Annotated in this window: 57 protein-coding genes and 2 tRNA genes (1 of these 59 only partly in view); 40 read left to right on the forward strand and 19 right to left on the reverse strand. The window is 65.4% G+C overall.

Annotation, left to right across the window (positions count from 1 at the left end):
- The first annotated feature begins 131 nt into the window (after window positions 1–131).
- The 11 genes from B4K74_RS00785 (at window position 132) to B4K74_RS00835 (ending at window position 6,875) form a co-directional block, all read left to right on the forward strand.
- The gene (locus B4K74_RS00785) at window positions 132–263 is read left to right on the forward strand and encodes a hypothetical protein (RefSeq protein ID WP_260155582.1); all 132 of its coding nucleotides are present in this window, start codon (window positions 132–134) and stop codon (window positions 261–263) included.
- 107 nt (window positions 264–370) lie between these two features.
- Entirely contained in the window at window positions 371–1,696 is a 1,326-nt protein-coding gene (locus B4K74_RS00790; RefSeq protein WP_183211125.1) for a hemolysin family protein, read from the forward strand.
- A gap of 144 nt (window positions 1,697–1,840) precedes the next feature.
- Window positions 1,841–1,916 (forward strand) — tRNA-Trp (locus B4K74_RS00795).
- 70 nt (window positions 1,917–1,986) lie between these two features.
- Window positions 1,987–2,277 carry a preprotein translocase subunit SecE gene (secE, locus tag B4K74_RS00800; RefSeq protein WP_123286820.1) on the forward strand — a complete coding sequence of 97 codons (291 nt, stop codon included), beginning with the start codon at window positions 1,987–1,989 and terminating at the stop codon, window positions 2,275–2,277.
- Window positions 2,278–2,287: 10 nt separating this feature from the next.
- The gene (nusG, locus tag B4K74_RS00805) at window positions 2,288–2,866 is read left to right on the forward strand and encodes a transcription termination/antitermination protein NusG (RefSeq protein ID WP_123286818.1); all 579 of its coding nucleotides are present in this window, start codon (window positions 2,288–2,290) and stop codon (window positions 2,864–2,866) included.
- A 160-nt stretch (window positions 2,867–3,026) separates the two neighbouring features.
- Window positions 3,027–3,458: a 50S ribosomal protein L11 gene (gene rplK, locus B4K74_RS00810; RefSeq protein ID WP_286691338.1), complete on the forward strand. Its 432-nt coding sequence runs from the start codon at window positions 3,027–3,029 to the stop codon at window positions 3,456–3,458.
- 3 nt (window positions 3,459–3,461) lie between these two features.
- The gene (gene rplA / locus B4K74_RS00815; RefSeq protein WP_286691339.1) at window positions 3,462–4,151 is read left to right on the forward strand and encodes a 50S ribosomal protein L1; all 690 of its coding nucleotides are present in this window, start codon (window positions 3,462–3,464) and stop codon (window positions 4,149–4,151) included.
- 135 nt (window positions 4,152–4,286) lie between these two features.
- Window positions 4,287–4,784: a DUF2059 domain-containing protein gene (locus tag B4K74_RS00820; protein WP_286691340.1), complete on the forward strand. Its 498-nt coding sequence runs from the start codon at window positions 4,287–4,289 to the stop codon at window positions 4,782–4,784.
- Between the two features lie 316 nt (window positions 4,785–5,100).
- Complete coding sequence (rplJ, locus tag B4K74_RS00825; RefSeq protein ID WP_286691341.1) at window positions 5,101–5,616, forward strand: 50S ribosomal protein L10; 516 nt, start codon at window positions 5,101–5,103, stop codon at window positions 5,614–5,616.
- Window positions 5,617–5,682: 66 nt separating this feature from the next.
- Complete coding sequence (gene rplL / locus B4K74_RS00830) at window positions 5,683–6,069, forward strand: 50S ribosomal protein L7/L12 (RefSeq protein ID WP_123286807.1); 387 nt, start codon at window positions 5,683–5,685, stop codon at window positions 6,067–6,069.
- Window positions 6,070–6,194: 125 nt separating this feature from the next.
- Entirely contained in the window at window positions 6,195–6,875 is a 681-nt protein-coding gene (locus B4K74_RS00835) for a type 1 glutamine amidotransferase domain-containing protein (protein ID WP_286691342.1), read from the forward strand.
- A gap of 49 nt (window positions 6,876–6,924) precedes the next feature.
- On the opposite strand, the gene B4K74_RS00840 is transcribed toward B4K74_RS00835, so the two are convergent.
- Window positions 6,925–8,871, reverse strand: coding sequence for a M61 family metallopeptidase (locus B4K74_RS00840; RefSeq protein WP_286691343.1), 1,947 nt, complete (start codon window positions 8,869–8,871; stop codon window positions 6,925–6,927).
- Window positions 8,872–9,031: 160 nt separating this feature from the next.
- Here B4K74_RS00840 and B4K74_RS00845 point away from each other — a divergent pair, with 160 nt between their 5' ends.
- From B4K74_RS00845 to egtB, 3 genes are all read left to right on the forward strand, one after another.
- Window positions 9,032–9,337 (forward strand): SCP2 sterol-binding domain-containing protein, encoded by a 306-nt coding sequence (locus tag B4K74_RS00845; protein ID WP_286691344.1) that lies wholly within the window; start codon window positions 9,032–9,034, stop codon window positions 9,335–9,337.
- A 164-nt stretch (window positions 9,338–9,501) separates the two neighbouring features.
- The gene (locus tag B4K74_RS00850) at window positions 9,502–10,713 is read left to right on the forward strand and encodes an acyl-CoA dehydrogenase family protein (protein WP_286691345.1); all 1,212 of its coding nucleotides are present in this window, start codon (window positions 9,502–9,504) and stop codon (window positions 10,711–10,713) included.
- A 102-nt stretch (window positions 10,714–10,815) separates the two neighbouring features.
- Window positions 10,816–12,975 (forward strand): ergothioneine biosynthesis protein EgtB, encoded by a 2,160-nt coding sequence (gene egtB, locus B4K74_RS00855; RefSeq protein ID WP_286691346.1) that lies wholly within the window; start codon window positions 10,816–10,818, stop codon window positions 12,973–12,975.
- 15 nt (window positions 12,976–12,990) lie between these two features.
- Here egtB and B4K74_RS00860 read toward each other — a convergent pair whose 3' ends face one another.
- Together B4K74_RS00860 and B4K74_RS00865 are read right to left on the reverse strand one after the other, a co-directional pair.
- Entirely contained in the window at window positions 12,991–13,227 is a 237-nt protein-coding gene (locus tag B4K74_RS00860) for a general stress protein (protein ID WP_286691347.1), read from the reverse strand.
- Window positions 13,228–13,294: 67 nt separating this feature from the next.
- Window positions 13,295–14,008 (reverse strand): MBL fold metallo-hydrolase, encoded by a 714-nt coding sequence (locus tag B4K74_RS00865; protein WP_286691348.1) that lies wholly within the window; start codon window positions 14,006–14,008, stop codon window positions 13,295–13,297.
- 188 nt (window positions 14,009–14,196) lie between these two features.
- Between B4K74_RS00865 and tig the strand changes: the two genes are divergently transcribed.
- From tig to B4K74_RS00890, 5 genes are all read left to right on the forward strand, one after another.
- A complete protein-coding gene (gene tig / locus B4K74_RS00870) occupies window positions 14,197–15,540 on the forward strand; it encodes a trigger factor (RefSeq protein WP_286691349.1) in 1,344 nt (447 codons plus the stop codon).
- A gap of 858 nt (window positions 15,541–16,398) precedes the next feature.
- A complete protein-coding gene (locus tag B4K74_RS00875; RefSeq protein ID WP_286691350.1) occupies window positions 16,399–17,334 on the forward strand; it encodes a hypothetical protein in 936 nt (311 codons plus the stop codon).
- A 95-nt stretch (window positions 17,335–17,429) separates the two neighbouring features.
- Complete coding sequence (locus B4K74_RS00880; RefSeq protein ID WP_123286789.1) at window positions 17,430–18,071, forward strand: ATP-dependent Clp protease proteolytic subunit; 642 nt, start codon at window positions 17,430–17,432, stop codon at window positions 18,069–18,071.
- A 34-nt stretch (window positions 18,072–18,105) separates the two neighbouring features.
- Window positions 18,106–18,426: a hypothetical protein gene (locus tag B4K74_RS00885; protein WP_286691351.1), complete on the forward strand. Its 321-nt coding sequence runs from the start codon at window positions 18,106–18,108 to the stop codon at window positions 18,424–18,426.
- Between the two features lie 134 nt (window positions 18,427–18,560).
- Window positions 18,561–19,508 carry a hypothetical protein gene (locus B4K74_RS00890; protein WP_164461875.1) on the forward strand — a complete coding sequence of 316 codons (948 nt, stop codon included), beginning with the start codon at window positions 18,561–18,563 and terminating at the stop codon, window positions 19,506–19,508.
- Here the strand turns inward: B4K74_RS00890 and B4K74_RS00895 are convergent.
- Window positions 19,474–20,298, reverse strand: a complete 825-nt coding sequence (locus B4K74_RS00895) for a hypothetical protein (protein ID WP_286691352.1) — start codon at window positions 20,296–20,298, stop codon at window positions 19,474–19,476. The two genes, B4K74_RS00890 and B4K74_RS00895, sit on opposite strands and share 35 nt — an antisense overlap.
- Window positions 20,299–20,302: 4 nt before the next feature.
- Window positions 20,303–20,932: an HAD-IB family hydrolase gene (locus B4K74_RS00900; RefSeq protein ID WP_286691353.1), complete on the reverse strand. Its 630-nt coding sequence runs from the start codon at window positions 20,930–20,932 to the stop codon at window positions 20,303–20,305.
- Between the two features lie 233 nt (window positions 20,933–21,165).
- Between B4K74_RS00900 and clpX the strand changes: the two genes are divergently transcribed.
- The 5 genes from clpX (at window position 21,166) to B4K74_RS00925 (ending at window position 26,916) form a co-directional block, all read left to right on the forward strand.
- On the forward strand, window positions 21,166–22,431 hold the full coding sequence (clpX, locus tag B4K74_RS00905) for an ATP-dependent Clp protease ATP-binding subunit ClpX (protein WP_123286781.1): 1,266 nt from the start codon (window positions 21,166–21,168) through the stop codon (window positions 22,429–22,431).
- Window positions 22,432–22,440: 9 nt separating this feature from the next.
- Window positions 22,441–23,976: a cryptochrome/photolyase family protein gene (locus B4K74_RS00910; RefSeq protein ID WP_286691354.1), complete on the forward strand. Its 1,536-nt coding sequence runs from the start codon at window positions 22,441–22,443 to the stop codon at window positions 23,974–23,976.
- 162 nt (window positions 23,977–24,138) lie between these two features.
- A complete protein-coding gene (lon, locus tag B4K74_RS00915; RefSeq protein WP_123286777.1) occupies window positions 24,139–26,538 on the forward strand; it encodes an endopeptidase La in 2,400 nt (799 codons plus the stop codon).
- Window positions 26,538–26,813: an HU family DNA-binding protein gene (locus tag B4K74_RS00920; RefSeq protein ID WP_123286775.1), complete on the forward strand. Its 276-nt coding sequence runs from the start codon at window positions 26,538–26,540 to the stop codon at window positions 26,811–26,813. Before lon ends, B4K74_RS00920 begins: the two co-directional genes overlap by 1 nt.
- A gap of 26 nt (window positions 26,814–26,839) precedes the next feature.
- Window positions 26,840–26,916, forward strand: a tRNA-Val gene (locus B4K74_RS00925).
- Between the two features lie 57 nt (window positions 26,917–26,973).
- On the opposite strand, the gene B4K74_RS00930 is transcribed toward B4K74_RS00925, so the two are convergent.
- The gene (locus tag B4K74_RS00930; RefSeq protein WP_286691355.1) at window positions 26,974–30,156 is read right to left on the reverse strand and encodes an autotransporter outer membrane beta-barrel domain-containing protein; all 3,183 of its coding nucleotides are present in this window, start codon (window positions 30,154–30,156) and stop codon (window positions 26,974–26,976) included.
- Window positions 30,157–30,355: 199 nt separating this feature from the next.
- On the opposite strand from B4K74_RS00930, the gene B4K74_RS00935 reads away from it, so the two are divergent.
- The 6 genes from B4K74_RS00935 to B4K74_RS00960 all read left to right on the forward strand — a co-directional run bounded on the left by B4K74_RS00935 (window position 30,356) and on the right by B4K74_RS00960 (window position 35,288).
- Complete coding sequence (locus B4K74_RS00935) at window positions 30,356–31,261, forward strand: SPFH domain-containing protein (RefSeq protein ID WP_286691356.1); 906 nt, start codon at window positions 30,356–30,358, stop codon at window positions 31,259–31,261.
- 9 nt (window positions 31,262–31,270) lie between these two features.
- Window positions 31,271–31,453 (forward strand): toxin-antitoxin system HicB family antitoxin, encoded by a 183-nt coding sequence (locus B4K74_RS00940; RefSeq protein ID WP_123286769.1) that lies wholly within the window; start codon window positions 31,271–31,273, stop codon window positions 31,451–31,453.
- Window positions 31,454–31,483: 30 nt separating this feature from the next.
- Entirely contained in the window at window positions 31,484–32,800 is a 1,317-nt protein-coding gene (locus B4K74_RS00945; RefSeq protein WP_286691357.1) for a glycosyltransferase, read from the forward strand.
- Window positions 32,797–33,321, forward strand: coding sequence for a SixA phosphatase family protein (locus B4K74_RS00950; RefSeq protein ID WP_286691358.1), 525 nt, complete (start codon window positions 32,797–32,799; stop codon window positions 33,319–33,321). The genes B4K74_RS00945 and B4K74_RS00950 overlap by 4 nt, the downstream gene beginning before the upstream one ends.
- A gap of 64 nt (window positions 33,322–33,385) precedes the next feature.
- Entirely contained in the window at window positions 33,386–34,372 is a 987-nt protein-coding gene (locus B4K74_RS00955) for an SDR family oxidoreductase (RefSeq protein WP_286691359.1), read from the forward strand.
- An 88-nt stretch (window positions 34,373–34,460) separates the two neighbouring features.
- Window positions 34,461–35,288 (forward strand): polysaccharide deacetylase family protein, encoded by an 828-nt coding sequence (locus tag B4K74_RS00960; protein ID WP_286691360.1) that lies wholly within the window; start codon window positions 34,461–34,463, stop codon window positions 35,286–35,288.
- Window positions 35,289–35,513: 225 nt separating this feature from the next.
- Here B4K74_RS00960 and B4K74_RS00965 read toward each other — a convergent pair whose 3' ends face one another.
- From B4K74_RS00965 to B4K74_RS01010, 10 genes are all read right to left on the reverse strand, one after another.
- A complete protein-coding gene (locus tag B4K74_RS00965) occupies window positions 35,514–36,167 on the reverse strand; it encodes a phosphoribosyltransferase (protein ID WP_286691361.1) in 654 nt (217 codons plus the stop codon).
- Window positions 36,164–36,913 (reverse strand): DNA-processing protein DprA, encoded by a 750-nt coding sequence (locus B4K74_RS00970; RefSeq protein ID WP_286691362.1) that lies wholly within the window; start codon window positions 36,911–36,913, stop codon window positions 36,164–36,166. The genes B4K74_RS00965 and B4K74_RS00970 overlap by 4 nt, the downstream gene beginning before the upstream one ends.
- Before the next feature lie 227 nt (window positions 36,914–37,140).
- Window positions 37,141–38,217: a hypothetical protein gene (locus B4K74_RS00975; RefSeq protein ID WP_286691363.1), complete on the reverse strand. Its 1,077-nt coding sequence runs from the start codon at window positions 38,215–38,217 to the stop codon at window positions 37,141–37,143.
- Between the two features lie 73 nt (window positions 38,218–38,290).
- Complete coding sequence (locus tag B4K74_RS00980) at window positions 38,291–38,527, reverse strand: hypothetical protein (RefSeq protein ID WP_286691364.1); 237 nt, start codon at window positions 38,525–38,527, stop codon at window positions 38,291–38,293.
- Between the two features lie 35 nt (window positions 38,528–38,562).
- Complete coding sequence (locus tag B4K74_RS00985) at window positions 38,563–38,985, reverse strand: helix-turn-helix domain-containing protein (protein WP_286691365.1); 423 nt, start codon at window positions 38,983–38,985, stop codon at window positions 38,563–38,565.
- 94 nt (window positions 38,986–39,079) lie between these two features.
- On the reverse strand, window positions 39,080–39,319 hold the full coding sequence (locus tag B4K74_RS00990; RefSeq protein ID WP_286691366.1) for a hypothetical protein: 240 nt from the start codon (window positions 39,317–39,319) through the stop codon (window positions 39,080–39,082).
- Entirely contained in the window at window positions 39,316–39,531 is a 216-nt protein-coding gene (locus tag B4K74_RS00995) for a hypothetical protein (protein WP_286691367.1), read from the reverse strand. Before B4K74_RS00995 ends, B4K74_RS00990 begins: the two co-directional genes overlap by 4 nt.
- Complete coding sequence (locus B4K74_RS01000) at window positions 39,531–39,806, reverse strand: DUF2312 domain-containing protein (RefSeq protein ID WP_286691368.1); 276 nt, start codon at window positions 39,804–39,806, stop codon at window positions 39,531–39,533. The genes B4K74_RS00995 and B4K74_RS01000 overlap by 1 nt, the downstream gene beginning before the upstream one ends.
- Window positions 39,806–39,994 carry a hypothetical protein gene (locus B4K74_RS01005; protein ID WP_286691369.1) on the reverse strand — a complete coding sequence of 63 codons (189 nt, stop codon included), beginning with the start codon at window positions 39,992–39,994 and terminating at the stop codon, window positions 39,806–39,808. Before B4K74_RS01005 ends, B4K74_RS01000 begins: the two co-directional genes overlap by 1 nt.
- Complete coding sequence (locus B4K74_RS01010; RefSeq protein ID WP_286691370.1) at window positions 39,988–40,326, reverse strand: hypothetical protein; 339 nt, start codon at window positions 40,324–40,326, stop codon at window positions 39,988–39,990. The genes B4K74_RS01005 and B4K74_RS01010 overlap by 7 nt, the downstream gene beginning before the upstream one ends.
- A gap of 536 nt (window positions 40,327–40,862) precedes the next feature.
- On the opposite strand from B4K74_RS01010, the gene B4K74_RS01015 reads away from it, so the two are divergent.
- The 9 genes from B4K74_RS01015 to B4K74_RS01055 all read left to right on the forward strand — a co-directional run bounded on the left by B4K74_RS01015 (window position 40,863) and on the right by B4K74_RS01055 (window position 50,676).
- A complete protein-coding gene (locus B4K74_RS01015) occupies window positions 40,863–41,099 on the forward strand; it encodes a YdaS family helix-turn-helix protein (RefSeq protein WP_286691442.1) in 237 nt (78 codons plus the stop codon).
- Entirely contained in the window at window positions 41,096–41,314 is a 219-nt protein-coding gene (locus B4K74_RS01020) for a hypothetical protein (RefSeq protein ID WP_286691371.1), read from the forward strand. Before B4K74_RS01015 ends, B4K74_RS01020 begins: the two co-directional genes overlap by 4 nt.
- Before the next feature lie 975 nt (window positions 41,315–42,289).
- On the forward strand, window positions 42,290–42,724 hold the full coding sequence (locus B4K74_RS01025) for a hypothetical protein (RefSeq protein ID WP_286691372.1): 435 nt from the start codon (window positions 42,290–42,292) through the stop codon (window positions 42,722–42,724).
- Complete coding sequence (locus B4K74_RS01030) at window positions 42,721–43,347, forward strand: hypothetical protein (RefSeq protein WP_286691373.1); 627 nt, start codon at window positions 42,721–42,723, stop codon at window positions 43,345–43,347. The genes B4K74_RS01025 and B4K74_RS01030 overlap by 4 nt, the downstream gene beginning before the upstream one ends.
- Before the next feature lie 654 nt (window positions 43,348–44,001).
- The gene (locus B4K74_RS01035; protein ID WP_286691374.1) at window positions 44,002–44,358 is read left to right on the forward strand and encodes a hypothetical protein; all 357 of its coding nucleotides are present in this window, start codon (window positions 44,002–44,004) and stop codon (window positions 44,356–44,358) included.
- 56 nt (window positions 44,359–44,414) lie between these two features.
- Window positions 44,415–45,668, forward strand: coding sequence for a TolC family protein (locus tag B4K74_RS01040; RefSeq protein ID WP_286691375.1), 1,254 nt, complete (start codon window positions 44,415–44,417; stop codon window positions 45,666–45,668).
- On the forward strand, window positions 45,665–46,855 hold the full coding sequence (locus tag B4K74_RS01045; RefSeq protein WP_286691376.1) for an efflux RND transporter periplasmic adaptor subunit: 1,191 nt from the start codon (window positions 45,665–45,667) through the stop codon (window positions 46,853–46,855). The genes B4K74_RS01040 and B4K74_RS01045 overlap by 4 nt, the downstream gene beginning before the upstream one ends.
- A 12-nt stretch (window positions 46,856–46,867) precedes the next feature.
- Entirely contained in the window at window positions 46,868–50,089 is a 3,222-nt protein-coding gene (locus tag B4K74_RS01050; protein ID WP_286691377.1) for an efflux RND transporter permease subunit, read from the forward strand.
- Window positions 50,086–50,676: a cation transporter gene (locus B4K74_RS01055; RefSeq protein WP_286691378.1), complete on the forward strand. Its 591-nt coding sequence runs from the start codon at window positions 50,086–50,088 to the stop codon at window positions 50,674–50,676. The genes B4K74_RS01050 and B4K74_RS01055 overlap by 4 nt, the downstream gene beginning before the upstream one ends.
- Before the next feature lie 256 nt (window positions 50,677–50,932).
- On the opposite strand, the gene B4K74_RS01060 is transcribed toward B4K74_RS01055, so the two are convergent.
- From B4K74_RS01060 to B4K74_RS01070, 3 genes are all read right to left on the reverse strand, one after another.
- Entirely contained in the window at window positions 50,933–51,724 is a 792-nt protein-coding gene (locus B4K74_RS01060; protein ID WP_286691379.1) for a DNA adenine methylase, read from the reverse strand.
- A 242-nt stretch (window positions 51,725–51,966) separates the two neighbouring features.
- Window positions 51,967–53,091 (reverse strand): phage portal protein, encoded by a 1,125-nt coding sequence (locus tag B4K74_RS01065; protein ID WP_286691380.1) that lies wholly within the window; start codon window positions 53,089–53,091, stop codon window positions 51,967–51,969.
- Window positions 53,084–54,982, reverse strand: a complete 1,899-nt coding sequence (locus B4K74_RS01070; protein ID WP_286691381.1) for a terminase large subunit domain-containing protein — start codon at window positions 54,980–54,982, stop codon at window positions 53,084–53,086. The genes B4K74_RS01065 and B4K74_RS01070 overlap by 8 nt, the downstream gene beginning before the upstream one ends.
- Window positions 54,983–55,150: 168 nt before the next feature.
- Between B4K74_RS01070 and B4K74_RS01075 the strand changes: the two genes are divergently transcribed.
- A protein-coding gene (locus tag B4K74_RS01075; RefSeq protein WP_286691382.1) for a GPO family capsid scaffolding protein crosses the window boundary here: on the forward strand, window positions 55,151–55,629 show its 5' portion. The gene runs 436 nt beyond the window's last position; only the first 479 of its 915 coding nucleotides appear in the window; the start codon lies at window positions 55,151–55,153; its stop codon lies beyond the right edge, outside the window.

Genomic DNA, 55,629 nt, shown 5'->3' on the forward strand with positions numbered 1-55,629 from the left:
ATCCGGCGGGGGTTTTTGTTTGGTCTTCGCCCGGCGCGCGACGAACACGGTAAAGATGCCCGCTTGCCGGTGCGTGGTCTTGTGCCTGACCTGAACCCTGTCACTCTGGCGGCGTTAAGGATTGGGAAACCATGCGCCGCTCACTTCACATCGGACTCTTCATCGGCACCCTGCTGGGGATGTCGGCCTGTGCCGCTTACGGGCCGCATGATGGCAGCGTAGCCGGACCCTATGGATCGGTCGAAGCGGGTCGCGACCGCTAATCCGGCGCTGATTGCGAAGGAATTCGTGGCGGACGGGGAAAAACCCCCTTATCATCTGTCTGGCGGCAGTCGCTGATTGCGCCGCGTTACGGTTCCCGCCCCCCTAAATGTTACTCATCGCCATCGTCGTCGTTCTGCTTCTCATCGTGCTGAACGGCCTTTTCGCCATGACCGAATTGGCGGTCGTGACATCCCGCCGGTCCAAGCTTCAGAGTCGCGCCGAACGCGGCGATCGCGGTGCCCGCTCGGCGCTCAAGCTGTCGGAAGACCCCACCCATTTCCTGTCGGCGGTCCAGGTCGGGATCACCCTGATCGGCATTCTGGCGGGTGCCTATGGCCAGGCGGCGATCGCCGGTGATCTGAACCGGATTCTCGAGGCCGCCTTTCCGGCGCTGAACGCCTATACCGAAGTCTTCTCGACCCTGCTGGTGGTGATCTGCATCACCTATGTCTCGCTGATCGTCGGTGAGCTGGTGCCCAAGCGCCTCGCGCTGATCTTCCCCGAGAGCATCGCGGCCAAGATGGCGGCGCCGATCTCGACCGTGGCCATCATTCTGCACCCCTTCGTGCTGCTGCTGACGGCCTCGACCTCCGGGATTCTCAAGATCATGGGCGTCAAGGATCGGGACGGCTCGGACGTGACCCAGGAGGAGGTCGAGTCGATGATCGCCGAGGGCACGGCCTCCGGCCTGATCGAGCCCGAAGAGCAGGAGATGATCGAGGAGATCCTGCGCCTCGGTGACCGGCCCATCCGGGTGGCCATGACGCCGCGCCACGAGGTCTTCTGGATCGCGCTGGACGAGGAGGAGGGCGCCCTGCGTGACGAAATCCGCACCTGTCCCTATTCGCGGATCGTCGTAGCCCGCGACGCCGACGTCGATAATCCCCTGGGCGTTGTGCACAAGAAGGACCTGCTGGACAGCCTGCTCGACAATGGCGAGTTCAATGTCGAGAAACTGGTCCAGACCCCGGCCTTCATTCCCCAGTCGACCTCGGTGCTGAAGGCGCTGGGCATCATGAAGGCGTCCAAGGTCCACATGGCCTTCCTCGTCGACGAATACGGTGCCTTCGAAGGGGTGGTCACCGTCACCGATCTGCTGGAAATGATCGCCGGCGACTTCGACGAGGGCCATGACGAGGAAGAGGCCTATATCCGCCGCCGCGAAGACGGCAGCTGGCTGGTCGACGGTCAGGCCGATATCGAGGAATTGGCCGATACGCTCGGGGAGGATTTCGGCGAGGTCGATGGCTTCCACACCGTCGCCGGCCTGATCCTGCACCAGCTGTCGCGCGTGCCGGACGAGGGCGAGGTTCTCCAGGTCGGCCGGTTCGAGGTCGAGGTCATCGATATGGACGACCGTCGCATCGACAAGCTGCTGTTCCGGGCGGTGATTGCGCCCGATCCATCGACGGCCGGTCCGGAGCGCGACTGACCCTTGGTCGACGGGCTGTCATAATGCTTGTCGCCGCATCAATGCCTGCTTGAAATGCGCCGCGCGCTGGGGCATACGCCCCTTCTGGTCAAGACCGCGCGCCGATGGGTCCGCCCACGGCGCGTTGTTCATTGTCCGGGCCACAGGAGTGTAGCTCAGCTGGTAGAGCATCGGTCTCCAAAACCGAGGGTCGTGGGTTCGAGTCCCTCCACTCCTGCCATTTCCCCTGTTGCCATCGCCTGGGAATGCCCATGTGAGGGTAACAGTCAGAAAGTTTGAAGAGACAGCATATGGCCAAGGCGAAAACACCGGGCGGACGTCGGACGGCGGGGGGCAAGGGCCCGGTCGCCGCCCAGACCGTTTCCGTCGATACCCCGGCGCCGAAAAAGCGGACCTCGCCGGTCCAGTTCTTCTCCCAGGTTCAGGCCGAGGGTCGCAAGATCGTCTGGCCGAGCCGCAAGGAGACCTGGATCACCTCGGTGATGGTGTTCATCATGGTGCTTCTGGCCGCCGCCTTCTTCTTCGTGGTCGATTTCGGCCTGAGCGCGATCTCGCAGCGCATTCTCGCCATCGGCACCTGAGGATTTCGACATGACTGATGCCGCCCCCGCCGCCGCGCCCGCCAATCCCCGCCACAAGTGGTATATCGTCCACGCCTACTCCAACTTCGAAAAGAAGGTGAAGCAGCACCTGGAAGATCAGGCACGCCAGCAGGGACTGAGCGACTATTTCTCGGAAATCCTGGTCCCGGCTGAAGAGGTCGTCGAGATCCGCCGCGGTCGCAAGATCAACGCCGAACGCAAATTCATGCCCGGCTATGTGCTGGTCAAGATGGAGCTGACGGACGAGGCCTACCACCTGGTCAAGAACACACCCAAGGTCACCGGCTTCCTCGGCGCCCAGGGCGGCACCAAGCCGCTGCCGGTCTCGGAGCGTGAGATCCAGAATATCATCGGCACCTCGGAAGAGGGCGTCGAGCGGCCCAAGCCCCGCATCCACTTCGACATCGGCGAGACCGTCAAGGTCGTCGATGGTCCGTTTGCCAGCTTCGACGGTCAGGTCGAAAGCGTCGACGAGGACAACGCCCGCCTGCGCGTGGCCGTGTCCATCTTCGGCCGCCCGACCCCGGTCGATCTGGAATACAACCAGGTGGAAAAGGTCTCGGGCTAGACCCCGCCACCCATTTGCCAATCGGCGCCGCGTCCGCTATACGCGCGCCTCGCTCTGATCAGGGCGGTGCGGGCTTGCTCGCATAAACCCGTGGGAGGCCGCCATGCCGCACCACGGCTCATCCGCAGGGATTGATTTCCCCGCTTCATAGGAGAGACCAATGGCCAAGAAGATTCTCGGCTACATCAAGCTGCAGGTGCCCGCGGGCTCCGCCACGCCTTCGCCCCCGATCGGGCCGGCGCTCGGCCAGCGCGGCGTTAACATCATGGGCTTCTGCAAGGAGTTCAACGCGCGCACCGAGAAGGAAGGCAAGGGCACGCCCCTGCCGACTGTGATCACCGTCTATCAGGACAAGAGCTTCACCTTCATCACCAAGACGCCCCCGGCGACCTGGTATCTGAAGGAGGCGACCAAGCTGAAATCGGGCGCCAAGGCCACCGGTCGCGAGACCGTCGGCAAGATCACCCGCACCCAGCTGCGCGAGATCGCCGAGAAGAAGATGAAGGACCTGAACGCCAACGACATCGAGGCCGCGGCCAAGATCATCGAAGGCTCGGCCCGCGCCATGGGCCTGAACGTGGTGGAGGCCTAAGCCATGACCAAGCAAACCAAGCGTATCAAGGCCTGGACCGGCGACCGTGAAACGGTTCTGCCGTTTGCCGAAGCCATCAAGGCCGTCAAGGACAACGCCAAGGCCAAGTTCGACGAGTCGATCGAGATCGCCGTCAACCTGGGCGTCGACCCGCGCCACGCCGACCAGCAGGTCCGGGGTGTCGTGAACCTGCCGTCCGGCACCGGCCGCGACGTTCGCGTCGCCGTCTTCGCCAAGGACGCCAAGGCCGATGAAGCCCGGGCTGCCGGCGCCGAGCACGTGGGTGCCGAGGATCTGTACGAGAAGATCAACGGCGGCTTCATGGAGTTCGACCGCGTCATCGCCTCGCCCGACATGATGGCCCTGGTCGGTCGTCTGGGTAAGGTGCTGGGCCCGCGCGGCCTGATGCCGAACCCCAAGGTCGGCACCGTGACGCCTAACGTCGCCCAGGCCGTCAAGGACGCCAAGGGCGGTGCGGTCGAGTTCCGCGTCGAGAAGGCGGGCATCGTCCACGCCGGCATCGGCAAGGCCTCGTTCGCCCAGGACGCCCTGGAAGCCAACGTCAAGGCGATGGTCGACGCCCTGGTCCGCGCCCGCCCGTCGGGCGCCAAGGGCACCTACGTCAAGCAGATCAGCCTGTCCTCGACCATGGGACCGGGCGTCAAGGTCGACCCGGCTTCGCTGGGCGCCTGATCCTCACGGATCGCTGACGACAAGAATGAGGGCGGTGGGCAACCACCGCCCTTTTTCTTGCGCGCCGTGTCGCGTCTGCACTTGCCGGTTGTGACCGGGACCGCGACCATGCCTGCGATTTTTCGGGAGAGTTTCATGCGTATTCTGGCGGCACTGGCCCTTTGCCTCGGCCTGCTCATGGCGGCCCCTGCCATGGCGCAGGACGGCGACGCCGCGCGACGCCTGCAGCTGGCCGAGCAGTATGTGGAACTGTCACTCGGCGAAAATATCGCCGCGCTGGTCGGTCAGCTCGTTGAGGAAGACCTGGCCGAGTCTCCTGATATGAGCGACCGTGAGCGGCAGTGGATGAGGGCCAATATGCCGCCGATGATCCTGGAAGTCATCGACCGCATGGCCAGGGACATGGCGCCCGTCTACGCCGAGACGTTCACCCTTGAGGAACTGGAGGCTCTGGTGGCCTTCTACAGCACCCCGCTGGGGCAGTCGGTGGCGATCAAGGAGTTCGAACTCGGGGCGAGGATCGACGAACTTCTGGGGGGCGCGATGATCCAGTTCTTCGAGACTTTCGAGGCCAAATACTGCGCCGAGTTCGACTGCGAACCCCTCATGGCGGTCGTGCCCTCCGCCAAGTAACGGCAAGCGCTTGAGTTCCCCCGCGCGCCTGTGTATATGGCGCGCCTTGGTCGGGTCTTCGGGTCCGATCTGCCTGTCCGAGAACTTCGGGGCGTGGGGGCCACCCATGCCATAAACGTCAGAGAGCCCTCTGGCACCGTGGGGAGATGGGGATGCAGACGACGCCCTCTGGCCCGCGCTCGCGCGGTAGGCATGGCCTCCGAGCTTCCTTCGGACATTACGACCGGCACACACGCCTCGCGGCGACGCGAACGCGTATGGGCCATCTCGTCGTCGGGAATAAGCCCGGCGATGAACCTCAAGACTGGAGACCGCAATGGACCGCGCACAAAAGGCCGAGTCGATCGAGACGCTGAAGGGCGTGTTCGCCGACGCCGGCGCCGTGGTCGTGACCCACAACCTGGGTCTGACCGTTGCGGACATGGAAGACCTGCGTGGCCGCCTTCGCAAAGAAGGTGGCGCGTTCAAGGTGATCAAGAATCGCCTGGCGCTCAAGGCGCTCGAAGCCGACGAAGGCAGCGACTACCACGGCCTGTTCAAGGGTCCCGTGGGCATCGCCTATGCCGATGATGCGGTAACGGCCGCCAAGGTCACCGCCGAATTCGCCAAGGGCAACGACAGGTTCGTCGTTCTGGGCGGCTTCATGGGTGACAAGGTTCTGGACGCGAAGGGCGTGGAGACTCTCTCCAAACTGCCGTCGCTGGATCAGATCCGCGCCTCGCTGCTGGGCCTGCTCAACGCTCCCGCGACCAAGGTCGCCGGCGTCGTTCAAGCTCCGGCGTCTCAACTGGCCCGCGTTTTCAGCGCCTATGCCGCCAAGGACGCCGCGTAAGCGGACCGACCTCTTTCATCTCTGCAACCTCTCTACTGAACCCCAATCCTCCGAAGGAAAACTCAAATGGCCGATCTCGCCAAAATCGTTGAAGACCTGTCCGCCCTGACCGTCCTGGAAGCCGCCGAGCTGTCCAAGCTGCTGGAAGAAAAGTGGGGCGTGTCCGCCGCCGCTCCGGTCGCCATGGCCATGCCCGCCGGTGGTGGCGCCGGTGCTCCGGCCGAAGCCGCTGAAGAGCAAACCGAGTTCACCGTTGTCCTGATCGACGGCGGCGACAAGAAGATCAACGTCATCAAGGAAGTCCGTGGCGTGCGTTCGGACCTCGGTCTGAAGGAAGCCAAGGACCTGGTCGAAGGCGCTCCGCAGAACGTCGTCGAGAACGTTTCCAAGCAGAACGCCGACGAAATCGCCAAGAAGCTGACGGAAGCCGGCGCCAAGGTCCAGATCAAGTAATCAGGCGCCATTCGGCACTGTGACAATCGAACGGCCCCGGTGGATCTCCGCCGGGGCCGTTTTTGTGCGGGTAACCCGGAACCTTCCCGGCGCCCGGGGGCTCTCCTCCGACAAAGGAGACCCCCATGAAGATTCTGATGGTTCTGACCTCGCACGACCAGCTCGGCGACACCGGCAACAAGACCGGCTTCTGGCTCGAAGAGTTCGTGGGCCCCTATTATTTGCTCAACGATGCCGGAGCCGACATCACCCTGGCCTCGCCCGCAGGCGGCCAGCCGCCGATCGATCCCAAGAGCGACAGTCCGGATGCCCAGTCCGACGACACCCGCCGGTTCAAGGACGACGCCGAGGCCAGGGCCCAACTGGCCAGCACCCTCAAACTGTCCGACGTCAAGGCGGCTGACTATGACGCCGTCTTCTATCCGGGCGGCCACGGCCCGCTGTGGGATCTGGCCGAGGACGCCGACTCCATCGCCCTGATCGAGGCCTTCGCCCGGGCCGACAAGCCGACGGCCTTCGTCTGCCATGCCCCCGGTGTTCTGAAATCGGTCAGGGGCAAGGACGGCGACTTGCTGGTCAAGGGCCGCAAGGTTGCCGGCTTCACCAACAGCGAGGAAGACAGCGTCGGCCTGACGGACGTCGTGCCCTTCTTGGTGGAGGACATGCTGAAGCAAGCCGGCGCCGATTATCGTCGCGGTGATGACGGGGCGGCCTTCGCGGTCGTCGATGGCACGCTGGTAACCGGCCAGAACCCGGCCTCATCGGCGATCACGGCCGAAAGGCTGCTTGAAGTTCTGAAACGCTAGGCGCTGCTATGCCCCCGGGGCTGACATCAGCTCCGGGGGTACAGCATCCTCAGTCCCGCATCGGCGACAGGATGTCGCCCAGACGGTCCGGCGTGCCGGGGATCCGCTCCAGACGCGGATAGCGCAGGCCGTCGTGGTAATCGATTTCCAGCGTCCGGCTGCCTCGCGCATTGCGCACTTCCAGCACGATCGGCGCGGTTGAGATCGTGGCGGCCGTGATGGCGTTCGACAGCACCTGCGGCGAGGCCCGCTCGCCATTTACCGACACCAGCGTCCAGCCCGCGCCGATCCCTGCGTTGAAGATCGGGCTGTCCCACTGCACGGCAACAATGCGGTTGCCGCCCGCTAGATAGAAGCCTAGCGAATAGAGGTAGTCACCCGGTCCGCTGCCGTTGATGCGCGTCTCCACCTCGGTCGGGCTGTCGGTGTAGACGAGGCGATAGCCGCTGCGTTCGATGCCATCCAGCGGCGCCTCGGCGTCGGGGCCGACGGCGTCCAGACGGTCGCGCAGGAAGCCGGCCCAGTCGTGCGGCACAACCGCATTCAGCGCCGTGACGATATCGTCGAACGTATAGGGCGTCGCGGTCCAGGAGCCGTCGTCGATGCCAAAGAACAGTTTGGCAAAGTCGTTCAGCGACTTGGTATCGCCCGTCTTCTCGCGGATCAGGGTGTCGGCATCCAGCCAGATCAGGGCGGATTCGCGGTAATAGTCGCCCGTGCCGCGCATCCACGACGGCCAGGGGCTGGAGGCCCGGTATCCCAGCAGGTTGTTGTTGGTCGTGTCCTGCAGCGACCGCCATTCGCGTCCGGACTGATACTCATAGAAGGCCGCGATCCCGGCGAAGGAGGCCAGCGCCTCCTCCTTGGTGCCCAGCCCCGATCGCGCGGTCAGCACCTCGCCCCAGTATTCCGTCTGGCCCTCATAGACCCACAGCAGGGTGTTCTGGACCGGCACATTGAAGTTGGGCGTCAGCTGGTCGCCGGGCCGGCGGAACTTGCCGTTCCAGGAGTGGACAAACTCGTGCGGCAGCAGGGTCCGCGTGCCGTGGCTGGGCTCCCAGCCGTCGCCGAAGAAGTTGGGCGGGGCGGTGTTCTCGCTGGACCGGTGATGCTCAAGGCCGATGCCGCCCATCTCGCGGGTCAGGCCCAGCAGGAACTCATACTTGTCGAAATGGCGCGACCCGAACAGCAGATCGGCCTCATCGACCAGCGCCTCGTACTTCGCCAGCTGTTCGCGCGTCGGCGCGATCTGCTCGGGCTGGTCGGCGACGATATGCAGGGTCACGGGCGACCGCCCGCCGGGGTCGAGGTCATAGGATTTGTAATGCGCGCCGGCGAACATGGGGCTGTCGGCCAGCGTCTCGAGGCTGACGGGGGCAAAGGTCGCCACCCCGTCCTCGAACGACACCGTGTCCATGGCCACGCCATACTGCCAGCCGTCCGGCAGGCGGATCGAGGGGGCAAAGGTGATGCGGCTGTGACGATATCCCGCAGGATAAAGCACCGCCTTCTCCCACTGCAGGTTCAGCATGGACGAGGCCATCACCACGCGCCAGTTGCTGGCGTCCGGCTGGGTCAGCCACTGGAACTCGACCACGATCTCGTCGACGCCCCCGGGCACCTCGATGTGGAAGGCATAGGGATCGATGGTGTCGCGCAGCCACTCGATCCGGTCGCCGTCGCCGTGAATGGTCAGTCCTGCGATCAGCTGGATCGGGCCCGTCGGCGCATGATTGCCGGGAATGAATTTCGGATACAGCAGGGTCAGGGGCCCGGCGCTGACGGGAATGGTCTGGCGCACGCTGACGATCTTGCGATCGATGTCGGTGGCGTCGACCTCATAACGGATCACACCCGGATAGGCCTGATCGACCGGCGCCGGGATTTCCGGCAGGGCCCGGGGCAAGGCGGGCGTGCCCACCTGGGCCAGGGCGGGTGCTGCCATACCGAGGCTGAGGGCGATGGCCAGGGCGGAAACGGTCAGACGAAGGCGCATGGAATACTCGCGGGTCATGAAGGGAGCGGCGCCAGTTCGGACCAGTCCGCCCCCCGGGTCAACCCTGATGACGGCTCACCCCATGTTTACCCGACGTGATCTTGGCAGGGGGCGGCTGGCGGGCTACGCCATCTGCCAACACCTCTCAGGGAGATATGACATGGCCGATCTGGCATCCGTGACCGAACACATCCGCGCCGCCGTGGGCGACAACTCCGGCCTCGGCAAGACCGTCAAGCTGGACCTCGGCGATCAGGGCGTCATCTACATCGACGGTGCCTCCGTGCCGAACACCGTCACCAACGAAGACAAGCCCGCCGACGCCACCGTCTCCATGGCCTGGGACGACTTCATGGCCCTGTCGGAAGGCAAGCTGGACCCGATGATGGCCTTCATGCAGGGCAAGCTGAAGATCACCGGCGACATGATGATCGCCCAGAAGCTGGCCCCGCTGCTGAAGCGCTAGGCTGTTGCGTTCTCCCTCCCCTTCATGGGGAGGGATGTCGGCGCCAAGCGACGACAGGGTGGGGAACGCCAGTCCCGCACCGCCGGCGCCCGGCTTCACCCTTCCCCACCCGGTCGCTTCGCGACCACCCTCCCCACGAGGGGGAGGGAGAAGGAGACCTCTCCATGGAATTCCAGCACAGCGAAAAAGCCCTGCACTGGCAGGAGCGCGTCCGCCGCTTTCTGGATGACAAGGTGCTGCCGCGCGAGGCCGAGTACTGGGCCCAGGTGCGCGAGGATTCGACCCGCCAGCCCCCGGCCATGGACGAGATGAAGGCCCGGGCGCGCGAGGCGGGCCTGTGGAACATGTTCCTGCCGGGCGATCACGGCGCCGGCCTGACCAACCTCGAATACGCCCCGCTGGCCGAGATGATGGGCCGGCATCTGTGGACGGCCGAGGTGTTCAACTGCAACGCCCCCGACACCGGCAATATGGAAGTCCTCCATATGTATGGGAACGAGGCCCAGCAGGCGAAATGGCTGAAGCCCCTGATGGCCGGCGAGATCCGCTCGGCCTTCCTGATGACCGAGCCCGAGGTCGCCTCATCCGACGCCACCAACATCCAGACCCGGATCGAGCGGGACGGCGACCACTATGTGATCAACGGCCGCAAATGGTGGTCGACCAATATGGGCCATCCGAACGTCGCCATGACCATCGTCATGGGCAAGACCGACACCGGCGCCGCCACCCACGCCCAGCAGTCGCAGATCATCGTTCCCGTCGACACCCCGGGCTTCCGCGTCGAGCGGATGCTGTCGGTGTTCGGCTATGACGAAAAGCCGATCGGCCACGCGGAAGTCGTGCTCGAAAACGTCCGCGTGCCGGTCGAGAATCTGATCGCCGGCGAGGGCCGGGGCTTCGAGATCGCCCAGGGGCGCCTCGGGCCCGGTCGTATCCACCACTGCATGCGCGTCATCGGCATGGCCGAACGGGCGCTGGAACTGATGGTTCAGCGGCTGCTGTCGCGCACCGCCTTCCGCAAGTCGCTGGCCGAGCATTCGGTCTGGGAGCAGCGCGTCGGCGAGGCCCGCACGAATATTGAGATGTGCCGTCTGTCGGTCCTGAAAGCGGCCTGGATGATCGATCAGGCCGGTGCCAAGAACGCCAAGTCCGAGATCGCCCAGATCAAGGTCGCCGCGCCGCGCATGGCCCTGCAGATCATCGACGACGCCATTCAGGCCCATGGCGGTGCCGGCGTCTCGGCCGATACGCCGCTGGCCGAAATGTACGCCATGGTCCGCACCCTGCGCATCGCCGACGGTCCGGACGAGGTTCACAACCGCTCCATCGCGCGTCTGGAATACGCCAAACACGGCGGGCGTCCGGTTCGCTGAACCCCGCCGTTTTTGCGGCAACGCCCCGGCGGCTGATACGTTAGGTCGACTCGCGTCGGGCTCGTGGGCTCGATCCTCCCGCGCCAGACACCGGAGACACCCATGAACGCGCCCGCTACCGTTCAGGATCAGAGTGCCCGGGATGTGGCGCGCTATCAGGCCTCGCGCCGCGTCATGCCGGCCCTGGCCGAGGGGCTGTCGGCCGAGGACCTGCAGGCCCAGTCCATGCCGGACTGCAGTCCCGGCAAATGGCATCTGGCCCACACCACCTGGTTTTATGAGGCGCTGATCCTCTGCCGCGACCCGGACTATCGCCCGTTCGATCCGGTCTGGTTCACCCTGTTCAACTCCTACTATGACGGCGTCGGCGAGCGGATCGCCCGCGACCAGCGCAGCCTGATCACCCGGCCGTCGCTGGACGACGTGATGGCCTATCGCCGCGAGATCGACCGCCGCATGGTCGAGCGCCTGCGTGCCGGTCTGACGGACGGGGAGGGGCGCTACCTGTTCGTGCTCGGCCTCAACCACGAACAGCAGCATCAGGAGCTGTTCCTGATGGATCTGCTGAACCTGATGACAGGCTCGCCACTGGATCCCGCGGCCTATGACCGCGAGCCCGGCTGGCGCAGCGACCAGACGCCGCGCGGTGGCCGGGAGGCCTTCGACGGTGGCTTGGTCACCCTGGGCCATGACGGCGCCGGCTTCGCCTTCGATAATGAGGGCCCGGCTCACCCGGTCCACCTGCAGCCCTTCCAGCTGGCCCGTGATCTGGTGACCAATGGTCAGTGGCTGGAGTTCATGGCCGATGGGGGCTATCGCCGTCCCGAACTGTGGCTTTCCGACGGCTGGGCCACGGCCCGGACCGAAGGCTGGCAGGCCCCGCTTTACTGGCAGTCCGACGACACGGGCTGGACCGTCATGACCCTGACGGGCCGCCAGCCCGTCGATCCCGAAGCCCCCGTCTGCCACATCAGCCTGTACGAGGCCGACGCCTTCGCCCGCTGGTCCGGCGCCCGCCTGCCGACCGAGGCCGAATGGGAGCACGCGGCCCGCACCTGCCCCGACGCCTTCGCAGGCCTCGACGGCCAGGTCTGGCAGCATACGGCCAGCGCCTATGCCCCCTATCCGGGCTTCCGGACCACGCCCGGCGTCGCGGCCGAGTACAACGGCAAGTTCATGGCCAATCAGGGGGTGCTGCGCGGCTCGTGCTTCGCCACTCCGCCCGATCATCGCCGCCTGACCTACCGCAACTTCTATTATCCGCATCAGCGCTGGGCCTTCGCGGGCCTGCGTCTGGCGCGCGATGCTGACCCCCAGCCCGGAGCCCGGATGCCTGTTGACGACGAGACCGCACAGTTCAGGGCCGATCTGGTCGAGGGTCTGTCAAAGCCACAGAAATCTCTGTCACCCAAATGGCTCTACGACGCCGAGGGCTCGCGCCTGTTCGAGGACATCACCCGCCTGCCGGAATACTACCCCACGCGTCAGGAAACCGCCCTGCTGCGCGACATGGCCCCCGACATCGCCCGGTTCATGGGCGAGAACGCCGTGCTGGTCGAGTTCGGCTCGGGCGCCAGCGAAAAGACCCGCATCGTCCTGGATCAGGCCCCGGATCTGGCCATCTATATGCCGATCGACATCAGCACAGACGCGCTGGATGCCGCCACTGACCGCATCCGCGAGGCCTATCCCGATCTGGAGGTCAGCCCCGTCGCCGGCGACTTTCTCGACCTGCCGCCCCTGCCCGAACTGGGCAAGGGACCGCGCACGGGCTTCTTCCCCGGCTCGACCATCGGCAATCTGACGCCGGATCTGGCCGTCCGCTTCCTGACCTCGGCGCATGAGCGACTGGGCGCAGGGTCGCACTTCATTCTCGGGGTCGATCTGGTCAAGCCGGCGGATCTGCTGGTCGCCGCCTATGACGATGCCCAGGGCGTCACCGCCGCCTTCAATCTGAACCTGCTGGCGCGCGTCAATCGCGAGCTGGACGCCGACTTCGATCTCGATAGCTTCGAGCACCGCGCGGTCTGGAACGCGGACCGCTCGCGGATGGAGATGCATCTGGTTTCGACGCGGGATCAGGTTGTGACGCTGGACGACACCCGCTTCCGCTTTGTCGAGGGGGAGACCCTGCACACGGAAAGCTCGCGGAAATTCACGCGCGAGACGATCGTCGAACTGGTGGAAAAGGCCGGCTGGCGGCTGGTCGACTGGCGCGAGTCGAACTCGCCCGCCGTGGCCCTCGCCCTGCTTCAGGGCTGAGGGCAGACATTACGCTTATTCGGGGCTCGGCGCGCCCGTCGTGGTTTCGGGCTGGCGGCTGCCGTGCGAGGCTTCGCCGCCCTTGCGGCCGGCCTGGGCGGCAAGGGCCCGGTCCTGGGAGAAGCTGCGCTTTTCGCTGGGCACGCTGGCACCGCCCTTGCGGGCGATGGCGCGCTGGCGCTCGGGGTCCATCGAGGCAAAGCCTCGTTTCGAGACTCCGGACGGGCGGGCGGGGGGCTTGGCCTCGGCCATGGTGTTGACCTTTCTGACAAATCGAGAACTGTGCAGAAAGAACCCCGTGGCCCCCGTCCGGTTCCGCTTACGGAGGGCTGCGACGTTCCGACTCAGGGGAGAACCGCATCCCCTGTCCGGCCAGCGCCCGGTCCGACACGAATGGATTGTCCCGCCGCTCGGCGCCAAAGGTCGAGTGCGGACCGTGGCCGGGCACAAACGTCACATCATCCCCCAGCGGCCAGAGCTTGGTTACGATGCTGGTCACCAGCGCCCGCGGATCGCTCTGGGGAAAGTCGGTCCGCCCGACCGAGCCCTTGAACAGCACATCCCCGACCTGGGCAAAGCGCGCCGCCTCGCAATAGAAGATCACATGGCCGGGCGTATGGCCCGGGGTGCGAAACACCTGCCAGCGCGTCTGGCCCAGCGTCAGCTCGTCGCCTTCGTCCAGCCAGCGGGTAGGCGTGAATGACCGCGCTTCGGGCAGGCCGTACATCTGCCCCTGCGCCGGAATGCCGTCGATCCAGAACTGGTCGTCGGGATGCGGCCCGATGATCGGCGCGCCGGAAATCTCGTTCAACTCGGCCGCTCCGCCCGCATGATCCAGATGACCGTGGGTGATCCAGATCTGCTCCATCTCCAGCCCGCGCCGCAGGATTTCCGCCAGAATGGCGGGCCCGGAGGCGCCCGGATCGATGACGGCGGCCTTCTTCGTCGCCGTGCACCAGACGACGGTACAGTTCTGCTGCAGGGGCGTGACCGGGCTTATGAACAGGCCGAGGGGGGAGGGGGATGCGCTCATGCCCCAGACATAGGGCGACGGGCCGCGTGTGTGAACCGCCTTGCGGACGCGCCGCGCGTTGACCTTTGGCGGCGTTCTCGACATAAGGGCGGGCTTCGAGGCGCCGCTCCGCAAGGGGCGGCCCTGTTTGCTTATCCCACCACGCGCGCGGTCCGAAGACGGTCGCGCCCCAGAGCGTCAGATCGTCCATGCAAGTCGTTGAAAAGTCCGCCGCCGGCCTCAGCCGCGTGATCGAGGTTATCGTTCCCGCCACTGAGCTGAACGAAAAGCTGGATGCCCGCATCAAGGAAGTGGCCCCCCAGATGAAGCTCAAGGGCTTCCGTCCGGGCAAGGTGCCGGCCTCGCATGTGCGCAAGGCCTATGGCCGGGACTTCATGGGCGAGATCGTCAACGCCACCCTGAACGAGTCCAGCCAAAAGGCTCTGGAAGACGCCAAGCTCCGCCCGGCCGCTCCGGCCGAGATGAAGCTGACCAGCGACATGGACAAGGTCGTCGCCGGCCAGGCCGACCTCGCCTATGAAATGTCGCTCGAGGTCATGCCCGACTTCACCCCGGTCGACCCCAAGACGCTCAAGCTGGAACGCCCCGTCTATGAGGCGACCGACGCCGACATCGAAGAGACCCTCAAGGAACTGGCCTCGCAGTCCAAATCCTACGAGGACAAGACCGGCAAGACGGTCAAGGCCGCCGACGGCGACCAGCTGACCATCGATTTCGTCGGCAAGATCGACGGTGAGGCCTTCGAAGGCGGCTCGGCCGAGGACGCCGATCTGGTGATCGGGTCGAACCGCTTCATTCCGGGCTTCGAAGAACAGCTGAAGGGCGCCAAGGTCGGCGAGGAAAAGGTCGTCGAGGTGACCTTCCCCGAGGATTATCAGGCCGCCCATCTGGCCGGCAAAAAGGCCGCCTTCGACGTCACCGTCAAGGCGATCAAGGCCGAGGCCGAAACGAAGATCGACGACGAGTTCGCCAAGCGGCTCGGTCTGGAAGACCTGGAGAAGCTCAAGGGCATCCTCAAGGACAACCTGAACCAGCAATACACCAACGCCGCCCGCTTCAAGCTGAAGCGCGCCCTGCTGGACCAGCTGGACGAGGGTCACAGCTTTGACCTGCCGCCCAAGATGGTCGAGGCCGAGTTCGACGGTATCTGGCGTCAGGTCGAGGCCGACAAGGAAGCCGGCCGTCTGCCTGAGGAAGACGCCAAGAAGTCCGACAAGGCCCTCAAGGCCGAGTACCGCAAGATCGCCGAGCGCCGCGTGCGCCTGGGTCTGGTGCTGGCCGAGATCGGTCGCTCCAACAATGTCGGCGTCACCGATCAGGAGCTGAACAACGCCCTGATGGCCGAAGCCCGCAACTATCCGGGTCAGGAGCGTCAGGTGCTGGACTTCTACCGCCAGAACCCCGAGGCCGCCGCCCAGATGCGCGCCCCGATCTATGAGGAAAAGGTCTGCGAACTGATCTTCAGCCAGGCCGACATGACCGACAAGCCGATCAGCAAGGAAGACCTGATGAAGGAAGACGACGAGGGCTGATCCCTCCGTCATCCACTGCCGCTTCAACGCCCGGCCGCAGCCCCTGCGCCGGGCGTTTTGCTGTGCGGCAGGCCGTCTCTGGTGCCCTTCTCCCCTCGTGGGAGAAGGTGTCAGGCGGAGCCTGACGGATGAGGGGGACGTTTGCGCCCGCATGGGACGTGACCCGTCTGGCCTCGACCCGCCCCCTCATCCGAGCCGCGCTGCGGCCCACCTTCTCCCCCGGGGGGAGAAGGACTGCTGAGCCGACGCCCTCAGATAGGATAGCCGTCGCCAAATTCCCCAACCCTTTCAAAACCTGTACCGTTTCCCGGACCGTTCTTCCCGACCCGGTCCAGCGGTGTGCAACCCTTAACCCGTCTCCGTCGCAGGAGAGGCGCCTCGGGACCCAGGCACCAAAGCGGCGGCGGGGGCCGGTCGAGCGGGACTGCCCGGGGCGAAACCCCGGGGTCCGGGGCGTTTCTGGACGCCTCGCCCGTCGCGGGCCGAGAGACTGGGACCTGCTGTCGAACCGGGACAGGCGAAGTCGGGCGCACAAGCATCCGGGTGCCCGACCCCCGGCGGAAGAGACAGTCCCCCCAGGCGCTCGCGTGAACCGACCGGGGCGGCGCACAGGTCAGGTGCCGAAAATCACACACGCTCCCTGACGGCGAAAGCACGGGAGCACCGGTTCCGGGCCCCCGGCCCATGCGCCGCCCACCTCTCCACAACCTCTGCCCCAAGGGCGAGAGGGGCCTTTGCGTGGGCGCTTCACCACCTGACATTACAACGATGTAATGCGCTTCGCGCCACCGACGGCTTTATGGCCTTGGCGCGTTTGAGGGGTACTGCGTCCCCGCCTGTATCTGTCCGGAGTTCTCCATGCTGGCCGCCACTGCCCTCGCTGCCCTGCTAGCCACGGCCGCGCCCCAGGATCCGCCGGTGCAGGACCCGCCGGTCCAGGATCCCACCGGAACCCGCGTCGATGACATTGTCGTCCTGGGCCGTCCGCTGGACGAGGCGGCCCGCGACTTCGTCTACAGCCTGTCGGTGCCCGCGCGGGGCCGGGGCCTGGCCCGCTGGCGCGATACCGTCTGTGTCGGCGTGGTCAATCTGCGCGGCGAGGCGGCCCAGTATCTGGCCGATGTCATCTCGACCCGGGCCGAGGATCTCGGGCTGGAGATCGGCGCGCCGGGCTGTTCGCCCAATGTCATCATCACCTTTGCCGATGACGGGGCGACGATGGCGAAGGCCATGGTCGAGGCCGAACCGTCGGCCTTCCGCGTCGGTGGATCGGGGATGGACCTCGGCCGCGCGGCCCTCGGCCGCTTTCAGGAAGGCGATGCCCCGGTGCGCTGGTGGCACATGGCCCTGCCGATCAACTCCGAGACCGGCCAGATCGCCGTGCGCATCCCGGGCCAGGTCGACAATGAGGGCAATCCCTCGGCCCCCTCAATCAGCACCTTCGGGTCGCTGCTGACCACCATCATCCGCGACGACCTGAACAAGGTCATTGTGATCGTCGATGTGGACGGCGTCGCCCACCTGACCGCGCCCCAGCTGGCGGACTATCTGTCGATGGTGTCCCTGGCCCAGATTGATCCGCGCGGCGAGATCGCTGGATTCCCCACCATTCTGAATGTGCTGGACAATCCCGCCGCTGCCGACAGCATGACGGACTGGGATCTGGCCTTCCTTGAGGCCCTTTACCGGGACGATCGTGCCATGCGCCGCAACCCGGCGGTGCTGGCCTCCAGCATCGCCTCCGACCTCGCCCGGGACCTGCGCGCGGAGCAGGAGGCGGCGCCCGAAAACTGACGCGCCTTGCGCCGGGTCCCTCGCATCGCGATATTCCGGGTCTCATACGGGCACGACCGCCGAGTCGCGCCCCCTCTGCAGTCAAGAAGGCCTTCATGCGCGATCCGATCGAACTGATGAACATGAACCTCGTGCCCATGGTGGTCGAGCAGTCCAGCCGGGGTGAGCGCGCGTTCGACATCTTCTCGCGCTTGCTGCGTGAGCGGATCATCTTCCTGACCGGTCCGTTCGAGGACGGCATGGCCAGCCTGATCTGCGCCCAGCTGCTGTATCTGGAATCGGAAAACCCGAAGAAGGAAATCAGCATGTATATCAACAGCCCCGGCGGTCAGGTGACCTCGGCGCTCGCGATTTACGACACCATGCAATACATCAAGTCGCCGGTCTCGACGGTGGTCATGGGCATGGCTGCATCGGCCGGTTCGCTGATCCTGACGGCGGGCGAGGCCGGGCACCGGATCGCCCTGCCGAACGCGCGCATCATGGTCCACCAGCCCTCGGGTGGCTTCCGCGGCACCGCCTCGGACATCGAGCGTCACGCCGAGGACATCATCAAGACCAAGCGCCGCCTGAACGAAATCTACGTCCACCACACCGGCCGCACCTATGAGGAAGTCGAAAAGACCCTCGACCGCGACCATTTCATGAGCGCGGATGAGGCCAAGAGCTGGGGCATCGTCGATCACGTCTATGATCGCCGCCAGCAGGCTGACGAAGACGGCATCAAGACGGTCTGACCGGCTCCGTCCGGTGCCGTGCTAGGGTCCGCTGATGCAACACACGCGTGATCTCAAGGGTGTCGTCCAGGTAGACGGCGAGGACTACGAATGGGAGGTGCGGCGTCAGCCGCAGCGGACCACAGGCAATGAATGGCAAGGGATCGGAATTGCCCTGCGGCAGAAGGGCGCCCAGCGCGAGGCGATCGTCATGTTTCCGATGATCACGCGGGCCAACGGCATTCCCAATTTCGAGCGCCAGAGGATCAATGTCGAAAGCGTCCGCAATGCGGTGGCTTCGGCGATTGCGGCAGGCTGGGATCCGACCTCGCGCGGCAAGGTCGTGGTCTTCGATGTGGACGCTGACGGCCGCTAGCAGGGGGCCTGGGGCATTGTCGATCACGTTTGCGACAGGCGCCAGCAAGCCGATGCAGACGGCATCAGGACCGTATAAGGTCTGCCGTCACAACATTCGGTGGGCCCTGATGGGCCGCCGGTACGGAGGTCGGAATGATCGGTTCCCTTATGGCGGCTGCGCTTGCGGTGTCGGCGTTCCAGGATCCTCCGGTCGCGCCGGCTCCGCCCCAGGATCCGACCGTCTATCGGCTCGAGGACATTGTGGTCGAGGGCACCCGGCTGGAGGAACGCACCGCCGAGTACGTCCGTGAGGTCGCGGCCCCTGCCCGGGGTCGCGGACCGGCGCGCTGGCGTGAAGGGGTGTGCGTCGGGGCCGCCAATTTCGATCCAGAGGTCGCGCAGTATCTGATCGACCGCGTCTCTGATGTCGCCCGCGACCTCGGACTTTCCGCCGGGCAGCCCGGCTGTGAACCCAGCATCCTGATCATCGGCACAACCGATGGCGCCAGCTTTACCCGCGAGTTTGTCGAGATGCGTCCGCGCCTGTTTCGGGTCGGCGGATCGGGTATGGACCGGGGGCGGGCAGCGTTCGAAGATTTCACGAGCGCGGATCGTCCGGTGCGCTGGTGGCATGTCAGCATGCCGACGGACTCCGAGACCGGTCAGCGGACGGTCCGTTTACCCGGCGAAATGCGACCCATGCCGAACCTTGATCCCCGGCAGGACGCGCTTGGGTACGCGCCGATTACACGGGTGCCGGTTGCGTCGCGCATCCAGTCCTCTGTCGAGGACCGGATGATGCGCTCGTTCGTGATCATCGACGTCGACAAACTGGGCGGTGTTTCGCTGGAGCAGCTGGGCGATTACGTCGCCATGGTCGCTCTGGTCCAGGTCAATCCGGACGCCGATACGGGGCGCTACGAGACCATCCTGAACCTGTTCGAACAGCCCGACAGCATTGCCGGCCTGTCCGGCTGGGACCGGGCCTATATGGAAGGCATCTATGCCACGCGCCCGGGCCGGATCAGCACCATGGCCCAGGTCCAGTCCATCACCCAGGCGATCCTCAGCGCCTATCGTGGTCAGCTGGAAGAGGAGTGAGCGCACACGGACGCCCGACCGCCGCGCTCTCCTCACACGAACGTATGTCGATCAGTCGGCCGTCACCGGTCCGCTCAAACGTCAGGCCGTCGCCGACCCGGCACCGGGCTTCATAGACCCCGGCGTCCGGGGTGCGCCCCCGGAACGCCGCCTCAGTGACGTCGCAGGCCGCGGCCTCGGTCCCGGCCAGCCACAGTTGGACCTCGCGGGCTCTCTCGGCGGCGTCGGTAAAGCCGCACTCACCGCCCTGGGCCTCGACGACCAGGCAGGAGGTCACCGTCCGGCTGTCCGCACCCTCAAGCCAGGCCCCGTCGCGATCCCGGCAGCCGACCTCGATCAAGGGATGGCGGTCGGCATCCAGCCCCAGCACGGCCACGGCATCGATCTCGCAGTCGATCCCGGCGTCCCGGGCCCGGGCCATCAACTCCGGCACCGGATCCGTATTGCCGACCAGCTGGCACTGGGGCGTGGCCTGCCGCATCCGGTTCGGTCGCTGATCCAGCCGGATGCCCTGCAGCATCAGGCACGGGTGCACCACGGCCGGGCGGGCGTCGAGGATCAGATAGCCCGCGCCCTCACGACAGGCGATCTCGTACAGCCCGTCGCCATTGCCGTCGTAACCGCGCAGGTCGACCTCCCGGACGCTGCAGTCCAGCCGGGCGTTCGCCACCAGCCGCTCTCCATCCGCGTCCACGGCGAATGACGGGCGTGTGCGGGCGGCCGATTCCTGCGCCATGGCAGGCGCAGCCGAAAGGGCGAGCAGGAACAGGCTGGCCAGAAGACGTCGCATGGCCTCAGGGTCGCTGCCGAAAGCGGCGAAAACCGGGATGGGCCGCCCGGGCCAGCATCTCGGCATCGCCCGAGGTATCGCCATAGGCGGCCTCCAGCACGACATCGGGGCCATAGGCGCGGATCAGTCGCTCGACCTTTTCCTCGCCGCGACAGTTCTCGCCGACGAAGGCTGCGGTGACGCGCCCGTCGTGATCAAGGGCCAGCTCTGTGCCCAGCAGAGCCTCGGCCCCCAACCGCCGGGCGAACGGCGCCACCGTCAGCGCGGGCGAGGCCGTGACGATGACCCGGTGCGCACCCTTCTTGCCCCAGTCCTCCCAGCAGGCCAGGGCATCGGGTCGCATGAACCGGTGCCAGACCTGATCGGCGAAGCGTTCGGCCTCTTCGGACAGCTGCAGGGCCTCGACGCCGTCCAGAAACTGCGCCACCGCAGCCGCCTTGATCCGCCCCCGGTCCCGGTCGACCAGATAGCGGGCCGTTGCCGGTCCCAATGCGGCCAGACCCGCGAGCCAGCCGGTGGTTCCTGCTCGCCAGCGCAGGAAGGCGGTGAAACTGTCGGCCACGGTCAGGGTGCCGTCGAAGTCAAACGCGACGAGCGGGCCGGAAAGGGAAGGCGACTGGGGCAGAACGAACACTCATCTGGTCTGGCGGTGGGCGGGCTTGATCCCTATGTCAGAACTTCGCCTTGATGACAGGTCAAGTCGAAAACAGGGATACTCCCCATTCCGGATGACCGGATGGGGTTGTCGCCTCGCCCCGGATAGGGGATTGTCAATTTTTGAAGACCTTCGGACCTATCCTTTCGGAATCAGGTTCGCAGGAAGCGCGAATTCCCAGTATGGCGGGTTCGTGGAAGTGAGAAGGGTCGATGACCAAAGCCGCCGGTACAGACGCTAAAAGCACGCTCTATTGCTCGTTTTGCGGCAAGAGCCAGCACGAGGTCCGCAAGCTGATTGCCGGGCCGACGGTGTTCATCTGCGATGAATGCGTCGAACTGTGCATGGATATCATCCGCGAAGAGCACAAGATCGGCTTCGTCAAGGCCAAGGACGGCGTGCCGACGCCCAAGGAAATCCGCGAGGTCCTCGACGACTATGTGATCGGTCAGAGCCACGCCAAGAAGGTCCTCTCGGTCGCGGTCCACAACCACTACAAGCGCCTGAACCACGCGGCCAAGAACAACGACGTCGAACTGGCCAAGTCGAACATCATGCTGATCGGGCCGACCGGCTCGGGCAAGACGCTGCTGGCCCAGACGCTGGCGCGCATCATCGACGTGCCCTTCACCATGGCCGACGCCACGACCCTGACCGAAGCCGGTTATGTCGGTGAAGACGTCGAGAACATCATTCTGAAGCTGCTGCAGGCGTCGGACTACAACGTCGAGCGGGCCCAGCGCGGCATCGTCTACATCGACGAGATCGACAAGATTTCGCGCAAGTCGGACAATCCCTCGATCACCCGCGACGTCTCGGGCGAGGGCGTGCAGCAGGCCCTTCTGAAGATCATGGAAGGCACCGTCGCCTCCGTTCCCCCGCAGGGCGGCCGCAAGCATCCCCAGCAGGAGTTCCTGCAGGTCGACACCGCCAACATCCTGTTCATCGTCGGCGGTGCATTCGCCGGCCTCGAAAAGGTGATTTCCGCCCGGGGCGAAGGGGCCTCGATCGGCTTCGGCGCCAAGGTCAAGGAAGTCGACGAGCGCCGCATGGGCGACGTGCTGAAGCAGGTCGAGCCCGATGATCTGATGCGCTTCGGCCTGATCCCCGAGTTCATCGGCCGTCTGCCTGTGCTGGCCACGCTTGAGGATCTGGACGAGGAAGCGCTGGTCACCATCCTGACCCAGCCCAAGAACGCCCTGGTCAAGCAATACAAGCGCCTGTTCGAGATGGAGAACGTCGAACTGACGTTCACCGATGACGCGCTGAACGCGGTCGCCGGCAAGGCCATCAAGCGCAAGACGGGGGCCCGCGGCCTGCGTTCGATCCTGGAAGGGATCCTGCTCGAAACCATGTTCGAGCTGCCGACCTTCGAAGGCGTCGAGGAGTGCGTGGTCAACGCCGAGGTCATCGAGGGCAAGGCGCAGCCGCTGCTCATCTATGCCGACAAGAAGAAAAAGGCCGACGGCGCGGCCTGACGACCGGCCGTGGGCGCGCTTCGTCTGGTCCTCGGCGACCAGCTCAGCGATGATCTGAGCGCCCTGGCCGACATCGGTCCGGGCGACACGGTCCTGATGGCCGAGGTGGCTGACGAAGCCACCTATGTCCGCCACCACAAGCAGAAGATCGTTCTGGTCCTCGCGGCCATGCGCGCCTTCGCCGACCGCCTCCGGGCTGCGGGCCATACGGTCCGCTATGTGGCGCTCGACGATCCCGACAATACCGGCTCGATTGCGGGCGAGATCGAGCGGGCCATTGCCGAGACCGGTTGCGACCGCCTGATCCGGACCCTGTGCGGCGAATGGCGGCTGGAGCAGGCCCTCAATGCAGTCGCAGAGCGCTTGTCCGTGCCCGTCGAGGCGTGTGAGGATAGCCGCTTCATCTGCTCATCCGGGCGCTTCCAGACCTGGGCTCAGGGCAAGCGCCAGCTGCGCATGGAGTACTTCTATCGCGAGATGCGCCGCGAGACGGGCCTGCTGATGGACGGCGACCAGCCCGAAGGCGGGCAGTGGAACTATGACGCCGAGAACCGCAAGAAGCTGCCGACCGGCATCGCGGCACCGCGCCGCAAACGCTTCGCGCCCGACGCGGCCACTCGCCAGGTCATGGCGCTGGTCGAGAGCCGGTTCTCCGATCATTTCGGCGATCTGGACAGCTTCGACTGGCCGGTGACGCATGAGCAGGCCGAAGCCGCCCTGTCGCACTTTCTGGCGGACATCCTGCCGTCGTTTGGCGACTGGCAGGACGCCATGGCCGAGGGCGAGGCCTTCCTGTGGCACAGCCTGATCTCGACGTCGCTCAACCTTGGCCTTCTGGATCCGCTGGATGTTTGTCGCCGGGCCGAAGCCGAGTATCGCAAGGGCCGGGTCCCTATGAATGCCGTCGAGGGTTTCATCCGTCAGGTGCTGGGCTGGCGCGAGTTCGTGCGAGGCATCTACTGGCTGAAGGTGCCGGAATACCGCCATCGCAATGCCCTTGATGCCGACCGGACCCTGCCGTGGTTCTACTGGTCGGGAGACACGGACATGGCCTGCGTGGCCGATGTCGTGACCCAGGCCCGCAAGCATGCCTACGCCCACCACATCCAGCGGCTGATGGTGACGGGCAATCTGGCCATGCTGCTGGGCGTGCATCCGGATCCGGTCGACGACTGGTACATGGTCGTCTTTGCCGATGCCTTCGAATGGGTGGAGATGCCGAACACCCGGGGCATGGCAACCTTTGCCGACGGCGGCATCGTGGGGTCAAAGCCCTATGCCGCGTCCGGGGCCTATATCGACCGGATGAGCGACTACTGCGCCGGATGTCGCTACAGCGTGAAGCAGAAGACGGGGGAGGGGGCCTGTCCCTTCAACCGCCTCTACTGGGGCTTTCTGGAGCGAAACCGGAAAACGCTTCGGGACAATCCCCGGCTGGCCATGCCGTTCCGGACGCTGGAACGGTGGGCGCCCGAACAGAGGCAGGCCCTCGTCGATGAGGCAGAGGCCTGTCGAGAGGCCCTCGGAGCGACGCCTCGCCGCTGATCCGGTCTGTGGGCGGATATCATTGCCGTCTTGAACACGACGGACGAAGCGCCACATACTTTCTCCGTGATGTCCGCCGAGTGTCGGGGACGAGGAGGTATTTCGCCGCTATCGGGAAATGCCGTGTGGGCCAGACGTAGCGACGTCGGCCAGGAGAGTAGAATGTCCGAGACCAAGACCCTTCCCGTCCTGCCGCTCCGCGATATCGTGGTGTTTCCGCACATGGTCGTGCCCCTGTTCGTCGGGCGCGAGAAATCCGTGCGGGCGCTCGACGAGATCATGAAGGGCGAAAAGCAGATCCTGTTGGCGACCCAGAAAAACTCGGTCGACGACGACCCGGGTCCTGATGCCATCTACTCGATCGGCGTGCTGGCCAATGTGCTGCAGCTGCTGAAACTGCCGGACGGCACGGTCAAGGTGCTGGTCGAGGGCAAGGGGCGGGCGCGTCTGGTGCGCTTCACCGACCAGGCCGATTATTTCGAAGCCGAGGCCGAGGACATCGTCGATGAATCGACCGATCCCGCGCGCGCCGAAGCGCTGTCGCGCGCAGTGGTCGAACAGTTCGAAAGCTATGTGAAGCTCAACAAGAAGGTGCCGCCCGAAGCGCTGACCTCCATCCCGCAGATCACCGACGCGTCGAAGCTGGCCGACTCGGTGGCCGCGCACCTGTCGGTCAAGATCGCTGACAAGCAGACGCTGCTGGAAACCATAGACGTGCCGGCACGGCTGGAGGGGGTCTATGCCCTGATGGAGGGCGAGATCAGCGTCCTCCAGGTCGAGAAGAAGATCCGCTCGCGCGTGAAGCGCCAGATGGAGAAGACCCAGCGCGAATATTATCTGAACGAGCAGATGAAGGCGATCCAGCGCGAGCTGGGCGAGACCGACGACGCGCGCGACGAGGTGATGGAGCTGGAAAAGCGCATCCGCAAGACGCGCCTGTCCAAGGAAGCGCGGGCCAAGGCGGACACCGAGGTCAAGAAGCTGCGCAACATGAGCCCCATGTCGGCAGAGTCGACGGTGGTCCGGAACTATCTCGACTGGCTGCTGGGCATTCCCTGGGGCAAGGCCCGGGCCAAGACCATCAATCTCGACAAGGCCGAGGCGATCCTCGAAGAGGACCACTATGGTCTGGAGAAGGTCAAGGAACGGATCATCGAATATCTGGCCGTGCAGGCGCGCACCAACAGCCTGAAGGGTCCGATCCTGTGCCTCGTCGGCCCTCCGGGTGTCGGCAAGACCTCGCTGGCCAAATCGATCGCCAAGGCCACCGGCCGGGAATACGTCCGCATGTCGCTGGGCGGCGTGCGCGATGAGGCCGAGATCCGCGGCCATCGCCGGACCTACATCGGGTCCATGCCGGGCAAGATCATCCAGTCGATGAAGAAGGCCAAGACCACGAACGCCTTCATCCTGCTGGATGAGATCGACAAGCTGGGCGCCGACTGGCGCGGTGACCCGTCGTCGGCTCTGCTCGAGGTGCTGGATCCGGCCCAGAACGCCAACTTTGGCGATCACTATCTCGAGGTCGACTACGACCTGTCGAACGTCATGTTCGTGACGACGGCCAACAGTCTGAACATGCCCCAGCCCCTGCTGGACCGCATGGAAGTGATCCGGGTGGCCGGCTACACCGAGGACGAGAAGGTCGAGATCGCCAAGCGGCACCTGCTGCCCAAGTTGACCAAGGATCACGGCCTCAAGGACGGCGAGTGGATCGTGCCGGACGAGACGATCCGCGATCTGATCCGCTACTATACCCGCGAGGCCGGTGTTCGGTCGCTGGAGCGTGCGCTCGGCGGACTGGCCCGCAAGGCCGTGCGGGAGATGGCGCGCGGCAAGCTGCTGACCATCACCGTCGATGCGGACAAGCTGTCCGAGTACGCGGGCGTTCGCAAGTACCGCTATGGCGAGACGGACGAGGAGGACCAGGTCGGGATCGTTACCGGTCTGGCCTGGACCGAGTTCGGCGGCGACATCCTGACCATCGAGGCGATCAAGATGCCGGGCCGCGGACGCATGACCGTGACCGGCAACCTCAAGGAGGTGATGAAGGAGTCGATCTCGGCGGCGGCCAGCTATGTCCGCGCCCGGGCTCTGACCTTTGGCGTGAAGCCGCCGGTCTTTGAAAAGACCGACATCCACGTCCACGTGCCGGATGGCGCGACGCCCAAGGACGGTCCGTCGGCCGGTGTGGCCATGACGGTTGCCATGGTCTCGGTCCTGACCGGCATTCCGGTGCGCAAGGACATCGCCATGACGGGCGAGATCACCCTGCGTGGCCGGGTGACGGCCATCGGTGGCCTTAAGGAAAAGCTGCTGGCGGCGCTCCGTTCGGGGGTCAAGACGGTGCTGATCCCACAGGAGAACGAGAAGGACCTCGCCGACGTGCCCGACAACGTCAAGCAGGCGCTGGAGATCGTCCCGGTCTCGACCGCTGACGAGGCGCTGAAGTGGGCGCTGGTCGGAACGCTGACTCCGGTTGAGTGGGACGAGGCGACCGATCCCCTGCCGTCGCGGATGCCAGGCGCCGAGCCGGGCCCCGACGCCGTCATCAGCCACTGATGTCGCGGCCGGAGCTGGTCGGTCGTATCGCGCGGGCCGCCGACCTCACGCCCGATCAGGCGCGGGCCGCGCTCGATGCCATGCTGGACGGCATCACTGAAGGGCTGGCCGAGGGGCGGACGGTGCGTCTGACCGGCTTCGGGGCCTTCGTTCCGGCTGACCGGCCGGAAAGAGAAGGGCGCCACCCCGCCACCGGGGAGCGACTGATCCACCCGGCCACGCGGACGGTCCGGTTCCGACCGGGTGAAGGGTTGAAAAGCGCCTTGAACGGCTGAGCCCGCGCAGGCATAGCCACGGAGACGGGCGGCTAGCTCAGCTGGTCAGAGCACCTCGTTTACACCGAGGGGGTCGGGGGTTCGAACCCCTCGCCGCCCACCACAAAAGAAAAGGGCCGCCGGAGTGATCCGGCGGCCCTTTGTCTGTTCTGTCCGCAGCCTAGAAGCGGAAGCTGGCCCGCAGCAGCAGCATGTAGCGCATGTAGTCGCCGATCATTTCGGCATCCGCGCTGACGCTCAGCATGCCCAGTTCGTTGCCGACATTCAGACGGACGCCGATGATCGGGCCACCGCCCTCAATGGTATCGGGGTCGAGGCTGAACGACGGGCCACCGCTGGCGAAACGGGCAATCGTGGATCCCGGATCGACCGAGATGTTCTGACGCCAGCCGATGCGGAATTCCGGTTTGAGCCAGCTGTCCTCGTCGATTGTGTAGGCAATGTTCATGGCAGCCACGGCCGAGAACATGTGACCATCCCGCTCATCGATGATCAGGTCGAACCCGGCCCCGCCGCCAACTTCTTCGCGGGCATCCTCGCTCAGCGAGAAATATTCGGCATAGACCTCGGGACGCAGGGTGAACCGGCCGTATTCGCGCTCGTAGGACGCGCCACCGGCGGCGGCCAGGGTGAAGCCGTTCCAGCTCGACTCATTCCGGATGTTCAGCCCACCCCCGACGAACTGACGGTCGGCCTCAAACGAGGCGTAGCCGGCGGCAGCCCGGGCCCAGGTCGTCCAGTATTGGCCCTGGGCACGCCAGTAGAGCCCGAGCTCGACCAGATTGGCGGTCAGGTTCTCCTCGGCCTCGGACTCAGGGTCTTCGAGGTCGGAAGAGGTGAAGGCGATACTGACGCCCAGTGCGCCGTTGGTCGTGCCGTATTCGACACCACCCGCGACGCCGAAGCCTTCGGACCGGAAGCCGTAGGTGTCGGTCTTGTCCTTGTCGGCGTAGAAGGTGATTTCCTGAAGCCAGGCGCTGGTTTCACCCGGCTGGGCCGAGGCATTGCGGCCCACCAGGGCGCGCGTGACGGCGTCTACCCCGCTGGCCAGAGAAAGCAGCGGGCCACCCGAATGGTCAGGCAGCATCTGCTCGTACAGATTGATGAACCCGTCGCGGCCGGTCTGGTTGATGAAGGCCGTCAGGATACCGGAGTCACGGTCCAGCGCGTCATAGATGGCGTCGTAGGCAGAGGCCTCGACGGAAATGAAGCCGGCTTCCTCTGCCGTCCGGCGGCGAACATCGACGTAGACCTCATTGTTCGGAAGGTCTGCGCCCGCATCCAGAATGAACAGGTAGGGCGCGTTGTCCGCAATGGCATCCAGATCGAGGTTGCCGAAATTGAGGGTTCCCGCGTCGATTACGGTGAAGCGGCTGGTGCCGTTGCCGTTGATCAGGGAGGTGAACCTGACGCCCAGTTCGGCGCCGTCTTCAATCGTCGCGGTTCCGGATACATTAAAGCCGGAAGCAGTGTTGTTGTCACCGTCGATGCTGACGACGAAACGTCCGTCGCTGCCGATCGTCAGGTTCGAGATGTCCATGATGGTCGTCTGGCTGAGATCCAGAACGCCATCGGCGACGGAGATATCCAGCAGGCTGTCGCTGTCCGTAAGGTTGCCGCGGACGAAGGCTCCACCGGTGATCGACAGGGTGTCCAGACCGTCGCCGAACGAGATGTCGCTGAGCACCGTGCCGTTACGGATATCGACCACATCCGCGCCCGAGCCAAGTCGGATGGCGCCGACCATCGAGGGCTCGTCGTTATCAAGGACGCCGTCGCCATCCGTATCCGGATTGTCGGTGGTCGGTGTCGCGGCGATTCCGTCCTGGATAATCGTCACGCCCGTGGTGTTGGCTTCAACATTGATCAGGGTCGTGGTGCCGGTGATCGGATCGCCGTTCTCATTGGCGAACATGTTGGACTGCATCGAGCCGGTGTTCGTGATCGATGTCAGGGTGCCGCTGAGGTCGAGCAGGGCGGTGAGGTCGGCCGTGCCGCCACCTGACGAGGCCAGGAACTGTCCGTTGTTGACGAACGTCGGCAGACTGGCGCCGGCTTCGATCAGCAGGGTCGTCACCGTCGTGTTCAGGTCGGAGGCCGAAGCCGCCGTGAGCGATCCGTCATTGATGAACACGGGCGTGGTCACGCCGCTCGAGAGCCGCACACCGACGGAGTTGGCATCGTAGGCCAGGGCCGCGACCGACCCGGAGTTAAGGATGCCGCCCTCGATTATGACGTCCTGGCCGCCTGCCAGGCCGAAACGAATTCCGTTGGCCTCTATGCCGTCATACACGCCTTGGGCGCTGACGGAGCCCTGATTGATGAATCCGTAGGCAAGGTCGCCCGTACCGGCCAGGCCAAGCGTGATCGTCTGGGTGTCGGAGCCGACGAGGATCGCCGGGGCTTCGCCAAAAACATTGATCTGGGCGCCGTCTTCGTCGGCGTCAGCAATGCCGTCGCCGTCCTCATCGGTCTCGTTCTCATCGTTGTCAGCGGGAGGGCGGCCGAAGGTCACGCCGCCGGCAACATTGCCGGCGATGATCACGGCGGGACCTCCCTGCAGAAGATCGTCGGCATCAAGATTGGCGATGAACGTATCGTTCGGGCGGCTCGTATAGCGATATCCGGTTGACGATATCGAGCCCTGGATATTGAGGCCGCCCGTAACGTCGCCGAACATGCCAATCGCTGTCGAACCACCGCCGACGGTCGAAATGCTGCCGCCCAGATAGACAGTGCCGTCGATGGTGCCGAGCGCCCGCACAGCCATGCTGTTGTCGCCTATGACCCGGATGGTGCCATGACTGGTCAGGTTGCCAATGAGGTCGCTTTCCAGGGAGATGCCGAATGAGTCATTCCCCTCGACCAGCATGGTCGCGCCGTTCTGCAGGACGACGTTGCCACTCATCGCGCCGGCGCCATCGAGCCGAATACCAAAGCGGTTGGACCCCGTGGCGAACGGACCATCCAGATCGCCGTCCCCGTCAGCATCAGTGCTCTCGGCCATGTCGTCGCCGACGATGATGGACCCCGCAACCGTGATGTCCGTCGTATTGCCGCCCTCGATCAGGATGGCGGTCGAACCGCTTGCGGTGTTCGACATCGTGATGTTGCCGCCGGCATTGATCGAGAAGTCATTGCTGGAATTGACAGTAACAGCCGTGCCCGACGCCAGAATGATGGTGCCGCCGGAAGTGATGATGATGTCATCGGGGCCGTTGCCCGCAGGGTTGGCCGTCGTGATCGGCGTCGTGCGCGAGGAATCAATGGCCACCTGGGCGTTTGCGCCGCAGGCGAAGAGAAGGGGAGCGATCGCCGCTGCGGTCGCATACAGATAACGCATTCGGAACAAACCCCTCGTGGAAACTCGCGAGCCGTTAGATTCAGACCATCTAGCAGGATGGCAACGGTTCTGTCCCAAGTTTCCCGAATTTGAGGCGAATGCAAGGCCGAGAGGTCGATTTGGCGACTTGGGGTGCCGGTTGTGGCTTGCATGATAAGATATCGAGGTGATATCATTTTGCTCTGTCTGGAGGGTGAAAATGTCCGACGCTCAATCCCGATCGCCGACGGGTTCGCATTCCCTGTCGCGCGAGCATCCGGCCCGAACGGGCAACGGCATTCTGATGCTGCTGATGTCGCTGGCCCTGATGGTGGCGGGGGCCCTGGCGGTCTTCGCCCAGCCCGACTCGCCGCTCAATTTGGTCGGGGGCATTCTGCTTCTGTCGCTGGGGTTCATCCTGCTGTGCGGGCTCTATGCCCTGCAGCCGAACGAGGCGATGGCCATCCTGCTGTTCGGGGACTATCGCGGCACCGATCGCAAGACGGGACTTCGCTGGGTGCTGCCTTGGTATTCGCGCAAGAAGATCAGTCTGCGCGTCCGAAACCTGACCAGCGACAAGCTGAAGGTGAACGACAGACGCGGCAATCCGATCGAGATCGCGGCCAACGTCGTCTGGCGTGTCGAGGATTCGGCCCAGGCCCTGTTCGATGTCGATGATTTCCGGGCCTTCGTGAACATTCAGGTGGATACGGCCCTCCGGGACATGGCGGTCCACTATGCCTATGACCATGGCGAGGAACATGAGCTCACGCTGCGCTCCGATGCCGAGGAAGTGGCAACCCGGCTGCGTGATGAGCTGGTCGGTCGGATCGCCGTGGCCGGAGTCGCCATCGATGAGGCGCGTATCGCCCACCTCGCCTACGCCCCCGAGATCGCCGGCGCCATGCTGAAACGTCAGCAGGCCGAGGCCGTGCTGGCGGCCCGTCGCCTGATTGTGCGCGGTGCGGTCGAGATGGTTGAGAACGCGCTCCAGGATTTGAATACCCGAGGTGTCGTGGACCTGGACGAAGACCGCAAGGCCGCCATGGTGTCCAACCTGCTGGTCGTGCTGTGTGCGGACCGCGAAGCTCAGCCTGTGGTGAATGCGGGCACGCTGTACGGCTGATCCTCTGATATGCCGAAAGACCGGAAAGCCTTCCTGCTCAGGACATCGCCCAAGGTCATGGCGGCGGTCGAGCGGCTGGCCGCTGCCGAGTTTCGCTCGGTCAATGCCCAGGTCGAGGTCCTGATCCGGGAAGCCCTTGGTCGAAGGGGGCGACAGATTGACGAGGATCTGCCGGGTACGGACGAGACTTGAGATTGCCCTCCGCTGGGGTTACGGGCGATCATGGTAAAGTCAAAGTCCCCCCTGAAGCGGAAGTCCCTGGCCGATGGATCGAGCCGGGAAACCGGACTCAAGCTGGCTCGAAGCCTGCGCGGGCAGGAAGTTCAGGAGACTGAACTGCGGCTCATCCCCGGCCTCGACGAGGAAGTGTCTGAGGCCTTTCAGGCCGTAAAAAAGGTCGCGGCGGATGCCCGCCCCCGGCTGGTCGATACGACCATGCTGTACGCTCCCCGGTCCGGCGGCGTGAAGCGCTATCTGTTGTCCAAAAAGGCCTGGCTGGCCGACAACCGGCCCGATATCGCCCACAGTCTGGTCGTGCCGGGGGCCCGCCACCGGGTCGGGAGTGACGATGTGATGCGGCTGCATGCCGCCAAGTTGCCGTTCGGCGATGGCTATCGCTGGCCGTCGTCCGTGCGCCGCTGGGGCGCCTGGGTGTCGGCGCTCAAGCCTTCGGTGATCGAGGCGGGCGATCCCTATACCCCCGGGCAGGGCGCGCTTGAGGCGGGCCAGAGGGTCGGCTGTCCTGTGATCGGCTTCTGCCACTCGGACCCTGCCGGCCTGGCCGCACTTCACTTCGGCGAATGGGCCAAGAAGCCGGTTGAAAAGCGCTGGGCCCGCCTCTTCTCGCAGTTCGACACCGTGGTCTCGCCCAGTCGCTTCATCGCGCGTCGGCTGGAGGAAGCGGGCATCCAGAACATCGTCATCCGCCCCCTGGGCGTCGAGATCGACACCTTCCGGCCGGATCGCCGGGACCGGCAATGGCTGCTGGATCAGCTGGGCCTCCCGGAGAGCGCGCGTCTGTTGTGCTTTGCCGGACGTCCGGCCAAGGAAAAGAACATCGATGTCCTGATCGAGGCGGTGCAGTTGCTGGGCGACCCCTATCATCTGGTGCTGGTCGGGGCGGGCACCGGCATGCCGCCCGAAGATCGGGTGATCGCCATGCCGTATGAGACCGACCCCAAGGCCGTGGCAAAGATCATCGCCAGCTGCGACGCTTTCGTACACGCTAATGACAAGGAGCCGTTCGGCCTGATCGTGCTCGAGGCCATGGCCTGCGGCCGCCCGGTCGTGGGGGTCAATGCCGGCGGTGTGGCCGAGACGGTCGACACGTCCGTCGGGCAGTTGGCCGATCGGGCCGAACCGAGGGCCTATGCCGAGGCCGTCTCGGCCCTGTTCGAGCGGGATATCGAGGCCATCGGTCGGGCCGCCCGCACCAAGGCCGAGACCCGCTTTGCCTGGAACCGGGTGTTCGAGGATCTGTGCCGCGTCTATGGTGAGGCGAGCGGCGAGGCCGCCTTTACCCGGAGCAAAGCGGAATGACGAAGCCCCTGATTGCCGGACTGGCCATGGCTGCAGGCTTGGCCTTGTGCGCGAGTGCGGCCTCCGCCCAGACAGTCTACATCGTCCGTCATGCCGAGAAGGCCAGTGATACCGAGCGGGATCCGGTGCTTTCCGAGGCTGGCATGGCGCGCGCCGAGGCGGTCGCTGCCCTGTTTGAGGACGGCGCTCCCGATCTGGTCGTCGTGAGCCCCTTGCAGCGGACGCGCCTGACCGCAGGCCCGACGGTCACGGCGTCGGGCGCCTTCGTAGCGGTCAGCCCGCTGGAGGCCGGCGTGGAGGCCCATGTCGAGACCATCCGCCAGGGTGTGCTGGCCCTGCCGGAGGATGCGGTGGTGCTGATCTCTGGCCACAGCAACACCGTACCCCTGATTGCGCGGGCGCTGGGCTATGAGACCCCGGATATGACCGAATGCGAGTATGACCGCCTGATCCGGATCGAGCTCAGGAACGGTCAGGTCTCCGGCGAGACGCTGCGGTATGGTGCACCGAGCACCTGCTGAAGCCTGACCGTTCGGAACATCGGCTCGGCCCGGCGCATTGGCTTCCTGACCAAGGAGGCCTGTCATGAACGACCGTTTTGAAGCCCGCGCGGACGACATCGCAGATCAGGAGCGCGACATTCAGTCGGGCATCGATGCCAAAGATGCCCGGTCAAGTGACGAGACGCCCACCGGAGCGGTGCAGGCCGGCGCCCGGCGCTATCCCGAGCCACCGTTTCCGAAGCAGCGCCAGACCAAGCCGGGCGACGAGGCCGCCCTTGATCCCCAGCCGATGTATGACGCCCCCTTCTGGATGGGCTCGGGCAAGCTGGAGGGCTTTGCCGCCCTGATCACTGGCAGCGATTCCGGCATCGGGCGCGCAGTAGCCGTTCTGTTCGCGCGGGAGGGCTGCGACGTCGCCATCTGCCATCTGGATGAGGAAGCCGACGCCGAAGACACGCGAAAGGCGGTCGAGGCCGAGGGCCGCAAGGCGATCGTGCTCAAAGGCGATGTCGCTGACCCCGAGTTCGCACAGGCTGCGGTCAAGGCCACGCTTGACGCCTTTGGTCGCTTGGACGTCGTGGTTCCCAACGCCGCCTTTCAGGAGCATGCGCCGGCGTTCGAAGACCTGACGTTCGAGCATTTCGACCGGACGCTGAAGACCAATCTCTATGGCTATTTCAACATCTGTCAGTCCGCCGTTCCGCACCTGAAGAATGGCGGGGCCATCGTGATGACCGGGTCGGTCACGGGCATCATGGGCAATGACCAGCTGCTCGACTATTCCATGACCAAGGGCGGCATCCATGCCTTTGCCCGATCGCTGGGTACCCATCTGGCCCCGCGCGGCATCCGGGTGAATGTGGTGGCGCCCGGCCCAGTCTGGACCCCGCTCAACCCGGCGGATCGCGATGCCGAGGGCACGTCGAAATTTGGCTCAGGCTCGGTGATGAAGCGCCCTGCCCAGCCCGAGGAGATCGCCCCGGCCTATGTGTTTCTGGCCTCGCCGCAGTGCTCCAGCTACATCACGGGTGAAGTTCTGCCGATCATCGGCGGCTACGGCGGCGGCTAGACGAGGGATCAATCCCCCGCTGGTTGAAAGCGCCGCATGATGGCCCAACCATCCCCTAGGGTCCGCGCTTACCGCTCCGGGGGGCAGCGTGCGACCGATCCTGATCCTGTTGGCTGTGCTTTTGGCACTGTGGCTGCCCTCGTCCGACGGCGTGCCGTCTGCCGGTGCGGAAACGGGTCCGGCCTCCAGCCCGCCTGCAGGCCCCGAAGGCGTGGTCGTGCTGCCGGCCAGTCCCGGGCGATATGGCAATCTCCAGCACATGCGGACGCCAATGCCGCCCCGGTCAATCGCCTTGACCTTCGATGACGGACCGGACCCCAGCTATCTGCCAAGGGTGCTCGATATCCTCGACGCCCGTGGCATCAGGGCGACCTTCTTCTTCGTGGGCATCTATGCCGAGCGACGTCCCGATCTGGTGCGGGAGGTGACGCGGCGCGGGCACAATGTGGCCAGTCACAGCTGGTCGCATCCGACGCGGCTGAGATACTGGAGCCCTGCCGAGGCCCACCGCGAGATCCGCCGGGGATTTGCAGCGCTGGATCAGGCGCTGGCTGACTCGCCTCCTGATCAGCGGGCGCGGCTTGAACCGATGTTCCGCTTTCCCGGGTTGAATGAGAGCCCGGCCCTCGCCGGCTGGCTGGAAGACCGCGGCATTCTGGTGGTGTCGGCCGAAGGCGGGACCGATGATTGGCGCGGCCTGAGCGCCGATGCGATTCTGCGCCGGACCGTTTCGGTCATGGAGGCATCGGGCGGCGGGGTGCTGATCCTGCACGAAACCCGGCCCCGGATGATCGAGGCCCTGCCGGCGCTGCTGGATACGCTGACCGCGCGAGGCTTCACCTTCGTCCAGATCACCGCCGGCCCCGAGGGACGCAGGCAGGCAACCGAAGCCCCGGACCCGCTGTTCGGGCCCTGAGCAGGGTCTCTATATGATCGTTTAAAAGGGGAGGGGATGCGCCATTCCGACAGTGTCAGGAATGGCGCGAGTGACGGGGCTCGAACCCGCGACCTCCGGCGTGACAGGCCGGAGAATTGGCTAATGGTTTCAAAGCTTGTTCCAACTTCTGGCTCCAAAGACGGGTCAATGCCTTTAGTATGTTACGCTAGCCAGTTGGAACGCCGGAGGCGTCAACCTACTGGGTCACCGCCAAATCGTGGTGATCTCGACTGGATCAATGTTCAACATCTTTTCAGGTGGGTCGTTGAATGTCTTGCCTCCGACTAAGGCATATTCGGCGAGCCACGGCTCAAGGCGTCTTTGTGCCGCAAAAAGATGGGCTCCAGAAGTGCAGACATCGTCGAACAAAATCGGTGTTCCTCCCGGATAATCCTCGGTGAGAACCATCTTCTGATACAATCGCGATTTGTCGCGGCCACCGTTCAAATGTGATTTGGGCATTACCTCTGAGAACCGCAGGCCGCTGAACGCTTGGCAGCCTGGGCCGTAAGCTGCAGCTATGCCCTCTGCGAAACGTTTTGTCGGATAGTCGCTGGACCCTGCAATGGCGTCGCTGTTTGGCACAGCCACGACCACTGGGTTTATGACGTTCATCTCCGAGATTCGTTGAGCTCCCCATTTGAAGAACGCCTCGTGCAGCCTTTTGTAATTCGTGTGATCGAAACGCTGCGGAGGTTTGCCGAGCATGACGTACGACCGACTTAGGGCGCCCATGTCCTCCTTGAGCGCCTTGACCAGATAGCGTGCGGTCCAGTCGATCTTACGGAACTTGCGCTCCTCTGGATCCCAGCTGGGATAGCCGCACAAAGCGGTCACTCGAATGCTGGCTTGCCTCACGCAAGCTTGCCAAGAATGTCCGCAGACGACTCGACCACGACGGTCTTCGAGTACGACTCGAAGGAGGCTGGCCACTTCAATGAAGAATCCTGGAACACTGACTTCAGGATAAACAGCCAGCGTCCGAGTCTTTGACACTCAGCTGCTTGGTGAAGCGTGCCGGATGTATCGGACGCCTCGACGATGACACTGCCGTCACTGACAGCCGCCATAACCCGATTGCGCTTGGGGAAGTTCGACGGAAACACTCGAGTCCCCAAGTCGAACGGACTGATCAGCAGATGTTCACGCGCAATCAGATCCTGGAGATCTTTGTGCTCCGCTGGGTACGCCTTGTCTAAGGGGGTACCGATCACGGCAACCGTTCTGCCCCCAGCGGACAGCGCCGCTCGGTGGGCAAATGAGTCGACCCCCTTGGCTAGGCCAGACACGATCGTGACCCCAGCGACTGCGAGCTCACGGCTCAAGCGGTTAGCACGTGAGGCACCTTCGCTCGACACGTCGCGGGCACCGACAATCGCAATGGCCGGATGCTGCAGGTGATCCAAGTCTCCGCGATAGTTCAAGATGGCCTTCGAGCCGTCGCCAGTCAGAAATGACTGTTGGGCGGGCTCCAGACCTGGCCGCGCAATCAGTTCGAGAAGAGCGCCGAGCGCAACTTGCTTACCGCCGCTCGACCCGCCCGGCCGAACCCTACTGTTACGCCTTGGCCTCGCGGGCTCGCGGCTCACAATTTGAGCTTCCATGTCGGCATCTCTCAATCCTAGATGACATCTGGCGCTGATTCACCTGTCGCCGCAAACAGACCGTCGCTCAGTGGCAGATCATAGACCACGGTACTGGCACTCAAAAGGTCTGGGAGCACGCCGGTGATCGACAATATCGAATTGGCCGGTCGGAAAACCCAGTGCCTTTCCGTGGCGGAGGGGGCGTCCACGATTGGGGCCATTGCGCTCTTAGCACCTCATAGGGCTTATGCTCTCCGGTTGGAACGCCCCGACACCCGATCAACCTCGGCCGCCAGCCGCTCCCGCCCTTGCTCCCGCGTGACCGCGATCTGTCGGGCTTTGGACACCGTCGCCGGCGTGTACGTGGCGTCGAGGAAGGCGCTGCTGTCCATGCTGTTGGCCAGCAGCTCGGCCATGGTCGATTTGTCCGCGCCAGCGGCGTCGGCTTCGACGTTGCCCGACCTGCGGATGTCCAGGAACTGGCGCTGATCTCCGGGGAAGACGTGGGCCCGGACAGCGCGGAAGTCCTGCGCGAAGTAGTTCTTGCCGCTCACGCCCAGCGCATAGGCCTTGCCGCTCTTGCGGCGGATCAGGGCGGCGGTCGGTAGCAGGTCAGCCCCGAGATCTTTCAGATAGGCCTGCAGCGCGGCCGCAGTCTCGTCCGACAGGTGACCGAAGGCTTCCCGGTCTGTCTTGGTCCGGGAGCGATGCAGGTACCAGCCGACCGCGTCCCGTCTCAGCTGTTGCTTGGTCAGGGTGCGCACGTCGACTGGCGAGAACAGGGTGTCCCAGGCGATCATGATGGCCACGGCCATACCGTCCATCTCCAGCTCATAGGCGCCGGCGACCAGCTTCTGGATCTCGGAGCCTAGCCAGATCTGCGAACGCCCTTGGGGCTGGGGATTGGCCACGGCCAAGGCAGGAGACTTGATGTTGAGCCGCAGCCGGACGATCGCGTCGGCGAACAGCGCTCGGAGGCACTTCATGACCCGGTAGCGCTCCGAAGGCGACAGCGTGGTGTCGAGCACTTCCTCGAAGTCCTCAATGTCCGTCACGCTGATTTTGGTGATCGTCTTGCGCCCCAGATGCGGGCCGATGTGCTTCCAGGCGCGCTCGTAGTCTTCCTTGGTGCGCAGCGCCTTCTTTCGCCAGGCCTTCGATTTGGCTTTGAACAGCCGGTAGTACTCACCCAGCGAGCCGGGCGGGTACGTCTCCTCGACCGTGAACGTCTCGCTGCCGTCGCGGGCCCGCAGCCACTTTTCGTACAGGGATTGCGCCTCGGCCCACGCAGGTGGCGCGTCAGGGCCCAGGGGCTTCGGCAAGAAGCCGAGAGCCCTCATGGTCGGCGTCGGCTCCCAGAACAGGTTGCCTCGCTTGTTCCTGACGTACCTGAGCTTAATCGCTGCCACCTTCGCTGAACGCATCCTCCATCAGCCGAGCGCAGCGCTCAGCCTCTGAAGCGGGATGAGAGTCGTCAAGCGCGATCAGCGAAAAGCTGTCGCGCCGGAAGTCGATGCGGCCGATCGGCAAGCCCCCGGCCAGTGCGCCCTCTACCGCCTTTCGCACATCATCCTTGCGCCACGTCTCTCGGGAGCGCGGTCTCGAGCGATGGTCTGTGGCAGCGGAGGTCATGGGCGGCTTCTCAATGTGCTGGCACCGGGGCGCCGTCAGGCGGCTTCCAGTTCGCGTGCCAGCTCGCCGGCCGAGGGCCCGGCGATAGCTCTGGCGACACTCAGCAGCGAAAGCCGCCGATCGCGCGGCATGCTGACGAACAGGCTGGCCAGCTCGCGCCCGCTACCGGTCGCGCCGAGGCGATAGATGGCCGACGGCTCCGCCGCGCGGCCGAGTTGGCGGTCCTCACGCGGCGGGAACAGGTCCTGGACCTCGACGCTCAGGAAGTCGGCGATCAGGGCCAGCTTCGATGCCGAAACCCGGTTGGTGCCCTTTTCGTACTTCTGGACCTGCTGAAAGGTCACGCCGATCGCGGCGCCCAACTGCGACTGGTTGAACTCGCGCTGCTGGCGCAGGCTGGCAATGCGCTGCCCGACCTGGACGTCGATTGGGTGAGGGGTTCTGGCTGTGTCGGACATGGTCAGGCTCCGGGGTTCAGGGTGGATGCGGCCAGCCAAGCGAGCAGATAGGCCGCGAGAAGGATGGCCAACAGGCCGAGGAAGTGTCGGCGCTTCATGCCCGCCGCTCGGGCCAAAGCCGCCAGATGACCAGCACGGCGATGGCCACGAAGATCGTCACCGGCCGCCCGATCAGCAGGGAATCGACCAGGCCGAGGCCGATGCCTGCGACGGCAACGCCAGCGAACAGCCAGGCCACCGGATTGCGCGGTCGCCGTCGCTCGGGCAAGCGACTGAGATAGGCGATGGGGCGACGCGAGCCGACCTCGCTGCCCACGATGTTATGCTGGCTCATCGGGCATCCCTCCGGGCAATGGCATCGACCTGGTCGGCGACACAGCGCAGGGCCGTGGTCGCTTCGTCCTGATGGACGGGATGGGCCGACATGCTCACGGACTCGACCCGGCCGGCCTGGCCGGGCACCCACAGGACCAGGGCAAAGGCCAGGCCCGAGCCCTCCAGGCGGCGCTGGATCTCGGCACAGATCTGATCGGGTGCCGCCGCCATCAGACTTCCCCCAGCGCGGACAGATAGAGGTCGAGGATGGCCTCTTCCTCCTGGCGCTTGGCCTTGTCCTGCTTGCGGATGCGCAGCACCTTGCGCAGCACCTTCACGTCATAGCCCTCGCCCTTGGCCTCGGCGAAAACCTCCTTCATGTCACCCATGACGGCCTGCTTGTCCTCCTCGAGGCGCTCGAGGCGCTCGACGAGCGTGCGCAGGCGCCCCTGGGCCGTTGAGGTCAGGACGTCGGGTGACGTCTCAAATGCGGTTCCGTCGGCCATCAGAAGCCTCCATCGATGGTGGTGAGGCTGATCGGGGCCAGGATGACGTAGTGCAGGCCCTCTGACGTTGCCCCCGGATAGCCGCCCTGCAGGGCGAACGGCACACCGTCCGCGCCCTGGGCGAAGACGACGGCATCCGGCAGGGCCAGTGCGTCTAGGTGGGCGATCAACTGTTTGACCGTCAGCATGCCGCGCCTCGTTGGCCGCGAGCATCCCGGCCGCACTGGCGCGTCTTCCTTGCCTCAAGCGCCGCCAGGGCGTGTGCTGGCGTGCGCCCGACCAGGGCGTTGAGCGCGACATTGCACTCCCGCCGGGATGCGCCGGTGAGCAGAGCCACGGTCTCGAGGCTTGCGTGGTCGCGCATCAGCTGGCGCAGCTCGGCCAGCCCTTCAACGGTCCAGCCCGACCGGGCCGGGGGCAGGTCGCAGCGGCAGCGGTTCGTCGCGCCGCATGCGCAGAAGCGGCGGACGATCGTGGCGGGGAACGGGCTCTGCGGGTCTGGGGTGGCGGTTGTCAGCACGAAACTCTCCCTCAATCTGGGGGAGAAGTTCGGATAATCCGACAAATGAGTCAAGGGGTAATAGTCGGATAATCCGACCGTTTCATCAGGCCTCGATTCGCGCGCCCCAAAAGCGGCTTCTATCGGCCCTTGCTTTGTCCTTGGCCTATGATCGCATGCGCAGCCTCTCGCAGCTGCCGGAGCCCAATAGCTTCGTCGGGCGGCAATAGAAGCTCGTAGGGCGCCAAGCCAAGCCAAGCCGCCGCCTCGTCGACGCTCTCCTGCGTATAGCGCTGCTTATTGTTCCAAAGGTCACTCGCTTTGGCTCTAGGCCAGCCTAGATCGCGCTGGGCATCTGCCTGGATCTTGCCCAGATGAGCGGCCCATTCAGCCAGGTACCATCGATGCCCGAGCTGGGATGGTGGCACCGAAGCGCGCTTTACGACCTTCGTGTTCATAGGCCGGATCATGGTCGCTGGCCCTGGCTAAGTCGGCCCTGATTATCCGAACGATTGGGGTTGACTCTCACGTCGGATAATCCGAACACTGCGGCCATGATGTTGATTCCACAGTTCAGACGAGCGCGAGGCTGGTCCCAAGCTGAACTTGCTCGACGGCTGGGCATCAGCTCGCGGGGGCACGTGAGCGACTGGGAAACGGGCAAGGAGCGCATTCCCGCCGAACAGGCCATCGCCCTTGACCGGCTCAGCGCCGGCGAGCTGCCGGTCGCAACCCTGCGCCCCGATCTCCACGACGTCCGCGTCATCCCGGCAGTCCCCGAGGTCAGCGCATGAGCGAGACCTTCGTCATCATAGGGCTTCTGGGGGGGTGGCTGGCGCTCGGCGATATTCTGGGTCGCATTGCGGTCGCCATCTGGCGACTGGCCACCCGCGATGCCCGCGCCAAGGCTCGGCGCGAAGCCTACGAGGCTGACGAAAGAGCTTACTACGAAAAGCTCTTCAGCCGGCCGAAGCAGCCGCCCACTGACGCGCCAGGCGCAGGAGCGTGAGCCTGTGACGGTATTCGCTTCTCTCCATTTCGGATCGTGTCGCCAGCTCTTGGCTGGGGTGATCCAGCAGGGCTTCCATTCGGTCGATGCCCCCGGGTTGCCCGCGCTCCATCTCGGCCATGGCCAGTGCGAGGACCTCCCGCACTGGACGGACATGCTCGAGGATTCGCCGGTCCAGTTCGTCCATCCGAATCTCTCCTTGGTGTGTATCAGCCCTGCCAAGGTAGAGGCCCCCGCCGGCGCGTCCATACGCATGCGCGCGCCGGCGGGGCAGCCCTTCTGTGAGGCCGCCTGAGATGATGGCCCGCACCCAGCTTCACCCCAGCCTCGCCGCCCGCCTGACCGGAGCGGTTGAGCGTCCCGTCGGCGCGTCGCCTCCCCTCGCGCGCCGGCGGGGCGTCGTCCCATTCGCAGGAACGCAGCGGTGAGGGGAGGGCGTCTCCTCTCGGCGCCCTCGGTCCGCACTGACTCTCCGTCCGAAATTCGTTCCCGGTTCGTCCCGAATACCTGGCCCTCGTCAAGGCGCCGGGCCTCGAGGGGCCACGTCAGCGCCCTGAGGCGATGCCTGCTTGCCCGCCTGGGCCAGGACCGCGAGCGACAGATGCGCTCTGCGGATGAAGTGCTGACCGACCCGGTCGACTGATCGGCCGGGCATCCAGCCTCCGCACTGATGACGTGCCCACCCACATCGGCAAGCCGAGCGTCTCGGCCGCTCAAGGGCGGTCGCGGCCGCGCGGCCACCGGGTCGCCTTGCCCCGCCGGGGGCGGACCTTCGCGGCTCGGGACGTGCCCGTCTCGTCTCCCGCCACAGCGGGCCGACGCACTCGGCTTGCCTTCATCACAGCCAACCATGGCCGCCTTACGGACGGTCATCGGGACGCCTTTTGCTCAACGCGCGGCACCGCTTGCCGCGTGACCGTGAGCCTGTGCGCCAAGCTGACCGGTTGTCAGGCGGATTCGTGAGGGACGAATCCTATGAACGTGCGACAGCACGCCTTCCACGCGCGCGCCCTGCAGGACGCCTGCGGAGGGCCCGACCGGTGCCTCGAACTGCTCGAGACCAGCCCCTTCAAGATGGGGCGCACCCACCTCTATGACTGCCGGGATCCCGCCAAGGGGCGGACCATGCCGATCGGCGCGATCGCCTTCCTCGAGGTGCATCAGAACTGGCGGCTCTACAGCGCCACCCTGGCACGCCAGCTGGCCCAGCCCTCTGATGCGGCCTGCGCACTCAGCGAAGCATGCGAGGCGGCCGAGGACATGGCCGCAGCCCAGCGGCTGGTGCGCCTGGCCCAGGCCGACGGCGTCATCACCGAGTATGAGAAGCGCGAGATCGAGCCGGTCCTCCTGCGCGTCGAGGCCCGCCTTCAGGGCGTGCGCTCGGCCCTCGACCACGGGGTGGCAGCATGACGGCCGTCCCGATGGAGCCCGGCCACAAGTTTCGGGCGCCCGAGCCTTCGCACCGGCGCACCCTGTCCAAGGTGAGGCGCAACAGCCGCCCTGCAGGCGGCGAAAAATGGGAGCGCCTGACGCGAGAGCAGGCCAATCGCCGGATATTCGCCCTCAAGGTCTACCGACAGAACCTGCGCCAGCCGGGCCAGCGCTGGGGCGCGCCCGGCACGATCAGCGCCGGCGCCGTCGAGCTTTACGAGCTGCTCTGCAACATGGCGGTCAAGGGCCACGGACGGATCGAGCCCTCGGTGAATTGGCTGGCCAAGGCGCGTAACGTGCCGCTGAAGGTGATCCACCGCTGGAAGGCCCAGCTTCGCGAGCACGGCTTCCTCGACTGGCGGCGCCGCTGGGTAGGGACGGGACGCGACGGGCTCCGCGGCCCCCAGGTTGTGCAGACGTCCAACGCCTACTGGATCAACCTGCCCCGAAAGGCGCTCGAGATGATCGAGGCGTTGGCCCGACGCAAGAACCCTGACTGGCCCCGCCCTGAGCCCTCGCCCGAACTGGCGGCGGCTCTGAGCGGCCTTGGAAACGCCATCGCCGATCACTCCGCCGCGCGCGACCGGTTCCGATTGGAATGAACGTGAGTGGCGTGAGGGTTCTGAATCCGGATCCTCGATCAATATAAGGGCGTCTCGCTGGTCGCGAGACGGCAGAATGCCAGGATTGAGAGGTGTCTCGCTGGTCGCGAGACCCGGAATCTCCAGGATCCACCCCGCCACCGGCGGCAGAAACACCCCAACCGGCACCGGGGGCGCGTACACGCGCCCTCCGACCCACCCGCCATGACCCGACTGAACAGCCTCCCTCGCCATCTGCTTCCTCGGTCGCAGGCTCGGCGAAAGGGGAGGGGGACGGGGATTTGCCAGATCGGCCAGCGGCAGCGTTTGCGAGCCCCGTAAGCACCCCTGTGAGGCCTCAGGCTGCAAGGAAACGCAATGCGCGCGGACCCCGCCACCCATCAACGCCAGCCGCACCGGGCGGGCCTCCCAGCCCCTGTCAAGCATGCAAGGAATTCGACACGCGAAGCCCGCGGGCGAGGTGGGGGGACGAGCGCGCGGGTTAAGTCAGGAATGGGCTGTTGGCGGCACTTCAGAAGCTCCATTTCCAAGCACGACCATCGGCGCTGCCCGCGCTAGGACGGAGGCGTCGCGTTGGGAACATACCGCGTCGTCATAGCCGGTGCTGCCGGCCGCGAGTCCAAGTTCGCTTGAGCTTTAAGTGAGCTCAGTGCTATGACAGCCACAATGTCGAGCGTCAGTTGCAAATTCGGATTGGCGTCGGCGCTTTTCGCGCTGTTCGTAGCCGTGTTCGTCTTGATTCCCACGGTCGATGCGGCGGCTTGCGCCATGGAGCTGGAGCCTGCTCATGCGGCGGCTGCAGTCGCCGACGACGGTGGTGATCTGCCGTCTGGTCCCGACCGCGACACCGATTGTTCGCACGGCCACTGTCATCACAGCGGCAGCGCGATGCCTTCCTCGCTTCAACAAGCCACGTTGACGATTGCCGTCGCGCTCAACCTTCTACGGCCGACGGCCGAGCCTTTGGCCTCTCGCGCCCCTAGCGGTCTGAAGCGTCCTCCCAGAGCCTGACGGTGCCCTGCGCCTTCGGCGCGAGTGAATCGTCTGGAATCTCTGGGAAATGAAGCATGTCACCCCTGAAATATGGCTGGTCGCGTCTCGCGATCGGCTGCGTCGTGGTCGCTATGGCGACCGGCACGATCGGTCCCGCATGGGCTGATCCTGTCCCGTCATATGAAAAGTTGCTTGAGCGCATTGGGCTCACACCGGGATCGCTGGAGGCTGCGGCGCTGGTCGATGCGGCCGAAGCCCGTGTGCGTCAAGCTGGCGTTCGGCCGAACCCCGAACTCAGTCTGGAAGGTGAAAACGCCTTCGGAACCGGCCCGTTCTCAGGGTACGGGAACGCCGAAACCACCCTGTCCGTCAGCCAGGACCTGGAACTCTGGGGACGGCGAGGCGCCAGGGTCGCCGTGGCCCAGGCTGAAGGTAGAACGTCCGCTCTGCGGCTAGATCTGGCTACCCTCGATGCCGCTGGCAGGCTTGCGCTGGCCTATGCAGAGGCCGAGGCCGCTGATCGACGCTTCGTCCTTGCGCAGGAAGCTCTTGCTATCACGATCGCCGACGCTCGGGCGTTGATGCTCCTGGTGGAAGAGGGACGTGAGCCCTTATTTCGCGGCATCCAGGCCGAGAGCGAAGCAGCGGCAGCAAGGGCGGCGCTTGACGAAGCCCAGGCGGAACGGGACGCCGCCTTCGCAAGACTGACCGCTGTGGCGATGCTGCCGAGCCCAGCCACTTCAATTGAACACAGCCTGCTGGACCGCGAACCCCCCGCCGCCGTCACGATCTCCTCGACGTCGCCGGAGGTGATAGTGGCGGAGGCCGAACGCGACGCCGCTGAACGCCGGATCGAGGTGGAGCGGGTGCGAGCACGGCCGGACGTTCGTGTGTCGGTCGGCGTCCGCCGCTACGAGGCTGAAGACGCCACCGCTCTAACTTTCGGCGTCAGTATGCCCTTGCCCCTCTTCGACCGGAACCGGGGCAATTACGACGCCGCACAGGCCGAGTTTCGCGCTGCTGACGCGCGCGTGATGGCCGCGAGGCAGACGACCCAGGCCGACCTTGCCAGTGCCCAGGCCAGGCTTCGGTCAGCCAGCAGCCGCGTGTGGGCCACCGACGCAGGGGTGACTGCCGCCGAGGAGGCATATCGCCTCTCACGGATTGGCTTTGAAGCCGGTCGAATCTCGCAGCTCGAACTCAGTTCATCCCGCGCGGCGCTCATCGCCGCCCGCAACGCCGCCGTCGACGCCCGCCTCGCGAGGGCCCGAGCCGAAATTGACCTCGCGCGCCTGCAAGGCCGCCTCCCGTTTGGAACATCGCTATGAAACGCATACCTACGATCAACAAGACCTGGCTGATGGCCGGGGTGGCCGCCATCGTCGTTCTGGGCGGTGCAGGCCTCTTTGCCATGATCCGCTCACCTGCTGAGGCCCCGGCAGCTGCGAGTGAAGCAGGACATTCCGAGGAAGAAGGCGATCACGCCGGGGACGAAGAGGATGGCGAAGAGGGCGTGATTGTTGTGACGGCGGCCCAGATCGCAGCCGCCGACATCGCCATCGTCGCCGTGACCGGCGGCGGCGGCGGCGAAACGCGCCTGTCGGGCCGGGTCGAGCCGATGACCGATGCCAGGGCCGCCGTCGCCGCGTCCGTTGCTGGACGAGTCGAGCGCGTTCTTGTTGCGCCAGGCCAATCCGTTCGCGCCGGGCAGCCACTCGTCGTGCTGGTCAGCGGCGACGCCGCAAGCCTTCGCGCCGATGCCGACGCGGCAGAGGCCAATGCCATTGCCGCTGAACAGGCGCACAGCCGCGAAGAAAGCCTCGCGGATCAGGGCGTCGTAGCCCGCCGGGACGCCGAGATCGCTCATGCCGAGGCGCTAAGCGCCCAGGCTGCGGCCCGCGCTGCCCGCGCCCGCGCCACCGCGGCTGGATCGCCCAGTGCCTCGGGAAGACTCAATGTTACCAGCCCAATCTCCGGCGTGGTCACCAGCGTCCAGGTCGGGCCAGGCGGCTTCGCGGCCCAGGGCGGGGTGATTGCCGAGGTCACCAACCCCGCGCGCGTCGAGATCGTCTTCAATGCACCCCCGGCGCTCGCAGGTCAGGTTCGCGTAGGCTCCACTATGCGCGTGCAGGGCCCGGCGGGCGAGTTCGATGCGGTCGTCGCCGGCGTGGCGGCCGGTGCAGGCGTGGAGAGCGGCGCAACCGCAATTCGCGCCCGCCCCACCGGATCGCTGCTTCCGCCGGCAGGCTCGGCGGTCACTGGCGTAATCGTCACTGGCGAAACGTCGGGAACGCTGACCGTGCCGTTCGAGGCTGTCCAGACGGTGGAGGGCAGGACCGTGGTTTTCGTGCGCACCGCGACGGGTTTCCGTGTCGTGCCGGTGCTGGTCGGTCGTCGGGCCGGAGATCGGACCGAAATCCTGCGTGGCCTGACTGGCGATGAACGTGTCGCCGGAACCAACGCCTTTCTTCTTAAAGCCGAGCTCGCCAAGGGCGAGGCCGAGCACGGTCACTAGGGAACGACGCACATGTTCAATGCCATTATCGCGGCGTCGGTCCGCTTCCGTTGGTTCGTCGTCATCGCCGTTGTGCTCGTCGCCGGGCTGGGCCTGTTCGAACTAACCAAGCTGCCAATTGACGCAGTGCCCGACATTACCAACCGGCAGGTGCAGATCACCACGGTTGCGCCGGCGCTGGCCCCGGAGCAGATCGAGCGACAGGTCACCTATCCGCTGGAGACGGGGCTGGCGGGCATTCCCGGCCTGACCAGCACGCGATCGCTGTCGCGCAACGGCTTCAGCCAGATCACGGCCATCTTCACCGACCAGACGGACATCTATTTCGCGCGCCAGCAGGTCGCCGAACGGCTCGCGGCGGCGCGAGAAGGACTGCCGGAAGGCGTCGAGCCCGCGATGTCGCCCATTACGACCGGCCTCGGCGAGGTCCTGATGTGGACGGTCGATTACGTCCCCTTCAACAGTCAGAACCTGGCGCAGCCTGGGCAGCCGGGGTGGCAGCCAGGCGGTGTCTATCTGACCCCTGAAGGAGAGCGGCTGACGACGCCCGAACAACGCGCCACCTATCTCCGGACCGTTCAGGACTGGATCATCGCGCCGCAGATGCGCAGCGCGGAAGGTCTGGCGGGCGTCGACACCGTCGGCGGCTACGTCAAGGAATACGCTGTTCGTCCCGATCCCGCCCGCCTGTCCGTCTACGGCCTCGGCCTCAGTGATCTCGTGGAAGCGCTGGAGCGCGCCAACACTCAGGCCGGCGCCGGCTACATCCAGCGCGCGGGCGAGGCTCTCGTCGTTCGCACGGACGCTCTTGCGAGTACGGTTGAGGATCTGGCGCAGGCCCCGGTTGTCAATCGCGGAGGTCTGGTCGTGCGGGTCGCCGACGTCGCCACAGTGGAGATTGGACAGGAGCCGCGCTTGGGTGGAGCAAGCCGCGACGGCCACGAGGCTGTCCTCGGTACGGCCCTGATGATAGCGGGCGGCAACAGCCGCACAGTGGCACAGGCGGCGGCTGATCGTTTGGCCGAGGTAGACGACAGTCTTCCGCCCGGAATCGTTGCCACCACCGTCTTGAACCGAAGCGAACTGGTCAATTCGACCATCGCGACCGTCGCCCGCAATCTCTCCGAGGGCGCCTTGCTGGTCGTGCTGGTGCTTTTCCTGCTGCTCGGTAACATTCGCGCGGCCACGATCACGGCCTTGATGATCCCGCTTAGCTTCCTGTTCGCGGTCATCGGCATGAACCAGTTCGGCATCAGCGGAAACCTGATGAGCCTGGGCGCTCTCGACTTCGGCCTGATGGTCGACGGGGCAGTCGTGGTGATCGAGAACACCCTGCTGATGCTGACTCAGCGTCGGGCGGCGGTCGGGCGCATGCTGACCCGGCATGAGCGTCTGGAAGTCGCGGTCCAGTCGGCACGGCAGATGGTCAAACCGGCGGCGTTTGGACAGTTGATCATCCTGCTGGTGTTCGCGCCTCTGCTGATGCTGGAAGGCGTCGAGGGCAAGACGTTCCAGCCGATGGGTGCGACCGTCATGCTGGCCCTGGTCGGTGCCTTCATCTTCTCCTTCACCTTCGTACCCGCCATGACGGCGTTGCTCGTGCGCGATCCCAAAACGGTCCACGTCGATCCAGACGGACAGGCGGTCGAACACGAGACCTGGATTCTACGCTTCGCCCGTCGGTTCATTCAGCCAGCGATCAAGGCGGCGGTCGCACGGCCCAGGATCGTGCTGATCTCTGCCCTGGCCATGCTCGCGATCGGCGGGGCTTCCTTCATGTCCCTGGGGCGTGAGTTCATCCCGACGCTCGACGAAGGCGACATCGCCATGCAGGCCCTACGCGTGCCCTCGGCGTCGCTCGAACAATCCCTGACTATGCAGATGGCGCTGGAGCGCGCCATCACGGCGCAGCCCGAGGTCGAGACCATGTTCTCGCGCACCGGAACGGCAGAGGCGGCGGTCGATCCCATGCCGCCGAATATTTCCGACAGCGTCATCGTCCTGAAGGATCGCAGCGAATGGCCTGATCCGGGGCTAGAGAAGGAGGTGCTGATCGAACGCATCGAGGAAATCGCGGGCCAGCAGATTGGCAACAATTTCGAGTTCAGCCAGCCTATCGAACTGCGTTTCAACGAACTCATTTCGGGGGTGCGAACCGACCTCGCCGTCATGGTCTATGGCGACGACTTCGGTACTCTCCAGCGGGTCGCGGATCAGGTCGCGAGCTCGCTTCGGGAGACGACCGGCGCGGCCGACGTGCGGGTCGAGCAGGCGTCCGGCCTGCCTACCCTGACCGTCAGCGTCGATCGCATCGCCGCCGCCAGCTATGGTCTGTCGGCGGCCGACGTCAGCGAAGCGGTCTCGGCCGGCATCGGCGGCGCCGAGGCGGGTACCATCTTCGAAGGTGACAGGCGGTTCGACGTCGTCGTGCGCTTGCCCGAAGCCGCGCGAAACGATCCGGCAGCGCTCGCGGCCCTGCCGGTGGTTTCGGATACCGGCGTAGTCGTGCCCCTGTCGTCGGTGGCCCGCATCCAGACCGGTGAGGGTCCCAACCAGATCAGCCGCGAAAACGGCAGCCGCCGCATGGTGGTCCAGGCCAACGTCCGGGGCCGTGACCTTGGCGGCTTCGTGGCCGACGCCCAGGATCGGGTGTCCGAGATCGAGCTGCCGGCTGGCGTCTACCTCGACTGGGGCGGACAGTTCGAGAACCTGAAACGGGCGGAACAGCGCTTCAGCATTGTCATTCCGATCGTGTTCGTCCTGATCGGCGTGCTGCTGTTCATGGCGCTCGGCTCATTTGCCGAGGCAGGGCTGGTCTTCGTCTGCGTGCCGCTCGCCCTCGTCGGTGGCGCCTTGGCCCTCCTGCTGAGGGGTATGCCCTTCTCGGTCTCGGCGGCGGTCGGCTTCATCGCCGTGTCCGGGGTCGCTACCCTGAACGGGCTGGTGCTCATGCAAGCGATCCGGGAACGGCTGAACGAGGGCCTGCCTGCCAAGGTGGCGGCAATCGAAGGTGCCGCCAGCCGGCTGCGCGCGGTGCTGACGACCGCTCTGGTTGCAATCGTCGGCTTCATCCCGATGGCTCTGGCGCACGGAGCCGGAGCCGAGGTGCAGAAGCCGCTCGCGACCGTCGTCATCGGGGGCCTTTTGACGGCGACGGCGTTGACCCTGCTCGTGCTGCCGACCTTCGCCGCCAAGGCGGTGCGGCACCGTGCTTCGGAAGGACTGGAAGATTGAGCAAGACCACCTCGGCGGACGATCAGCAGCGGCGGACCTTGCTGATCGTCCTCATCCTCAACGCTCTCCTGTTTCTGGGTCTCGGCATCGGCGGCATCATGGCCGACTCCAGTGCGCTGCTGGCCAATGCCGTCGATAATGCCTCGGATTCGATCGTTTACCTGATCAGCTTCGTGGCGATCGGCCGGGCCGCGTCCTGGAAACGGGGCGCGGCGCGCCTGTCTGGCATCCTGTTGCTTGTTTTCGCTGCTGGTGTGCTGATCGATGTCGGCCGGCGCTGGTGGTTCGGCACAGAGCCGGTTGGCTGGACGATGATGGGTTTGGCGCTGATCGCGGCGATCGTGAACCTGATTTGCTTGGTCCTCTTGCGGCGGGATCAGTCCAGCGACGTCAACATGGAGGCCGCCGAAACGTTCAGCCTGAACGACTTCGCCTCGAACGGCGGCATCCTAATCGCCGGCGGCCTGGTCATGTGGCTGGATAAGGCTTGGCCAGACCTGGTCGTCGGTATGCTGGTCGCGGCGATTGCTGTGAAAGGCGGCATCGAAATCCTGCGCAGCGCCAAGAAGGATGTGGTGCCCGACTGAGGCGCGGCTCCGACCCGACGCCCCAACGACAGGACGCCCGTTCTATCGGGCGGGCCACGAGGTCGGCCGGCCCGCGACGCCGGCAGACCTCACACTCCCAAACGACTGTATTGCCGGCGCGGATCAGGTCGACCACGCGCGGCGAATGGTCAGCTGATCGGCCCATCACCACGTCCTGACTGCCGACCCGCTCCGGTCATCGCCGCGCGCGCGAAAAAAAGCAACGGGGTTGACCCCGTTTTGTTCTACCATCTCGTCAGGGGCGAGAGCCCCCGCCCGTGATGATCACCTCACCCGCAGGCTTCGCTCCCTTGCCCTGCAGGCTGTAGTGCGTGCCCACGCCCTCGATGTTGAACCGGCCGAAGATCCGGCGCACCTCCGGCCTGTCATTCAGCGACAGGATGAACCGGCCCCGGATCCCGGCCATCTGCTCGGCCAACAGCTCGAACTGGCCCTGGTCGAACATGCCGGGCCCATAGTCGCCCTCACAGTCGAAATACGGCGGGTCCAGATAGAAGAGCATCCCCGGCCGGTCATAGCGGCGCACGAAGTCCGACCAGGTCAGCTGCTCGATGACCACGGTCTCGAGGCGACGGCCCGCCGCCATCAGGTCGGCCCCGACCTTTGACGCCTGGAATCGGCTGGCCCGATCGCGGCACATGCCAAAGTCCTGACCGGTCACCTTGCCGCCGAACGCCACCTTCTGCAGGAACACAAACCGCGCGGCACGCTGCAGGTCCGTCAGCTGCGTCGGGTCCACCCGCTGCTGGTGGTCAAAATCGGCGCGACAGTGCAGCTGCAGGCTGATCAGGTCACACAGAGGGCCTGGGTGCGCCCGCATGCAGCGGAACAGGTTGGCCACCTCACCCGACAGGTCGTTGATGATCTCGCACTTCGGCCGGGTGCGCCGGCGGAAGAAAACGCCGCCCATGCCGACAAAGGCTTCGGCATAGGCATCATGGGGCGTGGCCTCGATCAGGGCGCACAGGCGCCGGGCCAGATTGCGCTTGCCGCCGATATAGGCGGCGACCGGGGAAATAGGGTTCACGGGCAGGAGGGTTGTTGCGTTCACAAGCGACTCAATCACGGATAGCGCCCGCCGGTCAGGCCGGTGGCGGGGCGAGAAGGGGGTGCACCCCTGGACGTGCTGAGTTACTGCTCGGCGGCTCGGGTGTTAGCGCACCCGGCCCCCGCCTCTATTGAACCGGGGACGGCGACGGTCCATCACACCAGCCCTGATCCCGGATAGCCCCGGCCGTTTGTGCCGTGCGGTGCTGACAAACGCCGGCGTCACCGATCCCGGAACCGCACCACCTCGATCCCCAGCCACTCATTGATCGCCCGCAGGCGCATCTTCAGCGGGATGATCTCGGCCTGGTGAAACACGGCCTCGGCCTTCTCGACGTCGCCGAACCCGCCTGCTGTCTGGGGGATGACCCCCAGCAGCTGGGGCGGCACGCGGTGCGCGGCCAGCACGTCGTCGCGCGTGGCGTTCTTGATGCCGACAAACTCATCCTTGGCCGCGGCCTCGCCCGGGTGAAGGATCTGGATCGAGTCCTTCTTGCCGTTCGGCAGGTGGACGAACATCGACTTGAAATTGCCGACGCCCTTTGTGTTCTTGACGGCGCCCTGGATGGCGGCCGCGTCCGCATCGCTCAGCCCGCCTTCGCCGACATACAGGATGAAGCCGGCGTGGGCCCCGTTGATGTAGTACCGGCGCCGGAACAGCGTCGCCGCCTCATTCAGGAAGGCCGACTGCAGGGCGCTCAGATAGTCGGGTACGCCATAGATCTCCTGATCCAGGCTGGGCTGCATCAGCTGCAGCACAGCGCCCTTCCGGAACCAGTGCTCCTTCAGATAGGCCGACAGGAAGACGAACGCGCCGGGCTGGACGCCTCGGCGGGTGTATTTGGCCAGGCTGCGGCGCAGCGCCATCGGCCGATTGACCAGATTGGTCACCTGCTCGACGTAGCACTGCCCCATGACCAGGTAGTCGAGCGTCAGCCCCTCGAACGTCTCGAGGCTCAGCATCGGGTGCGGAATGAAATCGCGGACCAGCTGGTTGATCTTCACCCGGAACGCGCTGGCGTGGTGCGACGTCACATTCATCGCGCGCGACAACACCGCCTGATCGATCGGCGGCTGATAATACCGCCCGCCGACGCCCGAAACCTCCCAGCAGTCCAGACACTCGATCAGGTCGCGCCGGTTCAGCACCGGCTCGGCATCCCCCAGGGCAAAGGCGGTCGCCGTGGCGGTCGAGGCCTCGAGGCCGAGGGCTGGCCCGGGTGACGCGTCCTGCGACATGCGCGCGGCCATCGACAGTTCGCCGCGCTCTTCGCGCGGGATGGCTTCGACGCCGCTACGGGCACGGGCGCGGGCCAGCTGGCGGGCACGGGGCAGGGGGCTAGTCATCAGAGATCACCACGCGAGAGCTCGAGCCGCCTCCGATGGCGGCTTCGATGGGTTCATTGATCAGGGATTGGAACAGGGCCCAGGCCAGGTCGGCGTGGCCGCTGTTCTTGGTGCGACTGGCTTCATAGGTCACGTGCCGGCCCGATGCCGTCATGGTCCGCCGGATCGCCATCAGCGCGCCGAGCAGGTCGGTAAAGCCGGCCGGGATCTCGATGCGGTGCTTGGTGACGACGTCCAGGGCCTTGTAGACCATCTGGGTCTTCACAAAGGCGTCGTACTGATGGCCGGTCGCGCGCGGGAAAAAGGTCCGCACCAACTGGAAGACCGCATTGCCGATGCCCGTCTTGTCGATGTCGATCTTGGTGACGTTGTAGCGCTTGGTGTATTCGCGGATCACCTCGGCCTGCTCGGTGAAGTCGCTGCCCTTGAACTGCCGACGCTCCAGCACGCGGAACTTGCCGCCCGGCGTCCGGGGCGGGGCCAGCACGATCAGGCCCGCGGCGTCGGCGTTCTCGCCATCCCCGTTCGGATCGTATGACAGCCAGACCTCACCGTCATAGGGCTTGCCGAAGCCCAGGGTGATCCGCACGTGGTCGACGTCGGGCCATACCTCCTGCTCGTCGACCATGCACGGCGTCAGGATCGTCATCGGGAACACCGACAGGGTGTCGTCGACGAACTGGCACATCAACAGGTTGGCGAATTCCGGCGCCGAATACTCGTCGCGCAGGTCCTCCAGGTCGAACAGGTCGTTGCCGCCGCGCTCGGCGTCCTCGATCGTGACGGTCTGGCGCCAGATCCGGTCGGGCAGCAACAGCCCATCCTTGGTCGCCTTCCAGCTGGTGTCGAAGTCGATGCGGCGATCCTTCGCCCGCTTCTTGTTCCACTCCTGACCGGTCCAGAACTGATAGGCCTCGTGCGTGACCGAGCTCGGCGCCGAGAAGAACGTCTTCCGGTACCGCTTCTGCATCGCCATGCCCGAGGCGACCTTCTTCAGCACCTGGAAGCCGAAGACCCAGAAATATTCGTCGAAGTAGAAATCGCCGTGATAGCCCTGCGCCGTCCGAGCATTGGTGCCCAGGTAGTAGAGGGTCGGCTGCTCCAGCGGCCGCCCGTCCTCATCCTCGCCCCGATCGATCAGGATCGGATCGCCGCTCAGCTCGACCCCGATCGTCTCCATGACAAACGCCCGGACATAGCCGCGTGCAATATGAGCCTGGCTTTTCGAGGCCGACAGCCAGATCTGGTTCTTGCCGGTCTCGAGCGCGACGATCAGCTTCTCGAGCGCGAAATAGTAGGACGCCCCGATCTGCCGGCTCTTCAGGATGTTCCGGCTGCGCAGCTCGCGCTTCGACCACCACCCGGCCTGATAGTCGAACAGGATCTCAAGGAACCGCGCCTTCAGTATCTCGGCCTGGTCCGGCGTGATGCGGTTGCGCTCGGGCTTCTTCTTCGGCCCGGCGTTGCGATTGGCGACCTTGGGGTTCAGGTCCGCCTCATTGCCGCCGCCCTCGAACTTGCGGATCCGGGCGAAGCGCTCAGCCTGGCGGCCCAGCAGGTCCAACTCCTTGAAGTCCAGTCCGGACTTCCGGTCCTTCATGGCGACGGCGATATAGCGGGCCTCCGTCACCCCCTCCATGCGCTCGACCGATCTGGCCTTGTCCCACTCTTCGCGCGCCTTCCAGCTGGCGATCGTGCCCTCCGGAACGCCCATCAGCTCGGCGATGTCACACAGCCGCCAGCAGGCCCAATAGAGGAATTTGGCCGCGCGCCGCGCGTCCAGCATGGCCGCGACCGGAAACCCGAACCCGCTGTTGGCAGCAAGCATCGCCCCCAGATCGGCGGGACCGCCGTCCGGTGCGCCTTCCGCTTTGGTGGGCCGCTGTTTCATCGGGGCGGACGCTAACCGCGCGCGCGCGACGGCCCTTCGCCCCCCTGTTGTCAGCACCGCACGGCACAACAGCCCCGCCTTGAGAAGGCGCGCCGCATCGCGGTGATCTGCGGCCCGATCAATCCGCGCCGCATCCGGCGCTTCGAACGCCCATCACCCGAGGCCCCGATGTCCGATACGACCGCTCTGTCGACCCCCAAGTCCAAGTTCTTCCGTGTCGCCGTCGAGGGCGCGACGGCCTCCGATGGCCGCACCATCGAGCGGAACTGGCTGCTCGACATCGCCGCCAGCTACAATCCGGCGACCTTCGGTGCCCGGGTCAACATGGAGCACATCAAGGGCTTCTCGGCCGAGGGCCCCTTCATCGCCTATGGCGACGTGCTGGCGGTCAAGACCGAAGAGGTCGAGATCGAGCTCAACGGCAAGACGGAAAAGCGCCTCGCCCTGTTCGCCCAGATCGACCCGACCGATCAGCTGATCAAGTTCAACAAGGCCCGCCAGAAGATCTACACCTCGATCGAGGTCGAGCCGAACTTCGCCGGGACCGGCAAGTGCTACCTGATGGGCCTGGCCGTCACCGACAACCCGGCCAGCCTCGGCACCGAGGCCCTGAAGTTCACCGCCAAGGCCGACTCGGACTTCGCCAA

This window comes from Brevundimonas sp. UBA2503 (genome assembly GCF_002341485.1).
Taxonomy (GTDB): Bacteria; Pseudomonadota; Alphaproteobacteria; order Caulobacterales; family Caulobacteraceae; genus Brevundimonas; species Brevundimonas halotolerans.

Excerpts from the sequence above, each read along its gene's own strand:
- B4K74_RS00785 (WP_260155582.1), top strand. The coding sequence starts at position 132 with ATGCGCCGCTCACTTCACATCGGACTCTTCATCGGCACCCTGCTGGGG.
- B4K74_RS00790 (WP_183211125.1), top strand. The coding sequence starts at position 371 with ATGTTACTCATCGCCATCGTCGTCGTTCTGCTTCTCATCGTGCTGAAC.
- secE (WP_123286820.1), top strand. The coding sequence starts at position 1,987 with ATGGCCAAGGCGAAAACACCGGGCGGACGTCGGACGGCGGGGGGCAAG.
- nusG (WP_123286818.1), top strand. The coding sequence starts at position 2,288 with ATGACTGATGCCGCCCCCGCCGCCGCGCCCGCCAATCCCCGCCACAAG.
- rplK (WP_286691338.1), top strand. The coding sequence starts at position 3,027 with ATGGCCAAGAAGATTCTCGGCTACATCAAGCTGCAGGTGCCCGCGGGC.
- rplA (WP_286691339.1), top strand. The coding sequence starts at position 3,462 with ATGACCAAGCAAACCAAGCGTATCAAGGCCTGGACCGGCGACCGTGAA.
- B4K74_RS00820 (WP_286691340.1), top strand. The coding sequence starts at position 4,287 with ATGCGTATTCTGGCGGCACTGGCCCTTTGCCTCGGCCTGCTCATGGCG.
- rplJ (WP_286691341.1), top strand. The coding sequence starts at position 5,101 with ATGGACCGCGCACAAAAGGCCGAGTCGATCGAGACGCTGAAGGGCGTG.
- rplL (WP_123286807.1), top strand. The coding sequence starts at position 5,683 with ATGGCCGATCTCGCCAAAATCGTTGAAGACCTGTCCGCCCTGACCGTC.
- B4K74_RS00835 (WP_286691342.1), top strand. The coding sequence starts at position 6,195 with ATGAAGATTCTGATGGTTCTGACCTCGCACGACCAGCTCGGCGACACC.
- B4K74_RS00840 (WP_286691343.1), bottom strand. The coding sequence starts at position 8,871 with ATGCGCCTTCGTCTGACCGTTTCCGCCCTGGCCATCGCCCTCAGCCTC.
- B4K74_RS00845 (WP_286691344.1), top strand. The coding sequence starts at position 9,032 with ATGGCCGATCTGGCATCCGTGACCGAACACATCCGCGCCGCCGTGGGC.
- B4K74_RS00850 (WP_286691345.1), top strand. The coding sequence starts at position 9,502 with ATGGAATTCCAGCACAGCGAAAAAGCCCTGCACTGGCAGGAGCGCGTC.
- egtB (WP_286691346.1), top strand. The coding sequence starts at position 10,816 with ATGAACGCGCCCGCTACCGTTCAGGATCAGAGTGCCCGGGATGTGGCG.
- B4K74_RS00860 (WP_286691347.1), bottom strand. The coding sequence starts at position 13,227 with ATGGCCGAGGCCAAGCCCCCCGCCCGCCCGTCCGGAGTCTCGAAACGA.
- B4K74_RS00865 (WP_286691348.1), bottom strand. The coding sequence starts at position 14,008 with ATGAGCGCATCCCCCTCCCCCCTCGGCCTGTTCATAAGCCCGGTCACG.
- tig (WP_286691349.1), top strand. The coding sequence starts at position 14,197 with ATGCAAGTCGTTGAAAAGTCCGCCGCCGGCCTCAGCCGCGTGATCGAG.
- B4K74_RS00875 (WP_286691350.1), top strand. The coding sequence starts at position 16,399 with ATGCTGGCCGCCACTGCCCTCGCTGCCCTGCTAGCCACGGCCGCGCCC.
- B4K74_RS00880 (WP_123286789.1), top strand. The coding sequence starts at position 17,430 with ATGCGCGATCCGATCGAACTGATGAACATGAACCTCGTGCCCATGGTG.
- B4K74_RS00885 (WP_286691351.1), top strand. The coding sequence starts at position 18,106 with ATGCAACACACGCGTGATCTCAAGGGTGTCGTCCAGGTAGACGGCGAG.
- B4K74_RS00890 (WP_164461875.1), top strand. The coding sequence starts at position 18,561 with ATGATCGGTTCCCTTATGGCGGCTGCGCTTGCGGTGTCGGCGTTCCAG.
- B4K74_RS00895 (WP_286691352.1), bottom strand. The coding sequence starts at position 20,298 with ATGCGACGTCTTCTGGCCAGCCTGTTCCTGCTCGCCCTTTCGGCTGCG.
- clpX (WP_123286781.1), top strand. The coding sequence starts at position 21,166 with ATGACCAAAGCCGCCGGTACAGACGCTAAAAGCACGCTCTATTGCTCG.
- lon (WP_123286777.1), top strand. The coding sequence starts at position 24,139 with ATGTCCGAGACCAAGACCCTTCCCGTCCTGCCGCTCCGCGATATCGTG.
- B4K74_RS00920 (WP_123286775.1), top strand. The coding sequence starts at position 26,538 with ATGTCGCGGCCGGAGCTGGTCGGTCGTATCGCGCGGGCCGCCGACCTC.
- B4K74_RS00930 (WP_286691355.1), bottom strand. The coding sequence starts at position 30,156 with ATGCGTTATCTGTATGCGACCGCAGCGGCGATCGCTCCCCTTCTCTTC.
- B4K74_RS00935 (WP_286691356.1), top strand. The coding sequence starts at position 30,356 with ATGTCCGACGCTCAATCCCGATCGCCGACGGGTTCGCATTCCCTGTCG.
- B4K74_RS00940 (WP_123286769.1), top strand. The coding sequence starts at position 31,271 with ATGCCGAAAGACCGGAAAGCCTTCCTGCTCAGGACATCGCCCAAGGTC.
- B4K74_RS00945 (WP_286691357.1), top strand. The coding sequence starts at position 31,484 with ATGGTAAAGTCAAAGTCCCCCCTGAAGCGGAAGTCCCTGGCCGATGGA.
- B4K74_RS00950 (WP_286691358.1), top strand. The coding sequence starts at position 32,797 with ATGACGAAGCCCCTGATTGCCGGACTGGCCATGGCTGCAGGCTTGGCC.
- B4K74_RS00955 (WP_286691359.1), top strand. The coding sequence starts at position 33,386 with ATGAACGACCGTTTTGAAGCCCGCGCGGACGACATCGCAGATCAGGAG.
- B4K74_RS00970 (WP_286691362.1), bottom strand. The coding sequence starts at position 36,913 with ATGGAAGCTCAAATTGTGAGCCGCGAGCCCGCGAGGCCAAGGCGTAAC.
- B4K74_RS00980 (WP_286691364.1), bottom strand. The coding sequence starts at position 38,527 with ATGACCTCCGCTGCCACAGACCATCGCTCGAGACCGCGCTCCCGAGAG.
- B4K74_RS00985 (WP_286691365.1), bottom strand. The coding sequence starts at position 38,985 with ATGTCCGACACAGCCAGAACCCCTCACCCAATCGACGTCCAGGTCGGG.
- B4K74_RS00990 (WP_286691366.1), bottom strand. The coding sequence starts at position 39,319 with ATGAGCCAGCATAACATCGTGGGCAGCGAGGTCGGCTCGCGTCGCCCC.
- B4K74_RS00995 (WP_286691367.1), bottom strand. The coding sequence starts at position 39,531 with ATGGCGGCGGCACCCGATCAGATCTGTGCCGAGATCCAGCGCCGCCTG.
- B4K74_RS01000 (WP_286691368.1), bottom strand. The coding sequence starts at position 39,806 with ATGGCCGACGGAACCGCATTTGAGACGTCACCCGACGTCCTGACCTCA.
- B4K74_RS01005 (WP_286691369.1), bottom strand. The coding sequence starts at position 39,994 with ATGCTGACGGTCAAACAGTTGATCGCCCACCTAGACGCACTGGCCCTG.
- B4K74_RS01015 (WP_286691442.1), top strand. The coding sequence starts at position 40,863 with ATGTTGATTCCACAGTTCAGACGAGCGCGAGGCTGGTCCCAAGCTGAA.
- B4K74_RS01020 (WP_286691371.1), top strand. The coding sequence starts at position 41,096 with ATGAGCGAGACCTTCGTCATCATAGGGCTTCTGGGGGGGTGGCTGGCG.
- B4K74_RS01025 (WP_286691372.1), top strand. The coding sequence starts at position 42,290 with ATGAACGTGCGACAGCACGCCTTCCACGCGCGCGCCCTGCAGGACGCC.
- B4K74_RS01030 (WP_286691373.1), top strand. The coding sequence starts at position 42,721 with ATGACGGCCGTCCCGATGGAGCCCGGCCACAAGTTTCGGGCGCCCGAG.
- B4K74_RS01035 (WP_286691374.1), top strand. The coding sequence starts at position 44,002 with ATGACAGCCACAATGTCGAGCGTCAGTTGCAAATTCGGATTGGCGTCG.
- B4K74_RS01040 (WP_286691375.1), top strand. The coding sequence starts at position 44,415 with ATGTCACCCCTGAAATATGGCTGGTCGCGTCTCGCGATCGGCTGCGTC.
- B4K74_RS01045 (WP_286691376.1), top strand. The coding sequence starts at position 45,665 with ATGAAACGCATACCTACGATCAACAAGACCTGGCTGATGGCCGGGGTG.
- B4K74_RS01050 (WP_286691377.1), top strand. The coding sequence starts at position 46,868 with ATGTTCAATGCCATTATCGCGGCGTCGGTCCGCTTCCGTTGGTTCGTC.
- B4K74_RS01065 (WP_286691380.1), bottom strand. The coding sequence starts at position 53,091 with ATGACTAGCCCCCTGCCCCGTGCCCGCCAGCTGGCCCGCGCCCGTGCC.
- B4K74_RS01070 (WP_286691381.1), bottom strand. The coding sequence starts at position 54,982 with ATGAAACAGCGGCCCACCAAAGCGGAAGGCGCACCGGACGGCGGTCCC.